This window comes from Mycobacterium sp. TY814, from assembly GCF_030755175.1.
GTDB lineage: Bacteria > Actinomycetota > Actinomycetes > Mycobacteriales > Mycobacteriaceae > Mycobacterium.
On sequence record NZ_JAUFRY010000001.1, the window covers coordinates 2,865,855 to 2,920,801 of the forward strand.

General features: G+C 66.7%; 61 protein-coding genes (2 of these 61 cut by a window edge). 35 read left to right on the forward strand and 26 right to left on the reverse strand.

The features are described from left to right. A protein-coding gene (locus QXH22_RS12660) for a TetR/AcrR family transcriptional regulator (RefSeq protein ID WP_306275757.1) crosses the window boundary here: on the reverse strand, nt 1-294 show its 5' end (the start). Its footprint begins 318 nt before the window's first position; only the first 294 of its 612 coding nucleotides appear in the window; its start codon is at nt 292-294; its stop codon lies beyond the left edge, outside the window. Nucleotides 295-470: 176 nt separating this feature from the next. Between QXH22_RS12660 and QXH22_RS12665 the strand changes: the two genes are divergently transcribed. After that, nucleotides 471-902: a PaaI family thioesterase gene (locus QXH22_RS12665; RefSeq protein WP_371934221.1), complete on the forward strand. Its 432-nt coding sequence runs from the start codon at nt 471-473 to the stop codon at nt 900-902. Between the two features lie 42 nt (nt 903-944). Here the strand turns inward: QXH22_RS12665 and usfY are convergent, their stop codons facing one another. From usfY to QXH22_RS12680, 3 genes are all read right to left on the reverse strand, one after another. Next, nucleotides 945-1,262, reverse strand: a complete 318-nt coding sequence (usfY, locus tag QXH22_RS12670) for a protein UsfY (RefSeq protein WP_306275759.1) — start codon at nt 1,260-1,262, stop codon at nt 945-947. Nucleotides 1,263-1,367: 105 nt separating this feature from the next. After that, on the reverse strand, nt 1,368-2,114 hold the full coding sequence (locus QXH22_RS12675) for a 3-oxoacyl-ACP reductase family protein (RefSeq protein ID WP_306275760.1): 747 nt from the start codon (nt 2,112-2,114) through the stop codon (nt 1,368-1,370). A gap of 79 nt (nt 2,115-2,193) precedes the next feature. After that, a complete protein-coding gene (locus tag QXH22_RS12680) occupies nt 2,194-3,096 on the reverse strand; it encodes a LysR family transcriptional regulator (protein WP_306275761.1) in 903 nt (300 codons plus the stop codon). 149 nt (nt 3,097-3,245) lie between these two features. Here QXH22_RS12680 and QXH22_RS12685 point away from each other — a divergent pair, with 149 nt between their 5' ends. Further along, nucleotides 3,246-3,719: a DIP1984 family protein gene (locus QXH22_RS12685; RefSeq protein WP_306275762.1), complete on the forward strand. Its 474-nt coding sequence runs from the start codon at nt 3,246-3,248 to the stop codon at nt 3,717-3,719. 277 nt (nt 3,720-3,996) lie between these two features. Then, on the forward strand, nt 3,997-4,737 hold the full coding sequence (locus QXH22_RS12690) for an SDR family NAD(P)-dependent oxidoreductase (protein WP_306275763.1): 741 nt from the start codon (nt 3,997-3,999) through the stop codon (nt 4,735-4,737). A 4-nt stretch (nt 4,738-4,741) separates the two neighbouring features. Here the strand turns inward: QXH22_RS12690 and QXH22_RS12695 are convergent, their stop codons facing one another. The 3 genes from QXH22_RS12695 to QXH22_RS12705 all read right to left on the reverse strand — a co-directional run bounded on the left by QXH22_RS12695 (nt 4,742) and on the right by QXH22_RS12705 (nt 6,584). Continuing rightward, complete coding sequence (locus tag QXH22_RS12695; RefSeq protein ID WP_306275764.1) at nt 4,742-5,404, reverse strand: hypothetical protein; 663 nt, start codon at nt 5,402-5,404, stop codon at nt 4,742-4,744. A gap of 131 nt (nt 5,405-5,535) precedes the next feature. After that, nucleotides 5,536-5,892, reverse strand: coding sequence for a hypothetical protein (locus QXH22_RS12700; protein WP_306275765.1), 357 nt, complete (start codon nt 5,890-5,892; stop codon nt 5,536-5,538). A 44-nt stretch (nt 5,893-5,936) separates the two neighbouring features. Beyond that, nucleotides 5,937-6,584 (reverse strand): hypothetical protein, encoded by a 648-nt coding sequence (locus QXH22_RS12705; protein WP_306275766.1) that lies wholly within the window; start codon nt 6,582-6,584, stop codon nt 5,937-5,939. Nucleotides 6,585-6,672: 88 nt separating this feature from the next. Between QXH22_RS12705 and QXH22_RS12710 the strand changes: the two genes are divergently transcribed. The 3 genes from QXH22_RS12710 (at nt 6,673) to QXH22_RS12720 (ending at nt 9,649) form a co-directional block, all read left to right on the forward strand. Then, complete coding sequence (locus tag QXH22_RS12710) at nt 6,673-7,248, forward strand: TetR/AcrR family transcriptional regulator (protein ID WP_306275767.1); 576 nt, start codon at nt 6,673-6,675, stop codon at nt 7,246-7,248. 97 nt (nt 7,249-7,345) lie between these two features. Next, the gene (locus QXH22_RS12715) at nt 7,346-8,791 is read left to right on the forward strand and encodes an FAD-binding oxidoreductase (protein WP_306275768.1); all 1,446 of its coding nucleotides are present in this window, start codon (nt 7,346-7,348) and stop codon (nt 8,789-8,791) included. A 108-nt stretch (nt 8,792-8,899) separates the two neighbouring features. Continuing rightward, complete coding sequence (locus tag QXH22_RS12720) at nt 8,900-9,649, forward strand: enoyl-CoA hydratase (protein ID WP_306243780.1); 750 nt, start codon at nt 8,900-8,902, stop codon at nt 9,647-9,649. A gap of 22 nt (nt 9,650-9,671) precedes the next feature. Here the strand turns inward: QXH22_RS12720 and QXH22_RS12725 are convergent, their stop codons facing one another. Continuing rightward, nucleotides 9,672-12,338, reverse strand: coding sequence for a LuxR C-terminal-related transcriptional regulator (locus QXH22_RS12725; protein ID WP_306275769.1), 2,667 nt, complete (start codon nt 12,336-12,338; stop codon nt 9,672-9,674). A gap of 177 nt (nt 12,339-12,515) precedes the next feature. On the opposite strand from QXH22_RS12725, the gene QXH22_RS12730 reads away from it, so the two are divergent. Further along, complete coding sequence (locus tag QXH22_RS12730) at nt 12,516-13,343, forward strand: alpha/beta hydrolase (protein ID WP_306276026.1); 828 nt, start codon at nt 12,516-12,518, stop codon at nt 13,341-13,343. Nucleotides 13,344-13,349: 6 nt separating this feature from the next. Here the strand turns inward: QXH22_RS12730 and QXH22_RS12735 are convergent, their stop codons facing one another. Continuing rightward, nucleotides 13,350-13,751 (reverse strand): YchJ family protein, encoded by a 402-nt coding sequence (locus QXH22_RS12735; RefSeq protein ID WP_306275770.1) that lies wholly within the window; start codon nt 13,749-13,751, stop codon nt 13,350-13,352. A 49-nt stretch (nt 13,752-13,800) separates the two neighbouring features. Between QXH22_RS12735 and QXH22_RS12740 the strand changes: the two genes are divergently transcribed. From QXH22_RS12740 to QXH22_RS12750, 3 genes are all read left to right on the forward strand, one after another. Continuing rightward, entirely contained in the window at nt 13,801-14,559 is a 759-nt protein-coding gene (locus tag QXH22_RS12740) for an evbL (RefSeq protein WP_306275771.1), read from the forward strand. Between the two features lie 113 nt (nt 14,560-14,672). Continuing rightward, the gene (locus tag QXH22_RS12745; protein WP_306275773.1) at nt 14,673-15,560 is read left to right on the forward strand and encodes a fructose bisphosphate aldolase; all 888 of its coding nucleotides are present in this window, start codon (nt 14,673-14,675) and stop codon (nt 15,558-15,560) included. 175 nt (nt 15,561-15,735) lie between these two features. Next, nucleotides 15,736-17,199: a PE family protein gene (locus tag QXH22_RS12750; protein WP_306275774.1), complete on the forward strand. Its 1,464-nt coding sequence runs from the start codon at nt 15,736-15,738 to the stop codon at nt 17,197-17,199. 13 nt (nt 17,200-17,212) lie between these two features. Here QXH22_RS12750 and QXH22_RS12755 read toward each other — a convergent pair whose 3' ends face one another. Both QXH22_RS12755 and QXH22_RS12760 read right to left on the reverse strand, forming a co-directional pair. Next, a complete protein-coding gene (locus tag QXH22_RS12755) occupies nt 17,213-18,424 on the reverse strand; it encodes a thiolase family protein (protein ID WP_306275775.1) in 1,212 nt (403 codons plus the stop codon). Nucleotides 18,425-18,444: 20 nt separating this feature from the next. Further along, nucleotides 18,445-18,843, reverse strand: a complete 399-nt coding sequence (locus tag QXH22_RS12760; RefSeq protein ID WP_306243764.1) for a Zn-ribbon domain-containing OB-fold protein — start codon at nt 18,841-18,843, stop codon at nt 18,445-18,447. Nucleotides 18,844-18,970: 127 nt separating this feature from the next. On the opposite strand from QXH22_RS12760, the gene QXH22_RS12765 reads away from it, so the two are divergent. Continuing rightward, entirely contained in the window at nt 18,971-20,359 is a 1,389-nt protein-coding gene (locus QXH22_RS12765) for an ATP-binding protein (RefSeq protein ID WP_306276027.1), read from the forward strand. Between the two features lie 4 nt (nt 20,360-20,363). On the opposite strand, the gene QXH22_RS12770 is transcribed toward QXH22_RS12765, so the two are convergent. After that, a complete protein-coding gene (locus QXH22_RS12770; protein ID WP_306243762.1) occupies nt 20,364-20,531 on the reverse strand; it encodes a hypothetical protein in 168 nt (55 codons plus the stop codon). 77 nt (nt 20,532-20,608) lie between these two features. Here QXH22_RS12770 and QXH22_RS12775 point away from each other — a divergent pair, with 77 nt between their 5' ends. Next, on the forward strand, nt 20,609-22,084 hold the full coding sequence (locus QXH22_RS12775; protein ID WP_306275776.1) for an amidase: 1,476 nt from the start codon (nt 20,609-20,611) through the stop codon (nt 22,082-22,084). Between the two features lie 85 nt (nt 22,085-22,169). Next, complete coding sequence (locus QXH22_RS12780; protein WP_306275777.1) at nt 22,170-23,273, forward strand: GGDEF domain-containing protein; 1,104 nt, start codon at nt 22,170-22,172, stop codon at nt 23,271-23,273. Here QXH22_RS12780 and QXH22_RS12785 read toward each other — a convergent pair whose 3' ends face one another. Together QXH22_RS12785 and QXH22_RS12790 are read right to left on the reverse strand one after the other, a co-directional pair. Further along, a complete protein-coding gene (locus tag QXH22_RS12785) occupies nt 23,274-24,188 on the reverse strand; it encodes a ribonuclease Z (RefSeq protein ID WP_306243756.1) in 915 nt (304 codons plus the stop codon). 18 nt (nt 24,189-24,206) lie between these two features. Beyond that, entirely contained in the window at nt 24,207-24,809 is a 603-nt protein-coding gene (locus QXH22_RS12790) for a TetR/AcrR family transcriptional regulator (RefSeq protein WP_306243753.1), read from the reverse strand. A gap of 145 nt (nt 24,810-24,954) precedes the next feature. Here QXH22_RS12790 and QXH22_RS12795 point away from each other — a divergent pair, with 145 nt between their 5' ends. Beyond that, nucleotides 24,955-26,205 (forward strand): cytochrome P450, encoded by a 1,251-nt coding sequence (locus tag QXH22_RS12795; RefSeq protein ID WP_306275778.1) that lies wholly within the window; start codon nt 24,955-24,957, stop codon nt 26,203-26,205. Between the two features lies 1 nt (nt 26,206). Here QXH22_RS12795 and QXH22_RS12800 read toward each other — a convergent pair whose 3' ends face one another. Next, nucleotides 26,207-26,743, reverse strand: coding sequence for a TetR/AcrR family transcriptional regulator (locus QXH22_RS12800; protein WP_306243749.1), 537 nt, complete (start codon nt 26,741-26,743; stop codon nt 26,207-26,209). A gap of 75 nt (nt 26,744-26,818) precedes the next feature. On the opposite strand from QXH22_RS12800, the gene QXH22_RS12805 reads away from it, so the two are divergent. Next, nucleotides 26,819-27,199, forward strand: a complete 381-nt coding sequence (locus QXH22_RS12805) for a hypothetical protein (RefSeq protein WP_306243747.1) — start codon at nt 26,819-26,821, stop codon at nt 27,197-27,199. Between the two features lie 74 nt (nt 27,200-27,273). Here the strand turns inward: QXH22_RS12805 and QXH22_RS12810 are convergent, their stop codons facing one another. Further along, entirely contained in the window at nt 27,274-27,537 is a 264-nt protein-coding gene (locus tag QXH22_RS12810; protein ID WP_306275779.1) for a hypothetical protein, read from the reverse strand. A 100-nt stretch (nt 27,538-27,637) separates the two neighbouring features. Between QXH22_RS12810 and QXH22_RS12815 the strand changes: the two genes are divergently transcribed. From QXH22_RS12815 to QXH22_RS12825, 3 genes are all read left to right on the forward strand, one after another. After that, the gene (locus QXH22_RS12815) at nt 27,638-29,434 is read left to right on the forward strand and encodes an acyl-CoA dehydrogenase (RefSeq protein ID WP_306275780.1); all 1,797 of its coding nucleotides are present in this window, start codon (nt 27,638-27,640) and stop codon (nt 29,432-29,434) included. Between the two features lie 146 nt (nt 29,435-29,580). Then, on the forward strand, nt 29,581-29,718 hold the full coding sequence (locus QXH22_RS12820) for a hypothetical protein (RefSeq protein ID WP_306243742.1): 138 nt from the start codon (nt 29,581-29,583) through the stop codon (nt 29,716-29,718). Continuing rightward, a complete protein-coding gene (locus QXH22_RS12825) occupies nt 29,718-30,911 on the forward strand; it encodes an NAD(P)/FAD-dependent oxidoreductase (RefSeq protein WP_306275781.1) in 1,194 nt (397 codons plus the stop codon). Before QXH22_RS12820 ends, QXH22_RS12825 begins: the two co-directional genes overlap by 1 nt. A 2-nt stretch (nt 30,912-30,913) precedes the next feature. Here QXH22_RS12825 and QXH22_RS12830 read toward each other — a convergent pair whose 3' ends face one another. Further along, a complete protein-coding gene (locus QXH22_RS12830) occupies nt 30,914-31,657 on the reverse strand; it encodes an SHOCT domain-containing protein (protein ID WP_306243740.1) in 744 nt (247 codons plus the stop codon). Between the two features lie 83 nt (nt 31,658-31,740). Here QXH22_RS12830 and QXH22_RS12835 point away from each other — a divergent pair, with 83 nt between their 5' ends. From QXH22_RS12835 to QXH22_RS12880, 10 genes are all read left to right on the forward strand, one after another. Next, a complete protein-coding gene (locus tag QXH22_RS12835; protein ID WP_306275782.1) occupies nt 31,741-33,072 on the forward strand; it encodes a DNA polymerase in 1,332 nt (443 codons plus the stop codon). A gap of 156 nt (nt 33,073-33,228) precedes the next feature. Then, complete coding sequence (locus QXH22_RS12840) at nt 33,229-34,650, forward strand: FAD-dependent monooxygenase (RefSeq protein WP_371934222.1); 1,422 nt, start codon at nt 33,229-33,231, stop codon at nt 34,648-34,650. 29 nt (nt 34,651-34,679) lie between these two features. After that, nucleotides 34,680-35,102 carry a nitroreductase family deazaflavin-dependent oxidoreductase gene (locus tag QXH22_RS12845; protein ID WP_306244531.1) on the forward strand — a complete coding sequence of 141 codons (423 nt, stop codon included), beginning with the start codon at nt 34,680-34,682 and terminating at the stop codon, nt 35,100-35,102. A gap of 240 nt (nt 35,103-35,342) precedes the next feature. Continuing rightward, nucleotides 35,343-36,206, forward strand: a complete 864-nt coding sequence (locus QXH22_RS12850; RefSeq protein ID WP_306275784.1) for an alpha/beta fold hydrolase — start codon at nt 35,343-35,345, stop codon at nt 36,204-36,206. Between the two features lie 13 nt (nt 36,207-36,219). After that, on the forward strand, nt 36,220-37,338 hold the full coding sequence (locus QXH22_RS12855; RefSeq protein WP_306275785.1) for a wax ester/triacylglycerol synthase domain-containing protein: 1,119 nt from the start codon (nt 36,220-36,222) through the stop codon (nt 37,336-37,338). Nucleotides 37,339-37,393: 55 nt separating this feature from the next. After that, a complete protein-coding gene (locus QXH22_RS12860; RefSeq protein ID WP_371934179.1) occupies nt 37,394-38,602 on the forward strand; it encodes an IS110 family transposase in 1,209 nt (402 codons plus the stop codon). An 8-nt stretch (nt 38,603-38,610) separates the two neighbouring features. Next, complete coding sequence (locus QXH22_RS12865) at nt 38,611-39,081, forward strand: WS/DGAT domain-containing protein (protein ID WP_371934192.1); 471 nt, start codon at nt 38,611-38,613, stop codon at nt 39,079-39,081. Between the two features lie 136 nt (nt 39,082-39,217). After that, nucleotides 39,218-39,673: a hypothetical protein gene (locus QXH22_RS12870; RefSeq protein WP_306275787.1), complete on the forward strand. Its 456-nt coding sequence runs from the start codon at nt 39,218-39,220 to the stop codon at nt 39,671-39,673. Between the two features lie 38 nt (nt 39,674-39,711). Beyond that, a complete protein-coding gene (locus QXH22_RS12875; RefSeq protein ID WP_371934193.1) occupies nt 39,712-40,665 on the forward strand; it encodes a methylenetetrahydrofolate reductase in 954 nt (317 codons plus the stop codon). Beyond that, a complete protein-coding gene (locus QXH22_RS12880) occupies nt 40,662-41,417 on the forward strand; it encodes a class I SAM-dependent methyltransferase (protein ID WP_306275788.1) in 756 nt (251 codons plus the stop codon). Before QXH22_RS12875 ends, QXH22_RS12880 begins: the two co-directional genes overlap by 4 nt. Before the next feature lie 21 nt (nt 41,418-41,438). On the opposite strand, the gene QXH22_RS12885 is transcribed toward QXH22_RS12880, so the two are convergent. The 4 genes from QXH22_RS12885 to QXH22_RS12900 all read right to left on the reverse strand — a co-directional run bounded on the left by QXH22_RS12885 (nt 41,439) and on the right by QXH22_RS12900 (nt 45,809). Then, nucleotides 41,439-43,439 carry a 4-alpha-glucanotransferase gene (locus tag QXH22_RS12885; RefSeq protein ID WP_306275789.1) on the reverse strand — a complete coding sequence of 667 codons (2,001 nt, stop codon included), beginning with the start codon at nt 43,437-43,439 and terminating at the stop codon, nt 41,439-41,441. Between the two features lie 64 nt (nt 43,440-43,503). Continuing rightward, nucleotides 43,504-43,992, reverse strand: coding sequence for a MarR family winged helix-turn-helix transcriptional regulator (locus QXH22_RS12890; RefSeq protein WP_306275791.1), 489 nt, complete (start codon nt 43,990-43,992; stop codon nt 43,504-43,506). Nucleotides 43,993-44,033: 41 nt separating this feature from the next. After that, the gene (locus QXH22_RS12895; protein WP_306243720.1) at nt 44,034-44,450 is read right to left on the reverse strand and encodes a DUF5313 domain-containing protein; all 417 of its coding nucleotides are present in this window, start codon (nt 44,448-44,450) and stop codon (nt 44,034-44,036) included. A 168-nt stretch (nt 44,451-44,618) separates the two neighbouring features. After that, nucleotides 44,619-45,809, reverse strand: coding sequence for a cytochrome P450 (locus QXH22_RS12900; protein ID WP_306275792.1), 1,191 nt, complete (start codon nt 45,807-45,809; stop codon nt 44,619-44,621). 128 nt (nt 45,810-45,937) lie between these two features. Here QXH22_RS12900 and QXH22_RS12905 point away from each other — a divergent pair, with 128 nt between their 5' ends. Then, the gene (locus tag QXH22_RS12905; protein ID WP_306243717.1) at nt 45,938-46,657 is read left to right on the forward strand and encodes a CoA pyrophosphatase; all 720 of its coding nucleotides are present in this window, start codon (nt 45,938-45,940) and stop codon (nt 46,655-46,657) included. Nucleotides 46,658-46,672: 15 nt separating this feature from the next. On the opposite strand, the gene QXH22_RS12910 is transcribed toward QXH22_RS12905, so the two are convergent. Continuing rightward, on the reverse strand, nt 46,673-46,972 hold the full coding sequence (locus QXH22_RS12910; protein WP_306275793.1) for a hypothetical protein: 300 nt from the start codon (nt 46,970-46,972) through the stop codon (nt 46,673-46,675). Between the two features lie 68 nt (nt 46,973-47,040). Between QXH22_RS12910 and QXH22_RS12915 the strand changes: the two genes are divergently transcribed. Next, nucleotides 47,041-47,547, forward strand: coding sequence for a hypothetical protein (locus QXH22_RS12915; RefSeq protein WP_306275794.1), 507 nt, complete (start codon nt 47,041-47,043; stop codon nt 47,545-47,547). A gap of 93 nt (nt 47,548-47,640) precedes the next feature. Beyond that, nucleotides 47,641-48,429 carry an acyl-CoA thioesterase domain-containing protein gene (locus QXH22_RS12920; protein WP_306276029.1) on the forward strand — a complete coding sequence of 263 codons (789 nt, stop codon included), beginning with the start codon at nt 47,641-47,643 and terminating at the stop codon, nt 48,427-48,429. Here QXH22_RS12920 and QXH22_RS12925 read toward each other — a convergent pair. Then, entirely contained in the window at nt 48,408-49,607 is a 1,200-nt protein-coding gene (locus tag QXH22_RS12925; RefSeq protein WP_306276030.1) for an MFS transporter, read from the reverse strand. The genes QXH22_RS12920 and QXH22_RS12925 overlap by 22 nt on opposite strands. A gap of 175 nt (nt 49,608-49,782) precedes the next feature. Here QXH22_RS12925 and QXH22_RS12930 point away from each other — a divergent pair, with 175 nt between their 5' ends. Then, nucleotides 49,783-50,592, forward strand: a complete 810-nt coding sequence (locus QXH22_RS12930) for an enoyl-CoA hydratase-related protein (protein ID WP_306243711.1) — start codon at nt 49,783-49,785, stop codon at nt 50,590-50,592. Here the strand turns inward: QXH22_RS12930 and QXH22_RS12935 are convergent. Next, entirely contained in the window at nt 50,579-51,169 is a 591-nt protein-coding gene (locus QXH22_RS12935) for a DUF998 domain-containing protein (protein ID WP_306275795.1), read from the reverse strand. The genes QXH22_RS12930 and QXH22_RS12935 overlap by 14 nt on opposite strands. Continuing rightward, nucleotides 51,166-51,597, reverse strand: coding sequence for a hypothetical protein (locus tag QXH22_RS12940; RefSeq protein ID WP_306275796.1), 432 nt, complete (start codon nt 51,595-51,597; stop codon nt 51,166-51,168). Before QXH22_RS12940 ends, QXH22_RS12935 begins: the two co-directional genes overlap by 4 nt. 132 nt (nt 51,598-51,729) lie before the next feature. Here QXH22_RS12940 and QXH22_RS12945 point away from each other — a divergent pair, with 132 nt between their 5' ends. The 3 genes from QXH22_RS12945 to QXH22_RS12955 all read left to right on the forward strand — a co-directional run bounded on the left by QXH22_RS12945 (nt 51,730) and on the right by QXH22_RS12955 (nt 54,028). Beyond that, complete coding sequence (locus QXH22_RS12945; protein WP_306275797.1) at nt 51,730-52,464, forward strand: hypothetical protein; 735 nt, start codon at nt 51,730-51,732, stop codon at nt 52,462-52,464. Nucleotides 52,465-52,555: 91 nt separating this feature from the next. Continuing rightward, the gene (locus tag QXH22_RS12950) at nt 52,556-53,158 is read left to right on the forward strand and encodes a DsbA family protein (protein WP_306275798.1); all 603 of its coding nucleotides are present in this window, start codon (nt 52,556-52,558) and stop codon (nt 53,156-53,158) included. Between the two features lie 201 nt (nt 53,159-53,359). Then, the gene (locus QXH22_RS12955) at nt 53,360-54,028 is read left to right on the forward strand and encodes a GAP family protein (RefSeq protein ID WP_306275799.1); all 669 of its coding nucleotides are present in this window, start codon (nt 53,360-53,362) and stop codon (nt 54,026-54,028) included. A gap of 6 nt (nt 54,029-54,034) precedes the next feature. Here the strand turns inward: QXH22_RS12955 and QXH22_RS12960 are convergent, their stop codons facing one another. Beyond that, on the reverse strand, nt 54,035-54,947 hold the 3' portion of the coding sequence (locus QXH22_RS12960) for an acyl-CoA dehydrogenase family protein (RefSeq protein WP_306243699.1). The gene runs 299 nt beyond the window's last position; the window shows 913 of its 1,212 coding nt (coding positions 300-1,212); its start codon lies beyond the right edge, outside the window; it ends in the stop codon at nt 54,035-54,037.

Sequence of the window (54,947 nt, forward strand, 5' to 3'; positions counted from 1 at the left end):
GCCGGTGGCGCGCAACCGGGCGAGGGCGCGACGATTTCGGGGGCCGCGATTGGGGACCGCGGCGATTGACTCCTGCATCGCCTCACCCAGCAACGTCATCGCGTACACCTGAACCGCGCCCAGCAGCGCCTGCCGGTCTGAGTAGTGCCGGTACGCCGCGGAGTTGCTCACGCCGGCCGCCCGTTGCACGTCGCGCAGCACCACCGCGTCCGGCCCGCCGGCCTTTGCCAGCTGCACCGCATGTTCCAGTAGCGCCTGCCGCAGGTTGCCGTGGTGGTAGGAAGTGGACGCCATGTTGACAAGTGTTACATTGCTGATCCCGACCGGTCGGACTTTTTAGGGGTGTCCTGGCGCGGCGCACAGCGCTTGACTGAGCTCAAGGCGCTCCGGTTGGTCAGCGTTGGTCCCGCGTGATCGGGGATGCCGCCGGGTGTGCGACGATCGACGACGTGACTGACGCCCTCGTCGAGATGATGAATTCCGCTCTGTCGTCGACCATCCCGATCGCCGACCACATGGGTGTGCAGGTGGTCGAGGCGCGCCGCGGCTTTGCGGCCGCCACGGTGCCGGTCGAGGGCAACGGCAACCACTTCGGTGTCATCTACGCCGGCGTGCAATTCACCGTCGCCGAAGTACTGGGCGGCATCATCGCGTTGTCGACTTTCGACACCAGCAAGTACTTCCCGTTGGTGAAGAACGTCGACATCGCATTTCGGGCCATGGCCACCACGCCACTACGCGCGGAAGCGACCATGGACGAGGAGACGATCGTCCGCGTCGAAGCCGAGGCGGCGGCGCAGGGCAAGTCCGACTACATCCTCGACGCAGTGGTCACCGATGCGGCCGGCACTGTCGTCGCCACCACGCACGGGCTGTATCAGCTGCGCGCTCACCGGAGTTGAGCGGCGCCAACAGAGCGCAGCAGGCACCCGGACGCTAGCGGCCTAGGCGACCGCTCGCAGCGGCGACTCGGCGGTGGTGACGGAATGAGCGGCAAGCCAATCGCGTTCGATGCGGATCACGCGGTGGTGCTCTACCACGAGCCAGGCGAGCCCGCCCGCGATGGCCAGCACCGCCACCACACCGCATGTCAGGAGAAACTCGTAGTGCCGATAGGCCGCGGCCGCCACTCCGGAGGCCAGCGACAGGACCCCGAGGACGATCGACGAGACACCCGGCCAGCAGTACCGGTCGATGAAGTACTCGCCGGTGTGCGGGCATGTCGTGCGGAAATGGTCGGTGGGATCTTTGGTGCTGCACATGATTGACCTCCTCGGTTGAGCTAATTCGAAGAGGTACTCACCGTGGCATGGGAAGCCATCCCCCCTGCGAGTGATCCCCGGGGTGGCGCAGCTCTACCACCCTCGTCACACCGTGATACCGCCGTCGACGTTGATGTTCGCGCCGGTGATGTATCCGGCTTCCGGACCGGCGAGGAAGCTGACGATCGCGGCGATGTCGCCCGTGTGGCCGTATCGCCCCAGCGCGGACAGCCGTTTGAGGCTCTCGGCGAACTCACCGTCGTCCGGGTTCATGTCGGTATCGATCGGACCCGGCTGAACATTGTTGACGGTGATTCCGCGCGGGCCCAGTTCACGCGCAAGTCCCCGGGTGAAGGCGGACACCGCACCCTTGGTGAGTGCGTAGACCGACTGGCCGGGCATCGGCACCCAGTCAGCGTTGATGCTGCCGATGTTGATGATCCGGGCGCCCTCGCCGAGATGCTTGACGGCGCTGCGGACGGCCCAGTACACGCCAGCGACGTTGATTGCCACTGAGCGCTCGAACTGCTCTGCGGGGAATTCGTCGATCGGCGCCATGTAGGCCGTACCGGCATTGTTGACCAGCACGTCCAAGCCGCCGAGTTCGGTCACGGTCTGTTCGACCGCGGCCGCGATCTGGCTGGCCCGGGCGGCGTCGGCCTGAATCGCCACCGCCTTGCCGCCGTTCTCCGCCACTTCGGCGACGAGCTTCTCGGCATCGGTCGCCGACGCTGCGTAGGTGAACGCCACCGCGGCGCCGTCGGCGGCCAGTCGCCGAACGATCTGCGCGCCGATGCCGCGCGAACCGCCGGTGACCAGGGCTCGCTTGCCCGCCAATGTCGTCGTGCTCATCTCGATGAAACCTTCCTGCCGTTCACGAATCGCGTCGTTACTTGGTACGCAAGGCCGGAGTCGGCGAATTCATTCCCCGTCAACGCCGGTCGACTGGGTGTGGTGCCGCTTCGAGGAGGACTGAGGCAAGCCGTGCGGTGGCCGGCGTCAACTGGCCCGCGGGCGGAGAGGCGAGGTACACCTGCCAGACCACCGGGGCGCTGAGCTCGACGGAGCGCAAGGCGGGAAAGCGCCGCGCCTCCGACTCGGGCATGAAGGTGGTACCCAATCCGTTGACCACCAGGTCGGCGATGTCGGCGAATCCGGCCGGCACCTCGTAGAACGTCTGCGGCTTCACGCCGACGGCGTGAAAGGCGTCGTCGATCAACCGCCGCAACCCGAACTCTGGTGGGTAACTGACCAGCTCCTCGCCGGCAAGGTCGCTCAGCCGCAACCGCTTCCGGCCCGCGAGCCCGTGATCGTCCCGGCACACGAAAACCATTGGTTCCTCGAACAACAACTGCATGTCCAGTTGGGGAGGAAAACGATTGGGTACCGATACCAGCGCCAGATCGAGCGAGCCGTCCAGTAGCGCCGAAAGGTAGGCCGATGCGCCAGATTGACTGAGCCGCAACTTGAGTCGTACGAACGGATTTGCACTGTGGAACTCGCCCAGCGCACGAGCCACATCCATCGGGCCGAACGAGATCAGGGAGCCGAATTCCACTGTGCCGGAGAGCGAGCCGCGAAATTCGCTGACGGAGTCGGCCGCGGTCCGGGCGACGCGCAGCACCTCGTTGGCATGGGTGCGGAAGCGTTCGCCGGCAGCTGTCAGCCGGATCTGTTGCCGCGACCGGTCGAACAACTGGACCTGTAGCTCGCGCTCCAGCTTGGCGATCGACGAAGACAGGGCCGACTGCACCACGTGCACGCGTTCCGCGGCGCGGGTGAAGCTCATTTCACTGGCCACCGCGACGAAGTACTCGACTTGACGCAACTCCATGCGGACAACTCTATCTACACAACAGATGCAGGTCACCTGCTTCAATCGTCAGAGCCGATGAGACTTTCCTGCCCATTATTGCCGCGTGCAGTACCTAGACTCGGGGATAAATCACTTGCCGCTCAACGCAACAAAGCGAGGGACACATCATGAAGTTGGCGGAGGCATTGTCGCTGCGGGCAGACTCGGCGCGCCGTATTGAGCAGCTGCGTGCTCGCATCGTCGGCAGTGCCCGCTTCCAGGAGGGTGAAGATCCGGCCGAGGACGCCGCCGCGCTACTTGCCGAAGCCGGCGAGGTGCTGGACGAGTTCGAGACCCTGGTCCGCCGGATCAATCACACCAACGCGACCACAACGATCGGTTCCGATGGAACCCTGACCGACGCACTGGCCCGCAGAGACACGCTGCGACTGCGTCACTCAGTGGTGACGGCCGCCGCGGATGCAGCCGCCGGCAAGAACCAGCCCGGATATGCACGCCAGCTGCGCTCGGAACTGAAGATGTTGTCCGCCTTGCCCGTTGCGCAGCTGCGTATGCAGGCCGACGATCTCGCCCGTGAGTTGCGCGAACTCGACGTGCGCATCCAGCGCGCCAACTGGGAGGCAGACCTGGTGACGGAATGAGGTGGTGTCGGTAGTCGACGCGGAAGCGTGCACACAACCCACCGGCGGGTAACGGCCGGTCTTGGCGCACGATGGGCAGTGCCGGGGGTTCGACTCCCTTTTTCACAATGCAGCCCAGCATTGCGCACAGGTGACGGGGTACAGCACACAGCACACCACCACGTGCAGGTTCGCGCCGACGAGGGTGGGCAAGGGGCACACCACCACCACAAGCCCTGTGGGTGTTCACCAGCAGCGCTGCGGCACAATGCGTCGAGAAGCGATCGAAAGGTGTGCGATGGCAACGTTTGAGGGCAAGGTCGCCTTCGTGACTGGGGCGTCGTCGGGGCTGGGCGCGGAAACGGCTCGGTTGTTGTCACGCAAGGGGGCAACGGTTTTCGGCGTAGCACGAGACGCCGAGAAGCTTGCCGCAGTGTTCGGCGACATTCCGCGGGGCGCAGGCGTGTCAGTCGATGTCGCAGATCCGGGTGCCTGCCGCACTGCCGTTGCGCAGTGCGTCGCACAGTTCGGCGCCCTCGATGTGCTCGTCAACATCGCTGGGCGCCATCAGATGCGTCGCACCGAGTCGATGACCGACGACGAGTGGGCGCAAGACCTGGCCGTCAATCTCAACGCGCCGTTCTACCTGTGCCGGGCCGCGCTACCGCACCTGCTGGACCGGGGCGGCAACATCGTCAACGTCGCCTCGATCGCCGGTGTGGAGGGCCAGGCGTATTCTGCCGGTTACTGCTCGGCGAAACACGGACTGATCGGACTGACCCGAGCGCTGGCGGTCGAGTACACGTCAGATCGGTTGCGCGTCAACGCGATTTGCCCGGGCGGCATGTTGACCGCGCAGATCGAGCAGTTCAGCGCACCGGAGAATCCGAACTACGACTTAATCCTTCGATCGGCCGCACCGCGCGGGATGATGCAGCCGATCGACGTCGCCAATGTCATTGCGTTCCTCGCCAGTGATGATGCCGCCGCCGTCCATGGTGCGGTGTACCGCGTCGACAACGGAAAGGGTGCCGGCTGACGGTTCACCCGCTGCTTTCAAGGACGTCCATGCAGTAGGTGAGCGGCGGCTCCGGAAAATTGACCGCCTGCTGCTCCCCGGCGCACAACCCGGGGTCGTTCACCCCGTCGCGCCGGACGGCCACCCGGAAGGTCGGGTCGCTGGACAACACTCCGGGCTTGCAGGCAGTAGGTGCAAACATGTGTGAGATGAGCGCCTGGTGATAGCAGCTGCCGACGCTCAGATTGTCTTCGAGACACAGCCCGCTGCCACCGCCTTCGAGAGTTCCGTAGTTGTCGTTGGGACAATTCTTGGAGCCCTTGTACTGCTTGGCGACCTTCGACAGAGCCGTGGGCGACGAGCAAGGCTCTTCGCGGACATCGCTCGGCTTGACCATGATTCCCGCTTTCGCGAGGTTCAGGCAGGTGCCGACCGGATAGTCGAAGCCGTTGCTGCTGGCCTGGCGATCGGCATGGCGGTGGTGCATCACCGCATGCAGCCCGACCTTCGCGGCGATCACCAGTACCACCGCACCCAGCGCGGCGCCGATCCGCTTGCCCAACGAGCTCTTCTTCGGCGCCGGCGGAGGTGGCGGCGGAGGCGGCGCGTACTGCGGACCCGGCGGTAGGTAGCCGCCGGGCGGCACATTCCGAGGGTCGCCCGACGGAAAGTTGGTGTCGCCTGTCATCCATCCACTCCTTAGCCCGGGTTGACGGGCGTGGGGAGACTGCGTGCAACCGCCCGTCCGGAAGCAGCCTAATCGGCCGAAAACCGGATATTCCGCGCAAATTTCTCGGGCTATCGCCGGTAGAACTCGGGCTATCGCCGGTAGAAGACGTCACCCTCGACGGTGATGGTCGACTGGTTGACCCAGACGACGTTGAAGTAGACCGGTGCCGGCCGACGGGTCTGGCTGCTCATGATTGTCAGGATTCCGCCGCGCGACGACGGGTTCCATGCACAGGGTCCCGATGTCGTGGGCACCCCTGCCGCGTTGGCCAGTGAGCACCCACTCTGGCTGACGAGCAGTTGTTCGGATCCGGTGCCCGTGGTCCAAAAGCCCAGCGGTGCAGCGGCGGCCGCATGAGCGACCCCGCTGGACGCGGCGAACATAGCGGCGAACACGCCCGCGGTCGCGGCGATCTTCGTAGCGGGTACATACCGGCGATGCGACATCGTGCCTCCTCGGAAACGATCTGACACGATGAGCGTCGCCGTGCCTACTTGACGGATCCTTGAACTTTCCTTGGATCTGATCCGCTCCGCGTTTCCAGTTGCGGCAGAAGGTGTTCCAATTGCCCGACCTCTTCGATGTTGTGCCTGATCCAGGCCCGCACCATGTCGTCGGGAAAACGCCGGCACAGGATGCGGTTGACCGGCGCGAACAGCGGGGTGCGCGCGCCGAGGTCGAGCACCGAGACGTAGTGCGTGCCGTCGGAACCGGCCGACCAGGTGTGCTCCAGTTGGATGACGATGACGCCCGCGACCCGAGTCACCAGGCGGATACCCGTGTCGTCCAGCTTCTCGACGCGGTCGATGACGTCGACCGCATACTCTGGCTTGGCGCCGAACGCCTCCACGATCCGAAACCGCGCGCCCTCGGCTGCGCCTCCACCCGGCGCCGGGCGCGCCAGTTCCCAGCGGACGTGATCGATGGGGTGCCACGCGAGGTACCGGTCGATGATCTCCCCCCCGTAGGACATGGTTTCGCCAAGGTGGGTGAACCAGTCGAGCACCATCGACGGGGTGGTGCCGGCCAGCGGCCGATGGTCGATGGTGACGCGGCGGCGGTGGTGGCGTCCATTGGTGAATCGCACGGCGGCGGAATCGACCGTGCGCAACGGGTACAGGACTGGCCGAGACGCCATGACAAACCTCCAAGATACGATACCGTTTCTTGCAGCCAACGTAAGGCACAGCGCTAAGAAACGCAAGCGTTTCTTGGAAGGGATTGCGATGCGGCGACGTCACGGCGCAGAACTGGACGCGGCGATCAGGGAGGCGGTGCTGGGGCTGATCGCCGAGCACGGCATCACCGGCGTCACGATGGAGGCCGTCGCCACCGCCGCGGGCACCAGCAAAGCGGTGCTCTATCGACGCTGGCCCGACGGCCGCGCGCTGCTGCGGGACACCCTGCTGCGGACCGCAGTCGCGGCGATCCCGCACCGCGACACCGGCAGCTACCGCGAGGACATGCTGGCCATCCTGCGTGGCTGGGCTGATCTCTTCACCGGTCCGCAGGCCGCCGTCATCCGGGCGGGTATCGCCGCCGCCGCGAACGATCCCGAGTTCGCCGAGGCCTTCCGTACCGATGTGATCGGATGGCGCAAGAAGGAGATGGCCGACCTTTTGGCCAGGGGAATCGCCCGCGGGGACGTGCGCGCGGATGTGCCGGTGGAGATCGCCCGCGAGTTGGGGCAGAGCGTGCTGTGGCACCGGCTGCTGGTGACCGGCGACCCGATTGACGATGCGCTGATCGTCCAGCTGGTTGACCAGGTCTTGGTGCCTTTCGTCGCACCCCGGACCTCGTGACGGCCCACCCGGGTCGGCGTCACGGTTAGGGCACAGTTCAGCTGATACCTGACGCGGCAACCGAGTTACCTCGGCCGCATGCGCAACCATGCCCGATATGACGCAGCGCCGGGCACAGATCTCGCGGCAGACGTTTCTGCGGGGTGCCGCGGGTGCGTTGGCCGCCGGCGTGGTCTTCGGGCCGGGCCGGGCCGGCGCCGATCCGGTCGCGTCGGGCTGGGACGGTCTGTCCACCGCCCTGGGCGGGCAGGTGATCCAACCTGACAGTGCCCAATACGGCTCGGCCAAGGCGGTTTTCAACACCAATTACAGCGACTCGACGCCGGCGGCCATCGTCACTCCGAAATCGGCCGCGGATGTGCAGAAGGCGATGGCGTTCGCCGCCGCCAACAAGCTCAAGGTCGCTCCGCGCAGCGGCGGGCATTCTTACACCGGAGCCTCGACGGCGAACGGAACCATGGTGCTCGATCTGCGTCAGCTGCCGGGCGACGTCAACTTCGACGCTGCGACCGGCCAGGTGACGGTTACGCCGGCAACGGGTTTATACGAGGTGCACCAGGCGCTGGCCGCCGCAGGACGGGGCATCCCGACCGGCACGTGTCCGACGGTCGGCGCCGCGGGGCATGCCCTGGGCGGCGGACTGGGCGCCCAGTCCCGGCATGCCGGTCTGCTGTGTGACCAGCTGACGTCGGCACAGGTGGTCTTGCCCGGCGGGCAGAGCGTCACCGCGTCCGCCTCGAGCAACCCAGACCTCTTCTGGGCGTTGCGCGGCGGCGGCGGAGGCAACTTCGGCGTCACCACCTCGTTGACCTTTGCCACGTTCCCCACCCAGGACGTCGACGCGGTGAACCTGAACTTCGCGCCGCAAGCGTTCGCGCAGGTCCTCGTCGGCTGGCAGAACTGGTTGCGTACCGCCGACCGGAACAGTTGGGCACTGGCCGACAGCACCACAGACGCGACAGGAACTCATTGCCGGATCCTGGCGACCTGTCCGGCCGGCTCCGGCAACAGTGTTGCGGCAGCGATCATTTCGGCTGTCGGCGTGCAACCGACCGGTACTGAAAACCACACCTTCAACTACCTCGACCTAGTGCGGTACCTGGCGGTCAACAACCTCAACCCGGCACCAGTCGGATATGTCGGCGGCTCCGACGTTTTCACGACAATCACTCCTGCGGTTGCGCAGGGGATCGCCGCGGCGGTCGATGCCTTCCCCCGCAACGCCGGCCGCATGCTGGCGATCATGCACGCTCTGGACGGCGCGATGGCCACCGTCGCGCCGGGTGCCACCGCCTTTCCGTGGCGACGGCAGTCCGCTCTGGTGCAGTGGTACGTCGAAACGGCCGGTTCTCCGTCCGCCGCGACCAGCTGGTTGAGCACTGCACACCAAGCGGTGCAGCAGTATTCGGTCGGCGGCTACGTCAATTACATCGAGGCCAATCAGCCGCCGGCCCGATACTTCGGGCAGAACCTCTCTCGCCTGACGGCCGTACGCCAGAAGTACGATCCCGGACGGGTCATGTTCTCTGGCTTGAATTTCTGATCCAGGCCCCACTTCGCCACAGGTGGCGATGGCACGAGTTGACAGGAAAGGAGAAGCGGTGTCGCATCGACGCCCTACCAAGGACGGCAACAGCTCGGAGGCGGCGGCATGATCGGCGTCACGCGGGACGCCGATGTGCTGACCGTCCGGATACAGCGCCCGGAACGGCGCAACGCCCTCAACGCTGCTGTGATCGACCAACTTCGGACGACTTTCGAAGGTGCGGCAGCGGACGGTGTGAAGGCTATCGTCCTGACCGGCGAGGGTAGCGTCTTCTGCTCGGGAATGGACCTGTCGGGGGCCGGGGCCGCCTCCGCGGAGAACCTCATCGACGAACTGATGGACAAGGCGATAGCGCTCAACGCGGCGATCGACCACACGCCGGTACCGGTGGTTGCGGCCATCAACGGTCCGGTCATCGGGGCCGGTGTGCAACTGGCCATCATCTGTGATCTCCGTGTGGTCGACCCGAACGCGTACTTCCAACTGCCAGTGGCCAAGTACGGGTTGGCTGCCGACACCTGGACGGTCCGGCGACTCACGTCCCTGGTGGGCTATGGGCGAGCCCGCGCCATGCTGATGGCGGCGCAGAAGCTCCCCGCCGACGAAGCGCTGCTGTGCGGAATGGCGAACCGGATAGGCACCCTCGAGGACGCCCAGCAATGGGCACAGGAGATCGCGGGACTGGCTCCGCTGTCGCTGCGGCACTCCAAGAGGGTGCTCAATGACGACGGCGCCTGGGACACCGAGAGACCTGTCCATCAAGACATGTTCGAGGCGGCGTGGAAAAGCCAGGATGCGGTCGAAGCGCAGGTCGCCCGCTTTCAGAAGCGGGCACCCGTATTCCAGGGCCGCTGACTACACGTCGTGTCAGGGAGCGCTATCGCCTGTGCCGGGCCGCCTCGCGGATGATGCCTGCGCGGGAAGTGACGCCGAGTTTGGCGTAGGCATGGGTGAGATGGGTTTGTACGGTGCGCGGCGAGATGAACAGTTGCGCCGCGATCTCTTTGTTCGCTATGCCGTCTCCGACCAGCACAACGATGTCGCGTTCGGTTGGTGTGAGCGCGTCCCAACCCACAGTCGAGCGCCTGCGTTGACCGCGGCCGCGCTGCGCGTACGCGATGATCTCCGCGGCGGAAAATCCTTGACCCTCGGCCCAGGCACCTGCGAAGTCGTGGTGAGGCATTTCCTGCCGCAGCTTCGCCACCAACTCGTCATATGCGGCTTGGTAAACGGCGAACCGTGTCTCGCCGGTCCGCGCGCGCAGAGCGGTCGCTGCGCCCAGCAACCGGCAAGCCTGCCGCTTGTCGGCAGTCAGCACGGCTAAGCATTCGAGGGCATCCGCAACCCCCAACCAGGCGTGAACGGCGGCAGCTTCTGCCAGCGCGTCGTGCGCATCGCGGCCGGCCTGTTCGAATTCGCCTTGCTCGTAGGCGATGTGGGCCCGTGCTGCAAGTGCTGTTGCCCGGTGCCAGCCCCGCGTCGTCGCCACGGCGTCGTCCACCATCACGCGGGCGGCGGCAAGCTCACCGCGCGCAAGCAGGACCGATGCGATCAACGCGCTGTGTATCGAGGCGGTACGGGGCTGCGCCGACGCCGCGCCACGCCATGCGTCGCTCGCGGATGCCGCCGCAGCGACATCCCCGGCAGCAAGGTGAGCCGTGGCCAACGCAGCATGGGCGAATCCGGGAAGGAAACCACCGACATCCGGCGATACCGCGAGGCCCTGCTGGGCAACGTCAATTGCCCCTGCTACGTCACCGCTATATGTCAACAGGCGGCTCAGGCAGATTGCGCTGCCGGCCGCCCAACCTCGGTCCGCCGCGATATCGGCCTCGGACCGTAGCTGACGAAACTGCGCGACGCCATCGACCAGGTCGCCAGACATCATCTGCGCCAGCCCCAACTGCCATCGGCAGGCCCGCGACCCGTATCGGTCTCCGATGGCTTCGGCCAGATCACGACCTTCTTCAGCGGCGAGACGCATCGAATCAGGGCGCCCCGCAGCGTATTCCACGTGTGCGCGCAGAACCAGCGCCGCGACCAACCGCCACGGTTTGCCTTGTTCGCGCACCGCATCGACCGCTTCGGCGAACGCCGTCTGATCGAAGGCGGGGTCGAAGGCGTGACTGGCAGCGGAAGCGACAAGCGTCCACGCGACTAATTCAGGGTCGTTGACCCGGCCCGCGACCGCCGCCGACTCATCCGCGGCCGCACTGTCCGCAACTCCCACCAACACATTGAGCATTGCCGCGTCGGCGAGCGCTCGGGCTCGCAGCGCCGGGGGCAGCGGGCTCTCCAGCGCGGCATCCAACCAGCTGCGGCCTTCGCGGAATTCGGCATGTCCCAGCCACACTGGTTGCAGCCCCGAGGCGATCCGGACGGCCGATTCCGCAGCACCGCTTCCGCGGCTCCACTCGAACGCCGCCCGCAAGTTGGCAAGTTCGCGGACCACCTCATCGACGCGGTCGGCGAAGGCGATACGCACTGCATCAAGGTCGGCGGCCAAGGCCGCGTAATGGTCTCGATGGTGCTGACGGGTACGGTCCGCTTCACCAGACTCCGCGAGCTTCTCCTGCGCGTATTGGCGCATCGTTTCCAGCAGCTGATACCGGGTGCGGACGTTGTGGTTCTGCAAGGTCACCAACGACTTGTCGACCAGGGACGACAGCAATTCCAGAATGCCGTAGCCGTCGATGTCTGGTGAAACTGACCGCACCGCGGCCAGATCGAATCCGCCCACGAAAACGGCCAACCGTCGGAAGATTGTTCGCTCCGGTTCCGTCAACAGCTCGTACGACCAGTCGACGGAGGCACGAAGTGTCTGCTGACGGCGGACTGCAGTACGTGCACCACCGGTGAGCAACCGGAAGCGGTCGCGTAACCCCTCGAGAATGTCGGTCAATGTCAGCGATCGCACCCGTGCTGCGGCGAGTTCGATGGCCAGGGGTACGCCGTCAAGACGCCGGCAGATGTCCGCGACGGTGTTGTCCTCGGGCGCCTCAAATTCTGGATCAACCAGGCGGGCCCGCTCCTTGAACAACGCGATCGCCTCGTCCGTCAGCGACAGCGACGGCACCCGCCACGTCACCTCGCCAGGCACTCCGATCGGCTCTCGGCTGGTGGCCAACACCGTCAGTGCTGGGCACCGGCTGAGCGCGGCTGAGACAAGCGCTGCGGTTGCATCCAGCAAGTGCTCGCAATTGTCCAGCAAGACAAGCGTTTTGCGGTTTCCGATGAAGTGAATCACCGCGTCGGTCGTGGAGTGACCCGCCGGATCCGGTATGCCCAGAGCCCGCATCACCACGGCCGGTACTTGCTCGGGATCAACCACGGAGGCGAGGTCCACGTACCACAGCCCGCCCGGGAAGTCGCCGCTGAGTTCGCCGGCCTTCTCGACGGCCAGTCGGGTCTTTCCGACACCACCCGCGCCGGTGAGGGTGACAATCCGGTGGTCCGCTACGAGAGCACCGACGGTGGCCAACTGTGGGCCGCGTCCGACGAAGCTCGTCAGCTGCGTCGGAAGGTTAGGGGTCCCCGGCGTCAAAAGCTCACTCCCACCGCTTGCACTCGGTAGCGCTCATGGTAGCCAGCAACCCAATGCGGTGGTGGTGCGGATCTACGACCCGTCAGCACCTCGATCTACGCGGTTCGGCGGATGGTTGCCGGCGACGCTTTGGCGATAGTCGTGTTCGGCGCACTCAAGGAGGGGATGACTGTGACGATGTCAAACGCCGGAACGGACAATCTGCACGCGGCGCCGACCACCGGCCTCGAAACGATCGACAAGGGGCGCGGCGTTGCGTCCCACCCGAATCCACTGCTGTTCGTCCACGGTGCCGCGCACGCCGCGTGGTGCTGGGACGAGCACTTCCTCGACTTCTTCGCCGAGAGAGGATTCCGTGCCGTCGCGGTGAGCCTGCGCGGGCACGGCGGTAGTCCGGCTCCTGGCCGCCTGTCTAAGGTCTCGCTCGCCGACTATGTCAACGACGTGCATTCGGTGGCGGGGCGACTTCCCGCCGCTCCCATCCTCATCGGGCACTCGCTCGGTGGGTTTGTGGTGCAAAAGTATCTAGAGGTGCACCGAGCGCCGGCCGCTGTTCTGCTCGCTTCCGCGCCGCCGCAGGGACTGCTCCGGTTCATGCTCCGTTCCGCACGTCGGCATCCGCTGCGGATGGCCAGGGCAACGGTCACCGGAAAATCAGTGCGGATGATCAATACCCCGCCTCGTGCGAGAGAAGCCTTCTTCTCACCCGAGACGGCCGAAGCTGACGTCGCGCGCTGGGCGGCACGGTTCGACGAGGAGAGCCCGCGCCCGATACTCGACACCATGTTCAATCCCGCCCAGCCGCAGCATGTCTCGGCGCCGCTGCTCGTCCTCGGCGCGGAACTAGATCGCTCGATCACCACGAGTGAGGTCCATGCGACGGCCGGCGCATACCGCACCCGGGCGGAAATCTTCGTTGGCATGGGCCACGACATGATGCTCGAGCCCCGCTGGCCCGCGGTAGCGGAGCGCATTCGCACCTGGTTGGCGTCGCAGGGCTGGTGAAGATCCTCAGTCACCTACGTCTCCGTCGACATACAGCCAGCGGCCCTTCTCCCGGGTGAATCGGCTGCGTTCATGCAGGATCTGGCGCTTGCCGTCCCGCACATACTGGGCGCGGAACTCGACCACTCCGGTCGTGTCATCGTGGGTACCGGCTTCGGTGTCGACGATCTGCAGCCGACGCCACACGACGTCGCTGTCCAGGTGCAGTCGCTTTGGTCGCGTGCGGGGATGCCAGCTCGTGGAAAGGTAATCGGCGTCGCCCAGGGCGAAGGCGCTGAAGCGTGACCGCATCAGCGTCAGTGCGGTGTCGGCGTCCCGTTCGCCGGCGTGCAGTGGCCCGCAGCAGTCGGCGTAGCCGCTGCCGGATCCGCACGGGCACCCCTCTTCGTCTTGTGCCTTGACGCCCATGAGGAGATTGTCTCAGGCTGAAAGGCGCAACAGCGAAGGAGAAATCGCGATGACCGACACCGGCATAGCCGAAGCCGCCCGTGCCGCGGGGGACCCGATACAGCAGGCTGTGGCGGTCTTCATGCTGCATCCGGAGACTTTCGCGGAGAGTATCGCGGCCGGGTACCAGAACCCACTGGCCGGATACGTCGCCGGTCGCGGTGGAGTCTTGGGTGATGTCAGCGGCGAGACGGTCAGTTCGGCGTTCGTCGTGTTCGAACCCGAGTCCCTCGCCGCGCTGTGGGAAGAAGGCGTCGCGGTGCGCGGCGCCGCCGGCGCCGCCGAACAATATTGGCAACAGACCGCCGACTTCGGCCGCAAGTATCTGGTCGGCGCAGCGGGGCTGGACCGCCTGGCGGCGTTGGGAGAGAAGATCATTGCCGCGACGCCCGGTGCGGGACTGCCGCTGTATGCGGGCTGGCGCACCATGCCGCTGGCCGATGACGCGCCGGCGCGCGCGCTGCAGGTGATGTTCATCCTGCGCGAATTGCGAGCGGCCGTTCATTTCAACGTCCTGACCGACTCCGGAATCACGCCCGTGGAAGCACACATGCTCAACAAGGGTCCGGAGTACACAAAGATGTTCGCCTGGCCGGAACCGTTCGCGGACGGCGCCGCGAAGAAAGACCGTTACACCGCGGTCGAGGACGCCACCAACCACCGCATGGCGGAGATCTTCGCGGCCGCCCTCGACGCCGCAGAGGCGGACGAACTCGCGCGACTGAGCGCCGACGCGCTGGCGTCAATGAGGGCGAGTCTTGCGGGCTGAGCGCCCCTGGCCTCTGCGGTGATCGGGGCGGTTATGGTCGTTTTGATAGTGGTCCTTCCGCAACGGCCCGGACGTCATCCCGGCCGGACGGAAGGTCGCAAGGAGGGAGCGCAGTGAACGACGAGCAACGCGCAGCGATGGCATCGCGGCCCGGTTTTATCGCCGCGCTGGATCAAAGCGGTGGAAGCAGCCCGAAAGCCTTGAAGCTGTATGGCATTTCAGAAGATGCCTACGACAGCGACGAGAAGATGTTCAACCTCATCCATGAGATGCGGGAACGAATCATGTCGAGTCCCCGCTTTTCCGGCGAGCAGGTCCTGGCCACCATTCTCTTCGAGCAGACCATGGACCGGGCCATCGAAGGTCAGGACACCGCCGCGTTTCTGTGGGAGCAGAAGCGTATCGTGCCGATCGTCAAGGTCGACCAGGGTCTGGCCGACGCCGAAAACGGTGTGCAGCTCATGAAACCCATGACGAAACTGGATTCCCTGCTGGACCGGGCGGTGGAAAAGCACATCTTCGGCACCAAGATGCGGTCGTTCATTCAAGAGCCGAATGACCAAGGGATCAAAGCTATTGTCGACCAGCAGTTCGACTACGCCTATCGGATTATCGACCGCGGACTGATGCCGATCATCGAGCCCGAGGTGAGTATCAAAAGCCCGGACAAGCCCAAGGCCGACAACCTGCTACTGGCGGCTTTGAGTGCGAAACTCGATGAGGTGCCCGGGGATACGCAGGTGATGCTCAAGCTCACCCTGCCCAGCGAGGACAACCTCTACACACCGCTCATCGAGCATCCCCGGGTTCTCCGGGTGGTCGCGCTGTCCGGCGGGTACAGCCTGGACGAGAGTTGCGCGATCCTGGCGCGCAATCATGGTCTCATCGCCAGCTTTTCGCGTGCCCTCACCGAGGGTTTGCTGGTCGATCAAACCGACGCTGAATTCGACGCCAAGCTTGGAGCGAACATCGAACAGATCTACGCCGCATCCGTGACCTAGGACCCCCCGGGGGCCGCCCAGATCCTTCTCGGAAGCAATTGCCTGGGAAACGAATTCGAACCGAGGCGCAATTCGCGGCTGAAATGGCAGCCACCGATTCCGTTGCCGAAAATCGAGTTTCTCCACGCGCGCGGATATCTCCCGATTAAAGTCACAGTATCGGGGGGAGATGCTCATGTCGTTCGTTATGGCGGCGCCGCAGCAGGTGCAGGCGGCAGCCCGGGATTTGGCGGGAATCCGGTCGATCCTGGCCGAGGCATCGGCGTCGGCCGCGACGCCGACAAGCGCGGTAGTGCCGGCGGCCGCGGACGAGGTCTCCGCCGCGATCGCTTCGTTGTTCGCCGATTTCGGCGAGGAGTTCCAAATCATCAGCGCGCAAACGCAAGTGTTTCACGCGGAGTTCGTCAATGCGCTGAACGCCGCTGCCGGAGCCTATCTGAGCACGGAGATCGCCAACGCCGAGAGTGCTCTTTCGCCGCTATCCGGCTCGACCGGGCTGCCCGCGGCCGCCGGCGGCTTTGGCGGTGCTTATCAGACGTTGTACGCGAACACCGTCGCAAACCTGCAAACTCTCAACACGGTGTGGTCCGCCAACCCCGCGCCGCTGCTGCGACAGTTCGTCACGAACCAAATGGCCTACGCGCACACGATCGCCGCCGACGTTCAGTATGTGGTGCAGAACTTCCCGGCGGTGCTGGCCGATCTGCCGGCGAACGTCAGGGCGGCGATCCAAACATTTCTCGCCTTCAATCCGGCGCCGTACATCCAGCAGTTCATCAGTAATCAGGTTGCCTATGCCCAGATCATCGGCACGTCGCTGCAGAACGGGGCCACCGACTTCGTTGCCGGTCTGCAGGGGCTGCCGGCCGCCTTCCAGTCGGCGGGACAGGCCCTTATGGCGGGTGACATCGGTGGCGCCGTGAGCGACATCGCGACCGGCGTCGGAAACCTGTTCGTCACCGGCGTCGATGTCAGTAGCACCGGGGACCCCCTCATCCCACCCGGGCTCACCGCCACCGTCACCCCGGCGGGTTCGGTGGGAGCTCTGTTACCCATCCTCACCATCCCGGGGATGATGGCTCAGAACTTCACCAACCTGCTGCCCGCCGGCTCCATCCCGGCGCAGATCGCCCAGAACTTCACCAACGTCGTCAACACGGTGACCAACACGTCCATTACCGCAGACGCACTGATCAGCATCAGACTCCTTCCTCCGTCGGTGAACGTATCTCTCGCAGCGACGTTCGGTCTTCCGTTGACGCTCCTTGTCGATGCGTTGGGTGCGCCGGTCAACACGTTGATCGCGATCGACTCCAGCTTCACCAGCGTCAGTGACGCGGTGGGTACCGGAGACTGGGCCGGAGCGGCCGGGGCGATCATCGACGCACCCGCCGTCATCGCCGACGGCTTCCTCAACGGCACGACCACGCTCCCAATCGGTTTCGACATCAGTGGCTATCCCACCGTCATCAATCTCCCGTTGAGCGGAATTCTCGTTCCCAACACCGGTTACACCGCGTCGTTGAGCGGTCTGCCGATCGTCGGAACACTCACCGTTCCGGTCGCGGGCACGCCGCTCAGTGGCCTGGTTACCGGCTTGTACAACGCAGCCCAACTGCTCGCGACCCAGATCGCGTAGCGCGCCGGAGGGGTTACCCGGCCGACTTTTCCAGCACGTGCACGCCGCACGCCGACCCCAATCCGATGACGTGCGCCAGGCCCACCTTCGCGTTCGCGATCTGGCGGTCACCGGCCTCGCCGCGCAGGTGATGGCAGATCTCCCAGATGTTGGCGATGCCCGTGGCCGCGATGGGGTGGCCCTTGGACTGCAGCCCGCCGGACACGTTGACCGGCGTCGCGCCGTCGCGCCAGGTGGCGCCCGAGTTGAAAAAGTCTGCGGCGCCGCCCTCTTCGCACAACATCAGGTTGTCGTAGTGCACCAGCTCGGCGGTGGCGAAACAGTCGTGCAGCTCAACCAGGTCCAGATCGCCGGGCCCGATGCCGGCCTGCTCGTAAGCGGTCGCGGCGGCGTTGCGGGTGAGGGTGTTGACGTTCGGCAGAACCTGGCAGCCCTCTTCGTAGGGGTCGGTGGTCAGCACTGACGCCGACACCTTGACGGCGCGCCGGCGCTGTTCCTGCGACAGCGATTTCAACGTCTCGCCGTTGCACACAATCGCTGCCGCCGCGCCGTCGCAGTTGGCCGAGCACATCGGACGGGTATTGGGGTATGCGATCATCACATCGCCCATGATCTGCTCAAGGGTGAACCTCTTCTGGTACGCAGCAAGAGGATTGAGTGTGGAATGAGCGTGGTTCTTCTCGCTGATCCGGGCGAACAGCTCGAAGCTGGTGCCGCCGTACTTGTGCCCGTATTCGGTGCCGATCTGTGCGAATACTCCCGGCATGGCTTCGGTGCCGATCCGCCCGTCAACCGGTGCGACCGCGCCGTAACGCCCCTTCGGCTCCCAGACGTCGGCGTCGGACTTCTTCTTGCCGCCGCCTCCGAGCAGTCCTGCGCCCGAGAGCTTTTCGACGCCGACGGCCATACCGTACGCAACTTCTCCGGCCTTGACGGCCATGATCGCGGTGCGCAGTGCGGTGGCGCCGGTGGCGCATGCGTTCGCCACGTTGTACACCGGGATGCCGGTCTGGCCAATCTGCTTCTGCAGCTGCTGTCCGATGCCGGCATTGGCTGCCATCAGGTTGCCGGCGGCGATCACACCGATGTCCGCCATCGTCACCCCGGCGTCGGCGAGCGCACCCATCGCGGCCTCGGCAGCCAGGTCGACGGTGTCACGGTCGGGGTGCTTACCGAACTTGGTCATCCGGATGCCGAGGATCCAGACGTCGTCACTGGCGCTCATGATGCTCCTTTGCGGATCGCTCAGTCGGCGGGCTCGAAGCCGAAGCCGATGGCCTCGGTGCCGTGGGAGTCGGTGCCGATGGGGTAGGTGGTCAGTCGCACCTTCATCCCGTCCCGCACATGGTCGGGGTCTGGTTCGACGTTGACGAGATTCGCCCGGACCTGGGTGCCGTCGCAATCGACGACCGCAGCGACGAAGGGAGTGGGGATTCCCGGCGCGGCGAAGGTGACGATGGTGAACGTCCGCACGGTGCCCTCGGTGGCCACTGCAACGCCGGTGAAGTCCGTTGCAAAGCAGTTGGCACACGCGTTCCGGCGATCGAAGAACCTGGCGCCGCACTGTGCGCATTGGTGCGCAACGAGGTGCGGATCGCCGTCGTCGAGCACCAGGTAGTCGACCAAGGGGATCTGCCCGGGCATCGGAACCTCCGTCGCGTCGTCGGCTACTGAGAATCCTTGCACGGTTCCCACCAAAAACCAGTTGACCACCCCTCGGTCAGGTGCGATGGTGGACCGCTGCTTGCCCACCCTCGACCACGACAAGGCGATGACTCTTACCGATGACCAACTGACCGATCTGACCGCCGGCACCACCGGCGGCGGTGCCGCGCACCGCCGGGTGATCGATGACGTCGGTGCATGGCTGGACGGTCTGGACTACGGTGTGCGTCCCGCACTGCGTGCCCTTGGCGAGTTGCTCGTCGGTGTCGCCGAGCGCGAAAGTGCAGAGAACGCAGAACGATTCACCGCGCGCTGCCTGGGCGTGCCGGATTGCGGCTATCTCCTGGACGAGGAACGCGAACTCAACCCGGTGTCCCGGCTGACCACCGCTCTGGCATTGGCGGAGTGGATCGAAGAACACGCCGACGCGTGCGAGGTCGGTCCCGGCGAGTACGCCTACCCGCCGAAGTGGACGCAAACCGAGATCGGTGACCAGCGCTACCGGCACCCGCTGTGCCTGCGCGTGCACTTCCCGGCCGGCTCGCTGTTGCCGGACGCCGGATGCGTCCTGCACATCGAGGCGCGGGACAGCATCATGCATTCCGCCGAAGTGAGCGCCTTCGTCACGCCGGACAACCAGGCGCACGCTCGCGCGGTGCTGGATCGTCTCGCCCGGCGCGCCAACGCGTTGAACCCGTACCGGGGACGTGCAGTGCGCGCCACCAACAACCAAGGGCTCAGCTTCACGGTGATCGAGCTGCCCTCGACGGTCAGTCGCGACACCGTGATCGTTCCCGACGAGGTGTGGACGGAGGTCGACCTGGGCGTCACAGCGGTGCGCGACCGGCACGAAGCCCTCCGGGCACACGGCCTGGGCGCACGGCGCGGGGTCCTGCTGTGCGGACCGCCCGGCACCGGCAAATCTGCGGTGAGCGCGGTGGTGGCCCGGGAGGTCGTGGGTGAGTTCACCGTCATCTACGTCGAGGCCAGGGCGGGGGAGGACTTGCTGACCGCCGTGGTGGAGGAGGCCCAGCGACTCGGCGGCCCAGTGCTCATCGTCCTCGAGGACGTCGACCTGTGGTGCCACAGCCGTGGGTCCGGTGACCGCGGTCTGTCGGAACTGTTGCAGGCCATGGACATCGAAAGCGACGCCCGCATCCTCACCCTGGCGTCCACCAACGACGCCGCCACGCTGGACAAGGCCGCAATCCGCACCGGGCGGTTCGATTCCGTCGTCGAAGTCGGACACCCGGACCGCGCCGATGCCGCGCGCATCCTGGCCGCCCTCATTCGCGACATCCCTGGAGGGCCTGACGTGGACACGGCGGCCGTGGTCTGTGCGCTACCCGAGAAGACCAGCGGGAGCGACATCCGCGAAGTCGTCCGACGGGCGGTCTTGTCCGGTGCTGACGGAAGGATCGGCACGGCGACACTGTTGGCCGAAATCGGCAACGGTCGTTACCGGGCCGTGGTGCCTGCGGGTCTCTATCTCTGAGCGTCTAACGGGTGCTTTCGTCGGCGATCTCGTCGTTGGACTGCCGGGCAGCGGGCGCGTCGGGATCTCCGTCCTGGTGTTCCAGGCGGTCTTCCTCCGCGCGCTGCCCGGGCGTCGTCTCGCGCGCGTCCTCGGGCACCGGCGCGTTTTCGTCTTGCTGCTGGGGATCCATCCCGTCGGGATCGCCGGTATCGCGGATTCCGAAACAAGGCTTAGCCGAAAGCCGACTCCGGGCCCTACGGTCAGAGCATGAACTTCGACGAGTACCGGACCTACGATGCCACGGGGCTGGCGAAACTGGTCGCCGACAAGGAGGTATCTGCTGCCGAGTTGCTCACGCTGGCCCGGGACCGGGCCGCGGCCGTCAACCCGCGGATCAACGCGATCGTGCGCGATGTTCCGGCCGGGCCTGCTGACCAGCTGCAAGGCCCGTTCGCCGGTGTTCCTTTCCTGATCAAGGACCTCGCCCAGGACTATGCCGGCCTGCCCAGCTCGCAAGGGTGTCGCGCGTTGATGTCGACGCCGATCGCCGAGCATTCGACCATCGTGCAGCGCTGGATAGACGCCGGGCTGGTCATTTTCGGCAAGACGAATCTCCCGGAGTTCGGTGCGAAAGGGATCACCGAATCGGAGGCGTGGGGCCCGGCGCGCAACCCGTGGGACCTCCAGCGAACGCCGGGGGGATCCTCGGGAGGGTCGGCCGCGGCCGTCGCGGCCGGGATCGTGCCGTGCGCCGGGGCAAACGACGGCGGCGGGTCCATCCGCATCCCGGCGGCGTGCTGCGGCCTGGTCGGCCTGAAGCCTGGGCGCGGCCTCACCCCGATGGGCCCGACGACCAGCGAATCCATGCACGGGGCGGCGGTGCAGGGTGTGGTGTCGCGAACGGTGCGTGACACCGCGGCGATGCTGGACGTCATCTGCGGAGGCGAGCCCTTCGGGCCCTACATTCCTGCCCTGCCCGACACACCGTTCGCGTCCGCGGTGGGCCAGGATCCGGGGAAGCTTCGGATCGGGGTACGGGTGCCGTCGGCGATCACGCCGAATCCGCACCGGGAGGCGTTCGCCGCCGTCGAGGCCACGGTCCAGACCCTCACCGCACTCGGACACCACGTCGAGGAACTGCCGCAGGCTCCCTACGACGACGCCGCGCTTGCCCGGGACTTCCTGCTCACCTGGTTCGTCCACCTTGCTTGGGACGTGGACGAGGCCAAGCGCCTGACCGGTGCCGGCAACGAGTCGTTCGAGCGCGACACGCTCATCATGGCGGCGGTCGGCCGCGCGACGGGCAGCGTCGACTACGTGGACGCCGTGGAAAGGCGTCACCAGCACACCCTGCGGCTGAGCGAATTCTTCGAGTCGTACGACCTGCTACTGACTCCGACGCTGGCGACCCCGCCGCCCAAGATCGGTGAGTTCGACCTGCCCGCGGTACTGCAACGCGCATCTGACGCGATGATCAAGACGCGCACCGCCGGTCTGCTGCGCCACACCAAGATCGTCGACGACCTGGTGGAGAAGAACCTGGGTTGGGTGCCCTACACCCAACTGGCCAACCTGACCGGTCGCCCGGCGATATCACTGCCGCTGCACTGGACTGCCGAGTCGCTGCCGCTCGGCGTCCAGTTCGTAGGACCACTGGGTGGCGAATCCCTGTTGATCCGACTGGCGGCGCAGTTGGAACAGGCGGCGCCATGGTCCGACCGGGTTCCGCCTGAATTCGGGTAGTCGCCTACGCATCGGGTATCAGCAATAATCTGCGTGTCCGGCCTCGGGGCAAGGGGATTGGCGGGCCGGCGAAACTCTGATATCGGTGGTGGCAATTAAGCGTCGACCTGGGATCTTCAACCGTTGGCAGCGGGCGGATCAGTTTGACTGGCTATCCGGCTACCTGGCTGCGCGCGGAATCAGCGGAACCACCCGGATGTTGATGGCCTCCATTTCCACCTCGCTGGTGTTGTGTCTGCTGGTGCTGTTGTACGGCTCCGACGGGCCGCGCGGCGCGATACCGGTCGCGATGACCTGGGCTGCCGTTGCCGGCGGCACAGCGGGAGCGCTGCTGTGGGTGTGGCGGTGGCCGACCCGCGCTCAGTCGGTTGCCTACGCCATGACGTGCAATGTCGCGGTGGCGTTGGCCTGTCTTGCGCATCCCAAGCCGCTGGCGGCGTTGATCGGGTGCATCGCCTTCGCCACCTTCGGTGCATACATGGCGTTCTTCCACACGACCGGATTCGTGCTGTACAACTTCGCGGTGGCCGCCGCCGTCGGCCTCTTCGAAGCCGGACGGCTCGCGCACCAGGGGCATCCTTCGCTGGCCGTGGTCGATCTGTGGCTGGTCGTCGAGGTCAACATCGCCTTGCCGCTGGCCATCGCGGTCCTGGTCCGTGCCCTGGCGGGTGACCTGCTGCGTGCCGACCGTGACCCGCTGACCGGCCTGCTGAACCGGCGCGCCTTCGCGCACAATGCGCTGGGGATGATGCTGGCGCGCCGGGGAATCGATGCTCACCTGGTGGTACTGGTGGTCGACCTGGACAACTTCAAGGGTCTCAACGACAACCGCGGTCACGCAGCCGGCGACTACGCGCTGGTCCAGGTCGGGCAGACACTGCTGGCCGCCGCTGAGGAACAGGCGGTCGTTGCGCGAAGCGGCGGCGAGGAATTCCTGCTGGCCGGCACGTCGGTGAGCTGCAACGCCGAGCAGCTGGCCAAGCAGATATGTCAGGCGATCGCCAACTCGACGGTGGGAGTGACGGCCAGCATCGGCACCGCCTGCGCCCGGCTTGATGAAACGACGCCTGGTGAGCACCAGACGCTCCTCATCGACCTCATCACCGCGTCCGACGCCGCGATGTATCAAGCCAAGAGGCTGGGCGGCAACGGATTCCACCACCATGAACTGTGTGGCAGCCGGCGTTGATCAGAGCCGCTCGGGGACCCGGATGCGCGCCAGGTCCTCGGCGATGACCAGGTCGCCGTCGAAGACCTCGGCCGCCTCGTCCCGGTGCTCCCGAGTGTCGGGATACCGCTGTGAGAAATGGGTCAGCACCAGTCGCCGCACTCCGCACTCGGCGGCAACCCGCGCCGCCTGCCGCGCCGTGAGGTGCCCGTAGCGAGCGGCCAGGTCCGAGTCCCGACTCAGAAAGGTCGCCTCGATCACCAGCAGGTCCACGCCGTCGGCGAGGGCGTAGACCCCGTCGCACAGCCGGGTGTCCATGACGAAGGCGAACCGCTGGCCGGGCCTCGCCTCGCTGACCTCCGACAGATCGACCGTCCGTCCGCCCCAGTCGATAGAGCCGGCGGCGTGCAGTTCGCCCACTGCGGGGCCGTCGAGGCCGACGCGCTTCAGCAGTTCGGGCACGAATCTGCGGCCGTCCGGCTCGATGAGCCGATAGCCGATCGCATCGGCAGAGTGCTCGAGCCGGCGCGCTTCCAGCACTCCGAAGTCTCCCGCCGCGATCGGCCCGTCGACGGCGACGGGTTGTGCGTAGATGTCGGCACGGTCGTGAAAGATGCAGGCGTGATGCAACCGGCTGAAGTACTGCTGCCCCGAAGCCGGGAAGTAGGCGTGTACCCGGTGCTGCGCGTCGTCCAGGGACAGGCGCTGGATGACGCCGGGGACACCGAGGCAGTGATCACCGTGAAAGTGGGTGACGCACAACCGCGTCACACTGCTCATCGCCACTCCGGCGAGCAGCATCTGGCGCTGCGTGCCCTCGCCCGGATCGAACAGCAGGCCTTCGCCGTCCCAGCGCAACAGGTAGCCGTTCTGGTTGCGGTACCGGGTGGGCGCCTGACTGGCGGTGCCCAGCACGATCAGTTCGCGGACCGACATGGCGCTACGCCGCCTGACTCATAGCGCCGCCGCCGCTCCGAGGGAGGTGGCGGTCAGTGTTGCGACGATGCTGTTCTCGTCGGTGTCGATGTCTCCGTGCAACCAGCCGATGATGAGCTCTGTCGTACCGGCGACCAGCGCGCGGGTGGCCAGCACCCGGTCGACTCCGGGCTTGGGATCTCCGCTGAAAGCGATTGCGTGGACCGCCATGTACTCACTGAAGTCCCGCACCGCGCGCTGCTGACGTTCGCGTAGCCGCGGGTAGGCCGGACACTCCATGTACAAGCGGGCGTCGGCGGGATCGGAGGCCAGCGTGTGCACCACCACGCGCACCGTACGCGCGACCCGCTCGGCGAGCGGGGCGGCGGCCAGCACCTCCTCCATCTGGGCGTACAGCCGCCCGAACAGCTCCTCGGCACACGCGTCGAGCAGGTCGTCCTTGGTGGCGAACTCGGTATAGAAATACCGCTTACTCAGATTCGCGCGCTGGGCGACCACATCGACGGTCAAGGGCGCCACGCCCGACTCGGCAATCAGGGCGCGGGCTGCTTCCACCAGACGCGCGCGGCGGCCCTGTGAACGCTGCTCGGAACTCAGTCCGCCATAGGTTCGGCCGCTCATAACGACATCTTGACCCATTATTCGACGCGGGCCTAATCTAGAACGATATCGTTCCACATTATTACGAGGTGCTGCCGTGGCCGCCGACCCGTTCGCCCACCTGCAGACGCTGACGCCCCTGTTCACTGCGCCTTGAGGAGACACGATGAGCACCCGGATCATGGATGAAGCCGCGCGGGTTCTGGCCGATCCCGAGGCCTACGCCGACGAGAAGCGGCTGCACGGAGCACTGGCCCACCTGCGGGCTCACGCCCCGGTGTCATGGGTCGACGTCGAGGGGTACCGGCCGTTCTGGGCGATCACCAAGCACGCCGACGTGATGGCCATCGAGCGCCAGAACGATCTCTTCACCAACCACCCGCGCCCGCTGCTGATGGTCACCGAACTCGAGGAGAAGTTGCTCGCGGACCAGGAGGCCGGCATCGGTCTGCGCACCCTGATCCACATGGACGACCCGCACCACCGTGACATGCGCAAGATCGGGGTCGACTGGTTTCGTCCAAAGGCCATGCGGGCGTTGAAGACCCGCTGCGACGAACTGGCGAAGCGTTACGTCGACCAGATGCTCGAGCGGGGTCCCGAACTGGACTTCGTCCAGGAGATAGCGGTGAATTACCCGCTGTATGTGATTCTCTCGCTGCTGGGTCTGCCGGAGTCGGACTTTGCGCGCATGCTCAAGCTCACCCAGGAGATGTTCGGCGGTGACGACAAAGAGCTGAGGCGAGGCGAGGTCAACACCGACGTCCTGGCGACGCTGCTGGACTTCTTCAACTACTTCTCTGCGTTGACGGCATCACGACGTGAGCATCCGACCGAGGACCTGGCGTCCGCGATCGCCAATGCCACAATCAACGGCGAGCCGCTGTCGGACATGGACACCATTTCCTACTACGTGATCGTGGCCAGTGCAGGTCACGACACCACGAGTGCCGCGATCTCCGGTGGACTTCTGGCTCTCCTCGAGAATCCCGCCGAACTCAAGCGCCTGCAACAGGACACCGCACTGATGGGTACCGCCGTCGAGGAGATGATCCGTTGGGTGGTGCCGGTCAAGGAGTTCATGCGCACCGCTCAGGCCGACACCGAGGTGCGCGGCGTGCCGATCGCCAAGGGCGAATCCGTACTGCTGTCCTATGTTTCCGCCAACCGTGACGAAGAGGTGTTCAGCGACCCGTTCCGGTTCGATGTCGGGCGCGACCCCAACAAGCACCTCTCCTTCGGCCACGGCGTGCACTTCTGCCTAGGGGCCGCCCTGGCCCGGCTGGAGATGAACAGCTTTTTCTCCGAGCTGGTTCCGCGGATCAAATCCATTGAGATAGCTGATGATCCGCAACTGATCGCCACCACGTTTGTCGGCGGGCCCAAGCACCTTCCGATTCGGTATTCGCTGAGGTAACTCACCGCATGCCCAGGGCCTTGGCGGCTCGGTCCGCGGCCGCCGGCCCGGCGAGTTGGCGCAACAACAGCATCCCGTCGATGAGGGCGAGACTGGCCTCGGCCTCGGCCCGCCGTCGATGTGCGGTGCCAGTGAAAAACTTTGACAGCCAATCGATCCAGCCCTCGGTCAGCGGTGCGGCGAGGTCGTGGTAGGGCGCAACGCCGGCGGCGGCAAGACCGCAGACCTCGAAGTAGACCGCGAAGAGCGGGTCGAATTCGTCGCGGGCCAGGATCTTGAACGCGGTCCGGACCAGCTGCCGATGGTCGTCTGCCGGTTCGACGAGCGCGCGCGCGAGCGTCTCCTGCAGCCTGTTGCCGACCTCGAGGAGCACGTCGGTGATGAGCGTGGTCTTGCTCGGAAAGTAGTAGACGATCACGCGGTCGCTGGTGCCGAGGTGTTTGGCCAGCGCGCCGAAGGTCAAAGAGCTGAGTCCTTCGGCCAACGCCATCGCGACGGCATCGTCGAGGATCTGTTCCCGCGTGTACTTGTGTCCCATCGGGGCTTGATTGTAGTCGCGACTACAGGTTTAATCTGTTTGTAGTAACTACTACAAACGGAAGGCCGGCCTCCGATGACCGCATCCCTGACCAGAACTCAGCACCCCGCCGCTACCACGATGTCCGCCATACGAATGTTCGCCGGCGGAATCTCTTGGGCTGCACCAGCAGTCAGTTCGCGGTTGTTCGGGCTCGGCAAACTGCCCGAGGGCGCCAGTGTCGGACTTGTCACCCGCCTGTTCGGCGTGCGCGATCTCGTTCTGGGTGCTGCCCTGCACTATCCGGAGCCCGCGGTACACAAGGCAGTCCTGCAGGCCGGACTCGTCTGTGACGCGGCCGACGTCGCGGCGTCCTTGATTGCTCTGCGGGCAGGAGCGCCGAAGACGACATTGCTGGGCGCCACTGCCGGCGCAGGACTGTTCCTCGTGCTGGGTGCGATGGCGCTGCAGGGTTGACCCGCCGCGTCCTGCGGGTCGACCCGCCGAGAGGGGCTTCCGCGACAGAAGACCGGCGTGTCGCGTCGTGCATTTCACACCCGGCCGGAATACACCGCGGTCAGGTATCCCGATGCATCGCCCAAGGCGGCCAACTCGTCGTCTGGCACGCTGAATCCTTGTGCTGCATAAGCTTGTTCGGTGTTGCGGACTTGCGCCTGCCAGCCGTGTTCGGTGAGGTACGCCGCAGCCGTGCTGCGCTCGCCGGTGTAAAACAACTCGGCCAGGTTGATGTTGGAGCCGATCCGCCGTGAGCGTTCGGTCAGCTTCTGCGCCCAGTCCGACGGAATGCGGGCCATGGCCCACTCCTCCCCAGCGGACGGCGCCGCTTAGTTAGCTCATATAAGTTCTTTCCTCCACCGTACGCTTGCGGTTGGAGCGACTCGAAAGGCAAAAGACATGGCGAGCAATCTGCTGTCCCGGCGTGATCTCGACTTCCTGCTGTTCGAGTGGCTCCGAGTCGAGGAACTTCCGGCCCGGCAGCGCTTCGCGGAGCATTCGAAGGAGACGTTCTCGGCTCTGCTGGATCTCTGCGAGGATCTGGCGACCCGATATTTCGCGCCACACAACAAGAAGAACGACGCACACGAGCCGACCTTCGACGGCGAGCGGGTCAGCGTGATCCCCGAGGTGAAGGAAGCGCTGGAAGCCTTCGCCAAGGCCGATCTGCTGGCGATGAGTATGGACCAGGGGTTGGGCGGCTGGCAGTTGCCCACCGTGGTCGCCGGTGCGGGACTGGCGTGGTTTCACGCGGCGAACGTGGCGACGTCCGGGTACGTGTTGCTGAGCCTGGCCAATGCGAATCTCCTGTCCCACTACGGAACTGCCGAGCAGATCGAGAGGTTCGTCAAGCCGACGCTGGCCGGCCGGTTCACCGGCACCATGTGTCTTTCCGAGCCACAGGCTGGATCGTCGCTGGCCGACATCACCACCCGCGCCGAACCGCAGGACGACGGCAGTTATCGCCTGTTCGGTTCCAAGATGTGGATCTCCGGCGGCGATCACGAACTGTCGGAGAACATCGTGCATCTGGTGCTTGCCAAGATCGCCGGGGCACCCGCGGGCACCCGCGGGATCTCCTTGTTCATCGTCCCGAAGTTCTTGGTCGCCGACGACGGCACGATCGGCGAGCGCAACGATGTGGTGCTGGCCGGACTCAACCACAAGATGGGATACCGCGGAATCACCAATACCGCTTTGAATTTCGGGGAAGGCCGGCATCAACCCGGCGGGCGGCCGGGTGCGGTCGGTTACCTGGTGGGTGAGCCGCACCGCGGCCTCTCCTGCATGTTCCACATGATGAATGAGGCGCGGCTCGGCGTGGGGCTGGGAGCGATCGCGCTGGGATACACCGGCTACCTGAAGGCGCTCCAATATGCGCGTGAGCGGCCGCAGGGGCGCCCGGTCACCGCCAAAGACCCTGCCGCGCCGCAGGTATCGATCATCGAGCACCCCGATGTAAAACGAATGTTGTTGGCGCAGAAGTCCTACGTCGAGGGTGCGCTGGCGCTGGCGCTGTACTGTGCGCGTCTGGTGGACATCCAGAGCAGCCCCGAGTCGCCCGCGGAGGCCGAGTCGGCGGGCATGCTGCTGGACATCTTGACTCCGGTGGCGAAGAGTTGGCCGTCGCAGTGGTGTCTGGAAGCCAACAATCTCGCGATCCAGGTGCACGGCGGGTACGGCTACACCCGTGAATACGACGTGGAACAGCACTACCGCGACAACCGGCTGAACCCCATCCACGAGGGCACCCATGGGATTCAGAGCCTGGACCTGCTGGGCCGCAAGGTAACTCAACATGGCGGCGCCGGTCTCGTGGAGCTGACGAAAACCATTGCCGGCACCGTTTCACGCGCGACCGCCCTCGCCGGCGAGCCCGCCGCGATGGCGAAACAACTCGACGAGGCCTGGCAGCGTCTGGTAACCGTCACCACGTCGATGTTCGCCGCGGGTGACGTCGATGCCGCGCTGGCCAACAGCGCGGTCTACCTCGAAGCCTTCGGCCACCTCGTCATCGCGTGGGCCTGGCTTGAGCAGCTGGTCGCCGCCCACGGCCGTTCCGGCGACTTCTACGAGGGCAAGCGGTTCGCCGCCCGCTACTTCTACACCTACGAGTTACCGAGAACGGGGCCGCAACTCGACCTTCTGCAGAGCCTGGACCGCACCACGCTGGAGATGCGCGACAGCTGGTTCTGACAGCCCGCCTCCCGGGCCGCAGTGCGAACATTCGGAACTCGCCGACGATCGTACGCATAGACAACAGTCCGATTGGGTACGCGGCCCGGTGGACGGAAGAAGGGACCGCTGCACACGGTGGCCGGTCGCTGGGGGAGGAGCTTCTGATGCCGGAGGTCGCGCTTCATCACGAAGGCCACCCGAAATACCGCCGAATGGTCGGCTTCAATTGGTCGGTTGACGCGAAGCTGGAGGCGGCAATCAAGCCGTTCACCCAACACGATCATCGTGCAGGACTGACGTAATGCTCGAGCAGGTGGTGGTGGTCGGCGCGGGCATCGCCGGGACACGGGCAGCGGAAACGTTGCGGCAGAACGGTTATGAGGGCGAGCTCACCATTGTGGGCAGTGAGCGCCACGCTCCGTACCATCGGCCGCCGCTGTCCAAGAAGTTTCTCACCGGCAAGGTCCACCGGGCCGGCATCGACCTCGCCCCGCAATTCGAGGTCGACGCCCGGGTGCTGCGCGGAGCGTCGGCCGTGGGGCTGGACATGCCGGCGCGGACGGTTCGGTTAGGCGACGACGGCCAGGACCGGTCGCTGCGGTTCGACGGACTCGTCATCGCCAGCGGCGCGGTCCCGCGCCAATGGCCGGGCGGCCGCGTCCCCGACGGGGTGATGCTGCTGCGCACGGTGGAGGACTGTCTGGCGATCCGGGAGCGGCTCGGCTCGCGTCCCCGGGTGGTGGTGGTCGGCGGCGGCTTCATCGGTGCCGAGGTCGCCGCGACCTGCCGGTCGGCGGGGCTCGACGTCGTGCTGATCGAAAAGGGCGTTAACCCGCTCGCCGCGGTCCTCGGGCAGGAGATCGCGCCCTGTTGGGCCACCCTGCACCGTGAGCACGGTGTCGACCTGCGGGTCGGTGTCGGCGTCGAGGAGATTGTCGGCAACGGGCATGTCGAGGCCGTCCGGCTCACCGACGGGGCGCACGTGTCCGCCGACCTCGTCATCGTCGGCCTGGGCGTGACGCCCGCGACCGATTGGCTGCAGGGCTCGGGATTGCGCGTGGATGACGGCGTGGTCTGTGACGCCACCGGCCGGGCCGAGGGCGGCACCGACGTGGTCGCAGCCGGCGATGTCGCGCGCTGGTGGCATCCGCTGTACGAGCGGCACCTGCGGACCGAGCACTGGGAGGACGCCGGGCGCCAGGGGGCCGTCGCCGCGCGCACGTTGCTGGCCGGCCCCGACCGTGCACAGCCGTACGATGAGGTGCCCTACTTCTGGTCGGATCAGTATCACGTCAAGGTTCAAATGCTCGGTGTACCAACGGACTACGACGCGGTCCAACTCGTCGAAGGTGACCCGAACCGATGGGAGTTCGTGACGGCCTACGGGCGCGGCGGGCACACCATCGCGGTGCTGGGGACCATCCCCAACCGCGTGTACGCCTACCGCGACGCCATCAAGAACCGCGCCGAGTTTCCGCCGCGGCGGCCGTCCTGAGCTCAGAGCCGGCTGAGCAGTTCGGCTTTCTTCGCGGCGAACTCCTCATCGGAGAGAATGCCGCGCTCGTGCAGCCCGGCCAGCGACTCGATGGCTGCGACGACAGCCCCGGGGTCGTCGGCGTGATGCTGGGGCGCGGGCGCCGACGACGGCGTCTCGGCCACCTGCTGCGCGCCGAGCTCCCTCAGGCTGGACACGTCGAAGGTGCCCAGCTGGCTGGTGAAGCTCACCGACCCGTGTCCGCCACCCTGCTGCTGTTGCACGCCGGTGATCTGGTGCTCGTCGGTGTCGAACACTTTCGTGACGCCATTGAGGTGGATCGCCAGCCGCCGGGTGGCCGGGAAGATGGCGTAGCGCACGTCGTTCTGCCCGCCGGACGAGGTAGGCACGCCGAGGTCGGCCGGCCACCAGTTGCCGGAGGTGAAGCCGCCCTGGAATTGGGTGGCCGTCGCCTGCGTCGCGGGTGTGCGGAACACGGTGGTCGAGGCCAGCAGCTGCGCCAACTCGCCGCACAGCGCATCGACGCGCGCCTTGAGCGCGTTGTCGAACATGTTGCCGACCATCGTCATGCCGCCGCGCATCCACTGCCCCGCGCCGCCGAGCTCGGGAATGGTGAACTGGGCCATGGTGCCGCCGCCGGCGTGAATGGCGAACAGCATGGCCAGCACCGCGTCGCGGGAAAGGCCATGGCGCTGGGCGATGTCGGAGATCGCGTTCTCGGCTTCGGGGGTGACCGTTGCCTGCATAATCGTGAATCTTTCGTTGTCGGTGCAATGGCGAGACTACCTACTGGTACCCCGCGGCACTGGTCGGCGAATCATGGCCAAAGATGATGGACGTGTCCAACGGCTTCGACGTGCGGGGACGGGTACTGCGGGACGGCGAGCTCGCGCCCTGGCTGGCGGAGAACAGCCTGGGAAACCGGTTCGGCCTGGCGGTGGCCGGCAGTGACGAGGGTCACCGGTCCAAAGCCGTCGCTCTGGCAATCGTTGCGGCCGACGGAGACGGCCGCTACCTCGACCTTGCCGCGCTGACCGACGACGACGCGGCTGCGCTGGGTTCGTGGCTCGCTGATCCGGGTCCGCCCAAGGCGGTGCACCGCGGCAAGTGGATCCGGCATGCGCTGAGGAACCGCGGCTGGACGCTGCGCGGCGTCACCTCCGATACCGCGCTGGCGGCTCATCTGCTGCATCCCGGGCGGCGGAGCCGCGAGCTCAACGATCTGTTGGTTCACCACATGCGCTGCGCGCTTCCTGACGAAACCGTTGGGCTGGAATCGGTTTCGCCATCCGCGCTGATCCTGCGGGCCTGCGCGGTACTCGATCTCGCGGACGTGCTCGACGAAGAGCCGGCCCGCATCGATTCCTCGTCGCTGATGGAGCGACTGGAGCTGCCGGTGCAGCGGACGCTGGCCGACCTGGAGGCTGTCGGCGTAGCCGTGGACCCGGCGCAATTCCCGGAAGGGCGCATCCACCCCACCTACCACCACACCAGGTCCGCTACCGGTGCGTTGTCGTCCTCCGATCCGAACCTGCGCGCAATCCGCACCCGGTTCGTGGCCGGCGACGGTCACTCCGAGCTGCTGACCGTCCGTTACGTGGCACTGGAGATGCGGCTGTTGGCCCACCTGTCCGGGGACGCCGGGCTGACCGGCGCTCAGGCCGCCCACGAGCTGCGGACGGTAGCTCACGCCCTTGCCTACGACTGGGGCGCCGGTGAGTTGGCGGCCACCCTGAGGGTCTCCACGAGGGACGCTAAAGAGCTTGTCCTGCGGTATCTTTCCGGTCCGCTGCGCGAGTCTCTGGCCGATTCGGTCGATGCCGCCCGGGACTCGGGGTATGCGGCGACACTGTCGGGCCGCCGCCGCTACCTGCCAGATCTGAACAGTCCCGACCTCGAGCTGCGTCAGGCCGCCGAGCGTGCGGTGTGCGTGACGGCGCTGCAGGGCGGGGTGGCCGACATCGTCAAAACGGCGATGATCAGCGTCGAGCAGGGCGTCACAGCCGCGGGACTGGACTCGCGGATGGTGGCGCTACTCGATGATCAGTTGGTGTTCGAGGTGGCGGCCGATGAGCGTGATGCGGTGGAGTCGTTGGCCCGCGACCAGATGGTCTGCGCTTACGAACTGGCCGTGCCGCTGGCGGTATCGGTCGTAGCGTAACTCCCCTCACCTTCAACCTATACCGCACCGGGGGGCTTGCGGCAAGACCCGGGTGATACCGCAAAATCGCTGGGCTAAACCGAAATTCGGCGAAACGGGGGAGATGTGAGAACCGAACATGCGGTCGTCGTCGTCGGTGCCGGGCCCACCGGTCTGATGCTGTCGGCCGAATTGGCGCTGGCCGGAATCGATGTCGCCGTCGTCGAACGTCGCAGTGACCAGACCCTAGTCGGCGCACGCGCGGGGGGCCTGCATTCCCGAACCATCGAGATCCTCGACCAGCGCGGCGTTGCGGACCGCTTCATCGAGCAGGGTGAAGTGGCTCAACTGGCCGGGTTCTCGCAAATCCGGCTCGACATCAGCGACCTGCCCACCCGGCATCCTTACGGACTTGCGTTGTGGCAGAGCCGTATCGAGCAACTCCTGGCCGATTGGGTTGACGAGCTTGCGGTGCGCGTCTATCGCGGACGCGAGGTGAGAAGCGTCGTCCGGGGCGACGCAGGCATGCATATCGAGCTCGCGGACGGGGCCTTAGTGCGGGCCGAGTATCTGGTGGGTTGCGACGGTGGGCGCAGCCTGGTGCGTAAAGCGGCCGGTATCGGCTTCGAGGGTTGGGATCCGACCGCCAGCTACCTGCTCGCCGAAGCTGAAATCGGTTCTGACTCAGAACCGGACTGGGGCATCCGGCATGACGCGCTCGGCGTACATGCGCTCAGCAGGACCGGTGACGGCGGGGCGGTCAGAGTCATGGTGACCGAGCGGAACCTGGGCGGCGCGGGCGAACCCGACATGCGCGACTTGAGCCGGGCGATGATCGACGTCTACCAGACCGATTACGGGATACACAGTCCCGCTTGGATTTCCCGATTCACCGATGCGGCCCGACAGGCCACCGCCTACCGGAGGGGGCGCGTGCTCCTGGCGGGCGATGCCGCCCACGTACACCACCCCATCGGTGGCCAGGGCCTCAACACCGGGATGCAGGACGCGGTGAACCTGGGCTGGAAACTCGCCGAGGTGGTCAACCGGATGGCGCCCGACAGCCTGCTGGACACCTATCACGATGAACGGCACCCGGTCGCCGCACGCGTGCTGCGCAACGCGATGGCCCAGATGGCGCTGCTCCGCGCGGACGACCGCACCGATGCGCTGCGCGAAACCACCGCCGAACTGCTCGGTATGGCGGAGCCCCGGAGGCGCGTCGGTGCCATGATGTCCGGCCTGGACATCCGGTACGACCTCGGTGACGGACATCCGCTGCTGGGACGACGGATGCCCGATCTCGACCTGACGACGGCAGACGGGCCCGCCCGGGTCTACCGATTACTGCACAGAGCCCGGCCCGTGCTGCTCAACTTCGGAGACCATGGCGGGGTCCACATCACGGGGTGGGCCGACCGGGTGCGGGTGGTGGATGCGAAACATGCTGCGAATTGCGAGCTTCCGGTGCTTGGCGAGGTGACCCTTCCTGCCGCCGTCCTGATCCGGCCAGACGGGCATGTCGCGTGGGCCGCAGACGCCCCCTATCCCGGGCTCACGGACGCCCTGACCACCTGGTTCGGCGGGCAGGGGAATTGACGGACCGCGCCGATGCGTTAAAAAAGGTTATGGCTGAAAACGTTGAGCTGAGCCCCACTGATTGGGTACGCGAGCAGACCGAACGGATTCTCAGGCAGGGCACCACCGACGGGGTCGAGATTTTCGACAAGCCTGTCGTGCTGCTCACCATGACGGGCGCGAAATCCGGCAAGAAGCGCTACGTGCCGCTGATGCGCGTCGAGCACGACGGCCGCTATGCCATCGTCGCGTCGAAAGGCGGTGCGCCCGAACACCCGGCGTGGTACCACAACGTCAAGGCCAACCCGGCACTGACGGTGCAGGACGGCGAGAACGTCCACAATCTCACCGCGCGCGAACTCGCGGGCGCCGAGCGCGAGGAGTGGTGGCGGCGCGCCGTCGAGGCATACCCGCCGTACGCCGAGTACCAGACCAAGACGACCCGGCAGATCCCGGTCTTCGTCTTGGAATGAAACCCCGCGTGATGTCCTGGGGCAAGTAGAGCGACGGTGCCGGTTTCGCGCCTCTCGGCAAGTGGTCGCTCGAAGCGACGGTTCTGGTGTGGTACCCGGGGGAAGTATCCGGCGCCGTCGGGATGAGCAACGACGTCGCATCCCCGGATATTCCGGTTGGTTCTGACGGCGGCACCTGTTCTAATAACCCCCATCGTCAGCGTCCGTCCACGAGGGATCCCACTGCCGCGGCTGCCCAAGGTGCCCGCGTTGGCTCCGGTCGGCCAGCTTCCGGAAGGGGTGGTAGTCGACCTTCCCGGGCGGGGCAGCACCTACGTCCTGGACTCCGGACCCAGCGATGGACCGACCTACGTCCTGCTGCACTCGCTCGCCTGCACCGGCCTGATGACCTGGTACCCGGCGCTGGACGTGGTGCGCGAATTCGGGCGCGTGGTGATCTTCGACCAGCGGTGTCACGGTCAGGGGATTTCGCCGCCCCGGATGTTGTTCGAGGACTGCGCGGACGACGTCGCCGCCTTGGCCGACGTACTCGATATCCCCAGCTTCGTGCCGGTCGGTTACTCCATGGGCTCCCTGATCGCCCAGCTGGTGTGGCGGCGCCATCGGGAGCGGGTCGACGGGCTGGTGCTGTGCGCGGCGACCGCGGCCGTGAGCCGGGCCCGCTATGAGCGCGTCGCCACCGGTCTGTTCGCTGCCCTCATTGAAACGCTCACCCCCGCACCCCGCCCCGGCGGGCCGGCGGCGGCGGTGCCCACCGGGCTGTTCGCCGACTATCAGTGGGTGCTCAATCAAGCTCGCGCCACATCGCCGGGCGGCATCACCCGTGCCATCGCCGAAGTGGTCCGTTTCGACTCGACCACCTGGGTCGGCGATATCGATGTGCCGACTGCGGTCGTGGTGACGATGAAGGACCGTGCCTTCGGTGTGCAGCGGCAGAAGTGGTTGGCCGAGCGCATCCCGGATGCCGAGATGATCCCGGTGGACGCCGGCCATGCCGGGTGCACACTGCAGCCGGCCGCGTTCGTCCCAGGGCTCGCCAAGGCCATCGAGTCGGTCCACGACCGGCTTCCCTCGCCCCGGAACGTCGCGCGGGCGGCCAGATAAGGGAGGCGGGCCGGTGAAGCGACTCAGCGGTTGGGATGTGCTGATGCTGGCCAGTGAGACGCCCAACGTGCACCAGCACACCCTGAAGGTGGCGGTCGTGGACACCACCGGGTTCGAGGGCAGACCGACTTTCGACGCGTTCCGCGAGGTTTTCCGTGCCCGGCTGCCGGTGCTGGAGCCCATGCACTACCAGTTGGTGACAACCCCGTGGCACCTGCACCGCCCCGTCTGGCACGAAGAGGCGGACCTCGACCTGGACTATCACCTGCAGCGGGTGCAGGTGCCCGCCCCGGGTGGACGGCGCGAACTCGACGCGGTCATCGGCCAGGTCGCCAGTACGCCGCTGGACCGCGGACGCCCGCTGTGGCAGTTCTATTTCGCCGAGGGTCTCGCCGACCAGCGCGTCGCCGTGATCGGCAAGATCCACCACGTCCTGGCCGACGGCGTCGCCTCGGCGAACCTGATGGTACGGACCTTGCAGTGGTCCGACACCGGCTCAGCGCCCGAGGATGCCGGGGGCTGCTTCGCCGCTCCGAGAATGCGGGACGTGGTGCGTTTCGCGGCCCAGGACCACGTTGCCCGGATCCGGACGCTGCCGTCGGCGGTGCGCGACGGAGTCGTCGGCGCCTACCGGCTGCAGCGGCGCGCGCGGCAGCGACTGACGCACCCGGACCTGGCTGCCCGGTTCGATCCGCCGCCCACTTTCCTCAACCACAAGCTCGCGCCGGGACGGACCTTCGCCAGCGCTGTACTACCGCTGGCGGACGTCAAAACGGTCAGCAAGAAGCTCGAGGTGACCATCAACGACCTGGTGCTCACCGTGGCGGCGGGCGCGCTGCGCCGGGTGTTGCTGAACTACGACGAACCCACCAACCGGCCACTGATCGCGTCGATACCCACCGCCACCGACACCTCGCCGGACCGGATCGTGGGCAATGCGCTGGCCACCATGCTGGTCCTTACCTTTCTTGCAGGGTGTTCGTTGCCGTCGGCCGTAGGCTTCGAATCGCCCAGGGGCAGCGGGTATGGCTTTCATGTGGTCGCCATCGTTGATGGCCGAAGGAGATTGGCCGCCTGTTGTCCCGCGACGACTCGACCGCTAATTGAGAGATGCGATTTGATCGCTGTGTAAGGACGTGACGGCGTGGTCGTCTGCTGGGTTGGTCGGACCGATAGCGAGCAGGGAGGTGGTTGTGGCACAACCGTTGTGGGCTGGGGTTGATGGTGGGAAATCGGACCACTATTGCGTGGTCATCGATGCCGACGGGAAGCGGCTGCTGTCGCGGCGGGTGGCCAATGACGAATCCGCGCTGCTGGATCTGATCGGCGCGGTCCAGACGCTGGCTGATGGTGGTGAGCTGACCTGGGCGATCGATTTGAATGCCGGTGGGGCGGCATTGCTGATCACCTTGCTGATCGCCGCCGAGCAACGGCTGCTCTATATTCCGGGGCGCACCGTGCACCATGCCTCGGGCGGTTACCGCGGGGAAGGGAAAACCGACGCTAAAGACGCCGCCGTGATCGCCGATCAGGCGCGGATGCGCCGCGACCTGCAACCGCTGCGAGCCGGGGACGACATCGCTGTGGACTTGCGGATCCTCACGGCCAGGCGCACCGATTTGGTGGCCGATCGCACCCGGGCGCTCAACCGGTTGCGCGCCCAGCTGCTCGAATATTTCCCTGCCCTCGAGCGTGCCTTCGACTACAGCGCCAGCAAGGCCGCGCTGACCCTGCTCACTGGGTATCAAACACCCGACGGGCTGCGTCGCGCCGGTGCCGCCCGGCTCGCGCTCTGGCTGCGTAAGCGCAAGGCCCGCAACGCCGATGCCATTGCCGCTGCCGCTATGGAGGCGGCTAACGCCCAACGCACCGTCGTACCCGGACAGCAAGTGGCCGCGGCCTTGGTGGCCCGGCTGGCCGAGGAGGTGATGGCCCTCGACACCGAAATCGGCGACACCGAAGCGATGATCGAGGAGCGATTTCGCCGCCACCGCCACGCCGAAATCATCCTGAGTTTGCCCGGCTTCGGCGTCACCCTTGGTGCCGAGTTCCTGGCCGCCACCGGCGGGGACATGAGCGCTTTTGCTAACCCCGACCGCCTGGCCGGCGTCGCGGGGCTGGCCCCAGTCCCGCGCGACTCCGGACGCATCAGCGGCAACCTCAAACGCCCCCGCCGCTACAACCGACGTCTGCTGCGGGCCTGCTACCTGGCTGCCCACATCGCCATCCGCACCGACCCGGCATCGCGGACTTACTACAACCGCAAACGCGCCGAGGGAAAACGCCACACCCAAGCCGTGCTTGCCCTTGCCCGACGACGCCTCAACGTCCTGTGGGCAATGCTGCGCGACCACAAGCCATATCAACCCACCGCACCTAGCGCTGCGGCGGCTTGACAACTTCATTGAGAATCTCCTTGCCCGTGCACGTCCACGACCCGCTGGACCGGCTGAACCTCATCCGCACCTCCACGCGGATCGCCAAGGAAGACCACCAACTACTGGGACCGACGCTGGTGGGCCGCTGGCTGGAGTTCATCCCGCCCACTCTCACCCGCGCGACGTTCGGGTGGATGTCGCGTCGTGAGGCGCCCAACCAGTTGTTCAACCTGATCGTCTCCAACGTCCCGGGCCCGCGTGAGCGGGGCCGCATCGCCGGGGCCGTGGTCACCGATTTCTACTCCGTCGGGCCATTGGCGGCCGGGTCGGCCCTGAATATCACCGTCTGGAGTTACGTCGACCAGTTGAGCGTCTCGGTACTGGCCGACGACGCGACCTTCAAGGACACCCACGAGGTGACCGATGCGTTCGTCGCCGCCTTCAGCGAGTTGCGGCAGCGCGTGAATGGGGACATTCCGGCTGCGACCACGGGTTAGTAGACGCGGTGAAATCCGGGGTCGAAAAGCGCGGCCCCGGTTTACCGGCACAACCCTTCGGGTAATTCCGAAAGCGACCTTTCGATTCGACAAGCGTTTGTCCGGTGGACCGAAACCGCTGGAAGAGGGACCGAAGATGAGTGCCAGGCACCTGCTGCGCGAGCCACGGGAAACAAATCCCTTGCGCGGCGCATTCGGGAAAGCCTGGAGCATTGTTTTCGGCTCGACAATTGTGGCCGCGGCATTAGCCGCCTTGTTGGTGAATGTGCTCACCTCGCCACACACGGCGCCGGCGGGTGCTCAGCAGCACATCACCCAGCAGGGAACGCTGGTGGCGGTGTCCGAAGGGTCGGTGACGGCTCGCGGCCGTGACGGCATCACCCGCACCTATCTGCTGACCCCGGAGACCGCCGTCATCACCAGGTTCGGTGGGCGGTTCGCGGTAAACGACGAAGTGGACATCATCGGGACCATCCAGAACGGAACCGCGCTGGCCACCGCAGTGGCCCATCGCGACGTCGGTCACGGAGACGGCCCGCCGATGGACTACGTCGCAGACCAACCGGTTGGCGGCGCACTGGGCACCAATTGAGTGCCGCCCTGGGCGAAGTGCCCGGTTGTCCGAAACGGATGGAGTTCGGGCCGTGTGGCGGCGTGCGCCCAGACGGTCAATGCGAAATGCGTTCCGGAGCCTGTACTTTCATCGACATCGTGCCGTGGTCGGGTCCGACGCCAGTCCCTCGTCGAGCGTCGGCGTCAGCGCCGTTGGTGCTGACCGATTTCAGCTGCACTCCCTTTGATCGTGACGACGTCGCGGCGACCGCGGCGGTATTGGCGACCTCCTGCGATGCCGTCCTGGTGGGTGAACACCAGAACAGACCGGACTTTCCGCCCACACTGATGGGTTCGCTGCTGCTGGATGCGGGCGTCACTCCGTGGATCACGTTGTCGTGCCGGGACCGCAACCGCATCGTCCTCGAGCAGGAACTCCGTGGTCTGCGCACCATCGGAGTCGACACCGTGCTGTGTGTGACCGGCGACGGGCGCGGCTACGACGTTCGACCGGATGTCACACAGACCTTCGATCTGGACGGGCCGCGTCTGGTGTCGCTGGCGGCATCACTCGGCGCCGTCCCGGCGGTCCCCGAAACCCCCACGGCCCCGCCCGTTCACGCTCGGCCGGCCCGGCTGGTCGAGAAGCAGCGGGCGGGTGCCCGGCTTGCGGTGCTGAACCACGTACCGTTCCCCGACATGATCGCCGACTTCATGAAAAGCGCTCGGAGCCAGGGTTTGTCGATACCGGTGATCGCGGCCGTCGCCGTCTTCACCGACACCGTGTCGGCAGCCGTGTTGGAAGGTCTACCCGGTCTCGAACTCGATCCGGCGGTGACGGAGCGCGTCCTGAGCTCGGCCGACCCGATCGCGGCCGGGATTTCGGCCGCGGTCAGCGAGGCTCGGTCACTGCTGACGATCGACGGGGTGGTGGGGGTGAACGTTTCGGGCCTGGCGTCGGCGTCGGGCACCCGTGTAGGTGCCGAGATCAAGGCCGAGGTAGGCCGGCTCATCCGGAAGGAGGTCTTGTGACCGACGCGATGCAGGCGGAATTCGACACGGTCGCCGAATGGACCGCGCAGGTCGCGGCCGACCTGGGCCCCGAGTATCACGTGCCGGCCGGCTGCCGGGGCAGCGGCAGCCCCAGCGCGCTGGATTGGCTTATCGAACGCATGGAACTCCGCAGCGGCACCATGTTTTTGGATTCCGGTGCCGGTATCGGCGGGCCGGTGGCATATGCGGCGCGGTCTCGGGAGTTGCGGCCGGTACTCCTCGAGCCGGAGGCGGGCGCATGCCGCGCTGCGCAGAGTCTGTTCGGCTATCCGGTGATACAAGGAGTGGGATCGAAACTACCGCTGGCGGAGGCGAGTTGCGATGCGGCGTGGTCACTGGGAGTCCTGTGCACCGCAGCCGATCAGCTGGGATTGCTCACCGAACTGCACCGCACCGTGCGTCGCGGCGGACGGATCGGGTTGCTGGCGTTCGTGGCTCACCGGGACCTGCCCGACGATCAGCTGGAATCCAACAACTTCCCGGCGCCGGACCGGTTACGGCAACTTCTGGACGAGTCGGGGCTGCACATCGAGGAATCGCTGAGAACCGCTGAGCTGCCGCCGATTCCGGACGAGTGGACTGAGCGGCTGGACGTTGTGACCAACGAGCTGACCAAACGGCACGGGCACACCGAGGCCTGGCAACTGGCCGAGCGTCAGAGCTCACAGATCGGGCAATTGCTGGAAGACGGGACGCTGACCGGCGAGTTGCTGGTGCTGCGTCACGCGTGAGCCGGTGAAAGAGGCTACCGCTCAGCCATTTTCGTGCTGCTCGGCATCCCGGAACACCGTGGTGATCTCAGCGACCCTCGGGTCGGCCCGTAATTCTTCGAACGTCTGCGGAAGCGGCAGCCGCCAGTTCGGGTACTCGTCGATGGTGCCGGGCAGGTTGGGCTGTCGCGTCTCGGCCAGCACGTCGTACGGGGAGATCAACTTCAATCTGCTCGGCGTCGCCGCGAGCAGTCGGTGCATCGCGGTGATGATCGTCGCCTCATCGGGCTCCGCTTGGTCGGCCGGCAGCAGGCGTTCGGATCGCAACAGCGCGAGCCACTCGGCGCGTTCTTTTGCCGCGGAGGCCTGCTCGGCGGGCACGTCGGTGAGCAGACCGAGCTCTGCACGCGCCCGCACGTGTTCGCCGCGCAGAAAACCAGCGGCCGTCGGCAGGTCATGCGTCGACAGACTGGCGGCCGCCCGCGCAGGCCACTTCGCCGGCGCCAGCAGCGGCTCATCGGCGACGGACTGATCACGGGTGAACCACGACACCGCGCAACCCAGCATTCCGTTGTCGGCCAGTGCCTCGGTGACCTCCGGTTCGACGGTGCCCAGGTCTTCGCCGACCACGGTGGCGTTGGCCCGGTGGGCTTCCAGTGCGAGCACCGCCAGCATCGTCTCGGCGTCGTAGTGCACGTACGTGCCGCGATCGGGGCCCTCGCCCGGCAGGATCCACCACAGCCGCCACAACCCGGCAACGTGGTCGATTCGCAGGCCGTCGGCGTGAACGAGCACGGCCCGCAACATGTCTCGCAGTGCGGCGTAGCCGGTCGCGGCCAGCCGGTCCGGGCGCCAGGGCGGCAACCCCCAGTCCTGACCACGCGGGGTGAAGTTGTCCGGCGGCGCCCCGATGCTGACTCCGGTGGCCAGCACGTCGGCCAGGGCCCAGGCGTCCGCGCCGTCGGCATCCACGCCTACCGCGAGGTCGTGGAGCACCCCCAGCGCCATACCGGCCTCCCGCGCCGCGGTGCGCACCGCGATCAGCTGCTCGGCGCAGCGCTGCTGGACCCAGGCGTGAAACGCCAGGCGTGGGGCCAGCTCCCGGCGCGCCTGGGCAACGGCCGGCCCGCCGACATCCCGCAACGGTGCCGGCCACCGGCTCCAGCGACCGCCGTGCCGCTCGGCCAGCGCACAGTAGGTGGCCCAGTCGCGCAGTCCGGCGGAGCCGGAGTCCAACGGCGACGGCCGGCCCTCGGCCCGCCACAACAGTTCGAGCGCCGACCGCTTGGCCGCCCACACCAGATCGTGGTCGATCCGCGCGGTCGTCGGCGAGACACGCAGCGCGTCCACCTCGGCCCGGGTTGCCGCATCGGCACGGTGGTAGGCGTCGAGGTCCTCGATGCGCAGTGCCAGCGGATTGGCGAAACGCCGGCTGGACGGGGTGTAGGGCGACGGTTGCACCGGGTGGGTGGGGCCAGGCGCATGGAGCGGGTTGAGCAGCACCGCGCCGGCCCGGTGCTGGGCCGCGGTCCAATCGATGAACTCCCGCAGGTCCCCCAGGTCACCGATGCCCCAGGAGCGCGCCGAGCGCAGCGCATAGAGCTGCAGCATCCAGCCCCAGGTGGCGGGCGTCGGCGGCACCTGGGGCGGTGCCGCGACAACGGTGGCGTGTTGCCCGTCCCGGGTTTCCAGCCGGTACCAGCCCGCCGGCAGGTCGCCCGGAAACTCGTCGTGCACGTCGACGCGGGTGCCGTCCTCGGCTTCCAGCGTGACGGCGCCGGGCAGCGGCCGGGGGCGGCCGTCGACGCGTATGGCGACGGTGGGTGGCAGGACGCCCGCGCGGTCGGCCTCGGTCAGTCTGGCCAGTTCGCGACGCTGGTCAGCCTCGGTGCGGGCGTCGACGTCGAGCAGGCCGAGTACCCGGACCACCACGTCGGCGTCGACGTCGACGGGTTCGCGTCGTTCGTTGCGGTAGGAGGTCGCCACGCCGTGGGCGGCGGCCAACTGGCGCAAGGTGTCGGATGCTGGTGAGGGATCGGCCACAGCGCGGGGTATACCCGGGTCAAGGCTTCTCACACCAAAAGCGGTGTGCTGCTGTGATTTTTGGCTACGCGTCGAGTGCGCCGGCCGCTACCGCGGCGGCGTTGATCTTGGTCAGCACCTCGCGCAGATGCTCGAGTTCGGCCAGCTCGACGCCCAAACGCTCGACCACAGCGGGCGGCACTTTCAGCGCCTGCCGGCGAAGATTGCGGCCCTGCGCGGTCAACGCGATGTGGGTGGTCCGCTCGTCGGCGGCGCTGCGGGTACGGGTGATCAGCCCCTGGGACTCGAGGCGTTTGAGCATCGGCGACAAGGTGGCCGAATCCATCTGCAACAGCGTGGCGATCTCTTTGACCGACAGGGGATTACCGCCGGACCCCCCCTTCGCGTTGTCCCAGAGCGCCAGCATCACCAGGTACTGCGGATGGGTCAGGCCCAGGGGTTCCAGCAGTGGCCGGTATACCGCGAGCACCGCCCTGTTGGTGACGGCCAGCGCGAAGCACACCTGACGCTCCAGCGACAGTGGGTCGAGTTCCGCACCGGCTTCCGTGCGCATGGCGTCACTCCTTCGTCGCTGCTTGTCAGCGGCTGTCGGACCTAGAACGGGCTGCTGTTGTCCTGCCACTTCGCCTCTTCGGGACGCGGCCCGAAGCGACGGGCGTAGTCCTCGTGGATGTGCGCCTGCTTCTGGCGCTTGATGACGTCGACCAGGCCCGGGTCCAGCCCGTGCTGGGCCAGCCGGTGCCGCCGCCACACCTTGTTCAGCGCCAGCGCCATCAGCAGCACCCAGATGAAGATCGGCGCCGTCATCTCCGAGTGCACGTACAGTGACGCCGGTAGCAGCCAGAGGGGGGCCAGCACGAGTGCCGCGGGAATCGCCATCCGGATCAGGTGGCGGCGGATGGCGCCCGGGCCGGCGAGGTCGCGGGAAACCCAGTCCCGCATCGAGTCGGGCAAGCGGCGTCCGTAGCTGTAGCCGATGTACTGCCAGAGGTTCGGGCGAGCGTTAGCCATGGTCGCTCCTAGAGCAATTCGATTCGAGGCCGTAGCCGGCTTCGACAGCTCTCATCGTACCCTATTAGTTAGGGTCCTAACTATGTGGGTGTCGTCACGCCCGGCCGGGAGTTTCGCGACGTTCAATCCGCGCGCCCCGTCGTGGGATTCACACGCGGGCGACCGAGTTCAGGCCGCTACGAGTTTGACCGGCAGGTGATGGTGGCGGTGGATGATGTTGTTGACCGCCCAGGACGGTTGCCCGGCCACCTCGATCCGCTCCACCCGATCCAGCAGGGCGCGCAGGATGGCGGTGGTCTCCATGCGGGCAAGGCCCTGGCCTGCGCACGCGTGAGTCCCGTTGCCGAACCCGATCTGGCGTCCGGCGTCGCGCCGGATGTCGAAGGTGTCCGGGTCGTCCCACTCGTTCTCATCCCGGTTCGCCGAGGCATACAGGATCAGCAACCGCGCGCCCCGGGGAATCGGCGTGCCGGCGATCTCGGTGTCCTCGCGAACTTGGCGGGCGAAGGCGCGCAGCGGTGACTCGTAGCGGATTACCTCGTTGACCGCATTGGGGATCAGCGAGGGATCGTCCTTGAGCAGCCGCCACTGTTCGGGATGGGTGGCAAGCAGATAGACGGCATTGGAGATGGCGCTGATCGTCGTATCCAGGGAGGGGGCGATGTAGTCGACCATCAGCTTGGGGCATTCCGCGTGGGTGAGCTTGCCGTCGTCGGCGGCGCGGATCAGCTCGTGCGCCATGCTCCCCTCCAGTACGGACCGGTTGCGCACCACCCGCCGGGCGAACATCAGCATCTGCAGACTGCGCGGAATGGCTTTGACGGCTTGCCAATTGAGCGGCCCCAGGATGTCGAAGGTGGCCCCGCCCCAGGCGATGAGATGCTCCCGCTCGTCGCGTGGCCAGCCGACGAGGTCGGGGACGATCGCCAGTGGAAGCGCGGTGGCGAGCTCGGCGACCGCGTCGACGGCGCCCTGGCGCACCGCGGCTTCAACCACGGCGTCGGCCTGCGCGTCGATCGCTTCGGTGACCGAGCGCAGCGCCCTGGGAAGCAGGCGGTGGGCGAGCAGCTTGCGGCGCTGGTCGTGCTCGGCCCCGTCGCTGTTGAGGGTGGTGCCACGGGAGAGCCGATTGCTCAGCGGGTTCAGCGCGACACCGTTGCCGGAGATGAACAGGTCGTCATTGCGCAGCGTGGCCTTGCACTCCGCATAACGCGGTAGGGCGTACACGCGGTGCCGGCGCAGCCAGACCACGGATCCGGACCGGCGCAGGCGCCGGTAATGCGGGTAGGGGTTCAGCAAGGCTTCGGTCGAGTAGAGGTTCGCGCGATCGACCGCCACGCCGCGCCGAGCTGAACCCATGGGGAGGCCTCCTCGGGATGGTGCGTGGCAGGTTCTGACGAAATCGTCACATAAATGCGCGGCGTCAGTCAACACATTTTGACGAAATCGTCACCCGCGTGCCGAGGCGGCGGGCATAGGGTCGAACCGTGACCATCGCCTACGACGACGTCCTACGCGAACAGATCCGGGCGCGGTTGGCCGGCCACGAACGCCGCACCGTCACCGACTCGGCGAAGCGGCATGCCGCCGTGGCGGTAGTGCTTGTCGACTCCCAGATCGGTGAAGACCGGGTGGACCCTGCCCCGCTGGACGAATGGCTGGACGGCCGTCCCCTGCCGGACGAACTGCTCGACGGTCACATGATCGACGTCGCCGGTGGGGCCGCATTTCTGTTGTGTCGCCGGGCTTCTCGGCTGCGGACTCATGCCGCCCAATGGGCGCTGCCCGGGGGCCGCCTCGATCCGGGTGAAACGGTGATCGAGGCCGCGCTGCGGGAATTGGATGAAGAGGTCGGCGTGCGGCTCCCGGAGTCGGCGGTGTTGGGTCTGCTCGACGACTACCCGACCCGGTCGGGATACGTCATCACGCCGGTCGTGATCTGGGGTGGCGGCCGACTGGATCTCCGGCCGGCGCCCGACGAAGTGCTGGCCGTCTACCGCGTGGGTTTGCACCAGCTGCAGCGCTCCGATTCACCGCGCTACATCAGCATCGAGGAAAGCCCCCGTCCGGTGGTGCAGATCCCGCTGGGCAACGACCTGATTCACGCGCCGACGGGTGCGGTGCTGTTGCAACTGCGGTGGCTGGGATTGGAAGGCCGCCACGATCCGGTCGACGAACTGGAGCAACCGACCTTCGCCTGGCGCTAGGGGCCACCCCAGGGGTCAGTTGCTGCCGCCGCAGCCCCCACCGCCGCAGCCGCTGCCGCCGCCGCAACCGCTGGACCCACCGCCGCAACCGCTCGACCCGCCGCTACAGCCGCTCGACCCGGCGCTACAGCCGCTCGAGCTGCAGCTGCTTCCCCCACCGCAACCGCTGGAGCCGCCGTCGGACCCCGATCCCGAGCCCCAGATGCCGTTGCGCGGCCTCCGCCTGCCGCCTGAAGCGGACCAACGTAGCAGGGATGCGAAGAGCGCTACCAGGCTCGCGCCCAGCGCGATCAGCATCATGGCTGCGCTACTCATGCGCAAAGGCTACGCGAGGATCTCGGCGGTAATCCGCGGCAATTTTCGGCGCGCTTTACAGTGAGGACGTGTGGGTCCGACGGCGCAATCGCTATGGTCGGGCGCGTAACGCGGTGGCCGGGCTCGAACTCCCCGAGGCCGTGTTCAAGACGTGTCCGTGGCAGCCGCGAGAACTGGTGGAGACCGGTCTGCGACAGTGGCTGCGTTGCTGCGCCGCCGCACTCCCGGACAACCAGGTGATAGGCATGCCGTCGCGCGCCGTCGACGAGGCATGGCACGGGCTGATCCTGTGCACCGCACGGTATGCGGCTTTCTGCGACAAGGCCTATGGCACCTTTCTGCATCACCATCCTGACGGCGGCGCGCCTGCTGATGCCGGCCGTGACTCCGCGGCCGAGCAGCTGCGCAGGACGATCATCGCCTGGGAGCTGGTCGCCGACCCGGGCGAGCGGTGTGTGCTGTGGGATCTCGACGAACGGGTGGGTGTCGATCGGCCGTGGGGTGTCAGTTCCGATCGGGTCGCGGAGATTCGCTCCGCGGTGGCCCGTGCGAGGGCCGGCACGAGGGTGATGTAGAAACGCGAGGTGGAAGGCATTACTGACGACCATGGCCCCGACGATGGTCAGGCGACGCAGCTGCCCTACTTCCAGCGTGACGGAAAGCGTTATATGCCAACCGAAATCGCGCGGGGAGGCTGGGGTCCATCGCTGAGCGGCCACGTCGTCGGCGGCCTGCTCGGTTGGGCGGCCGAGCGGTCGGTCGATGATCCGTACCTGCACCCTGCTCGCCTCACCATCGATCTGCCGCGTCCGACCGCCCCCGAACCGGTCGAGGTGCACACCCGGGTTCGGCAGGACCGCCGGCGACTGCGCCTCGTCGAAGCCGTCCTCGTGCAGAGCGGCAACACCGTTGCGCAAGCCAGCGCGCTTTTTCTGCGGCGCGGCCCGCACCCCGACGGACCGGTGTGGTCGCAACCCGTAGACATGCCGCCCCTGCCTGCGCAGCACGGCGACGCCGCGTCGCTGTTCATCCGGACCTATGGCTGGGGGGCCGACATTCAGAACCCCGAGCCTGATTGGCCTGACGAACCCGGGCGCAAGTTCACCTGGGTGCACGACACGCGTCCGCTGGTCGACACCGAACCGATGACCGCCTTCACCCGCGCCGCGATGGCGGGCGACATCACCGCCTCCATCGCCAACTGGGGACCCCGGGGGCTGCAGTTCATCAATGTCGACTACACCCTCACGCTCAGCAGGCTGCCCCAGGGTCCGCACCTCGGCCTGGCATCACTGACCCACTACAGCGACGACGGGGTGGCGACGGGTTCGGCCGTACTCGTCGACCGTACCGGCCCGATCGGCAACTGTGTATCGGTTGCCATCGCCCAGAACGGTTTTCGCGTGCCGCCGAAGAATTCCGTCGCGAATCAGGATCAGGCCGGGCCGTCGTTCTGACGGTGCGCATCTCGCCTCAATCGCACTGTCCTGCCGATCCCAGCGGCCGCCGCCCCCGCTGCCAGCGCCACGAAGATGCTCGTCGACTCGGGGCCCGGGCCGAGCACCGTCAGAAGGAGCGGAAGGGCGAATCCGAGATACGTGACCGAGTAGAAAACGCCGGTGAGCGTTCCCCGGATGCGTTGCGGTGCGGCGGCTTCGAGATCGATCAACCCCTCGCGCAGGCAGAGGCCCGACGCACAGCCGAGCAGCACGACCACCGCGACACCCAACCCGAGCGGGATGTCGTCGGGGGTGGACGCGATGACGACGTAGCCGAGGGCAGCCAGCAGCGCACCGACCGTGCCGGTCTGCGGGCCCCAGTTCCGTGCCCGGGCGACCACCTGACTGATACCGCTGGCGCCGTTGGTGATCAGCGCCGCGGTCCCCGCGGCCAACGGCGCGGCAAGCCCGGTATGGACCCGGGTGGGGATGGTGACGAACGCCAGGGTGGCCGAGATGAACACCCACGGTGCCAGTGGCATCGCCCAACTCAACGCCCGCCGGGTGCTATGGCCGCCAGTGCCGTCGGACTCGATCGGTACCGGCGCCGGCGTGCTGCCTCCGCGCAGGCTCACCGCCGCGACGGTCATCGCCAGCGCGATCAGGGTGGCGGCAATACCGAATGACGCCGGAATGCCGGAGTGCCCGAGCGAGGCGATCAGTCCAGAAGCGAACGGTCCCAGAGCAAAGCCGGCGATCAGCACCGTGCCGGCCAGTGCAGCGCCCGCGGGCCCCTTCAGGTCGGACGCCCATGCCGTGCCGGAACTGACGGCCAGGCCTACCCCGAACCCGACGATAAGGCGTCCGGCCAGTAACGCCTCCGACTGCTGGGAGACGAGCATGGTGACCGTCCCGGCCAGCGCCGCGGCCGAGCCTGCCAATGCCACCGACGGACGGCCGAACGCGTCCGATGCCCGTCCGCCCAGAAGAAGGCCCGGCAGAAGTCCCAGTGCGTAGATGCCGAACATGGTGTCGAGGGCGGCCACGGTGAGGTGTTGCCGGTCGCTGATGGCCGGGATGAGCGCAGCGAAGTGATTTGCCGCCCAGCCCATGGCGACCAGGACGGCCAGTACGCCGGCGAATAAAGCCGAACCGCGTCCCGATTCGAGATGCTTCGGTTTCCCGGTGGTCGGCAATCGCTCGGTGGTCGGCGGTTGCTGGTACGCCAGGGCGGTCGCCCCGTTCGGCCTCGTCACGGACTTCCCCTCCTCAACTGTCCACCGGTGCAACGACGATGCCGTCCGCCGCGATATTCCTGATCGAGACCCATGTCACTTCTCGCGGCGGCGTTTCCGTGCTAGACACCAGTACGTGGCAGAACCGGCAGTGCTCGTGGAGCGGGACCAGCACATCCTCACCATCACCCTCAACCGCCCCGAGAAGCGCAACGCCTTCAATCCGGAAGTGTTGTGCCGGCTCGCCGACGCCTGGGATCTCCTGGACGACGATCCGGACCTGCGGGTCGCCATCATGACCGGCGCGGCGGGCAACTTCTCGGCCGGCGCGGACCTGGATCGCCTAGTCGGCGCTCTGATCTCCGGTGAACCCGCGCAGAACGAGTACGAGGAGCGGGTGAGGTCCGATTTCTCGTTGATTTACAAGGGGTTTCTGAAGGACCACTACGTCAGGAAACCGATCATCGCTGCGGTCGAAGGCTACTGCTACGCCGGTGGGATGGAGATTCTGCAGGCGTTCGATATCCGGGTGGCCGCCGAGAACGCACAGCTGGCGATCAGCGAAGTGCAGCGCGGGCTGTTTCCGATGAGCGCCTCGACGATTCGGTTGCCGCGCCAGATCCCGTACACCGTCGCGATGGAGATGCTGATTGCCGGCACGCCGATCTCCGGGCAACGAGCCTACGAGGTGGGCCTGGTCGGGCACGTCACCGCTGCGGGTGGCGCGCTGGGCCGGGCTCGGGAGATTGCGCAGCAGGTGGCGAAGAACGGTCCGCTGGCCGTCCGCAACATCAAAGCCTCGGTGATCGAGAATCTGGAAAAGACTGAGGCTGAGGCATTTCCGCGTGAGCTCGAACTCGGCATGGCGGTGATGGCATCGGCCGACGCCAAGGAGGGGCCACGCGCTTTTCTGGAGAAGCGGCCCCCGAAGTTCACCGGGACCTGAGGGCGGCGCCGTCTCGACACACGAGCAGCAGGGCCGCAGTCAGTAACTGCCACAGGAAGATCGAATATGCGCTGCCGCGTTCCCACACACCGACGGGCATCGCCCGGCAATTGGCCACCAGCAGTGCAAGGCACAGAAATCCCAGCGCTGCAACAACTGTCGAGCCGAGGCGGTATCCCCGCAGCGAGGGCATGAGCAGTGTTGATCCGGCCACAATGGCGGCATTTCCGCCTGCCAGCGCCAGCGCAGCGCCGGCGATATGCACCAACCCGCTGGGCACCGTGCCCACCAGGATGTTGCCGACGGCGTTAGCGGCTACCAGGCCGACGAACAAGCGGCTGCGTCGATTCCCTGGAACACCGACCATGCACAGCGCTCCGAGCAGAAACATGCTGCCCTGCAGGCAGAATGCGACGTGCATCAACGGTGCCCGCGGACCGTGCCGGCCGAGATCGCTGATGTAGTTGTGCGCATAGCTGTAGGCAGGCAGATAGGCCGCAGCCGCAACGGCTTCCAGGATCAGATAGCCGGCGACGCCCACCACCCAGCAGGCCGCGCCGCCGGTGCGAGTGGTCACTCGTTGGGCTGCACGTGAATATTTCTGGCGCCGACGATATTTCGTAGACCCGAACAATTCACGCAACCGATGCACCCGACGCAGTCGGTGCAGCGCACGCACGCGATGCACGCGACGCATCGGGTGCAGGCGACGCATCCCAGACAGGCCACGCATTCGCGGACGGCAACGCAAATCACCGTGAGGAGGCTGGCGATCACGCCGACGCTTCCGGCGGTGCCCGCTGACCCCGCTACCGCGACGCTGCCGGCGGTACCGACCGATCCCGCTACCGCAACGCTGCCCGCGGTGGTCGCCGATCCGGCAACCGCGACACTACCGGCCACGGCCGCCGAGCCGGCGACCGCGACGCTCTCAATGGTGGCGATCGAGCCCACGACGGACTCGTTGTCAGATTCCACAGTCACCGGTGATTGCAAGGCAAGCATGGGCACATCATGTCAGGCGCGCGGTCGAATCAGAAGGCGCCGGCGCCGCACCGGTCACCGCCGTGTCGCTCCGCACCGGCTCGACTCCAGTCCTAGAATCCCAGGCAGACCCGGCGACCGGTGAGGAGTCACGTGGACCTGGAGCGCATCACTCACCCGTTGCGGCTGGCGCGGGGATCACACAACGCGGGTTCGGCCAAAGGCTGTGCCATGAATGTCATTTCGTACATCAACGGGGACGAGCAGATCACCGATTTCCCGGCCACCTCGGCGCGTCCGCTGGCCGCGTTCGTCCAGCTGTGCAACGACCAACTCGCGGGACTCGACGGCTATTTGTCTCCGGAAGACGCCGTGCTCGCCCTCGATCTGGGCTGGCTGACGGTCGGTACCGCAGACGTGGACGAGACCGTCATCCGGCCGTGGGTGTCCAAGTTGCTGATCAGCCCGCCCTGGGGTGTGGTTCGCTACGCGGAAAGTGCTGCGGCCGAAGTTATTTCGGAAATAGCCGAACTGCACCGAACGCTGGCACCAGGTGAGATGCCTGACATTGCCAGCTGGGACCGGGCCGCGCGGGTGGCCCGGGAGATCAGCGCCACGATGGCTCCGGGCGCCGAGCGGTACGCCGTCCGCGCCGCGTATCAGTCGACCGCTCTCTCTGACACCGAGGCGTGGGACACGCTGGATGCCGTGACCGGTAACGCCCTGCGTGCCCATCGCTTGGCGAACCTGGAAAACGGCGCCAGCCGGATCGTGGAAACGACCCGCCACGCGATCCGGTCTTGGCGGCGGCTGGCCAGCCTCTCGGTCGTCGGCAACGTCCCCGCGTCGATCACTAAAGCACTGCAGCGCAACGGGGCGGCCGCGTAGCGGGGCCACACAGCGCGGCACTGGCTCCGCTCGTCCCGGTACATACCGTAGGGGGTATGGTATACAGGAAAGGGTGAGAGGAGCCGACGAGATGCTTGACGACCCTAGCGGCCCGGCCGTGACCATCTGGCTCGATCCGGTGTGCCCCTATTCGTGGAATACCGCCCGCTGGCTGAAGGCCGTTGCCGACAAGACCGGCCTGGCCATCGAGTGGCGGCTGATGAGTCTGGCGGTCCTGAACAAGGGCAGAGACATGCCGCCCAAACAGCAGTCCCGGATGCGTGACTCCGAGCGGATCGGACGGCTGATGGCCGCCATCCGCGACCAGCACGGCAAGGAGGGGCTGGCGAAGGCGTATTTCGCGTTCGCCGAGCGGTATCTCGACCAGTCCGAACCCGTCGACGATAAGCTCGTCGCACATGTGCTGGATGCCGTGAAGTCCTGGGACGTCACCGCCGAGGTGCTGTCGGACCCGTCGTGGGACGAACTCGTCCTGCGCAGCCATCAAGCCGGGCAGGAGGCGCTCGGCGAAACCGGGGGCAGCCCGATCACGCGCATCAACGGCCACGCGTTCTTCGGTCCGGTGCTGACCGCACCGCCTGACCCCGGGGCGGTTGAATCACTGTTCGATGCGGTGGCAGCATTGGCCGCAGTCCCGCAGTTCTCTCAGCTGCAACGACCGCGCGGCGGCTAGATTTCAGGGGGTTTCGGATGTGTCATGCGGTGAGATGCCGCGTCTGCGGCAAGATCACCTGGGCTGGTTGCGGTGCGCACGTGCAAGCGGTTCAGCGCACCGTGCCTGCCGACCAGTGGTGTGACGGACATGAGCCATCCGAACCCGCCCGCCCGCGGCCGGGCCTGTTCGGCAAGAGATGGTGAACGCGACCCGGTATAGGTGCTGACCCCGTACGCTCTGCTGCTCGGCACGCTGACCGCCCCGGCGCTCGTGGTTGCTCTCTCGCCGTTACCCGTGGTGCTGGTGCTGGTCGTGCTGGTGCACAGCGAGCGCCCGCGTTCGGCGAGCATCGCGTATCTGGCGGGCAGACTTTTGGCGCTGACCACCGTGACCGCGCTATTCGTTCGCGCCCCCCGATTCCTGGACGCGCTGCATGGTCCGGTCCCGCGGTGGGCCGACGGGGTGATGCTGGCACTGGGTGCGGCGATGATCGGCCTCGCAGGGTGGATCTGGGCGCGGCGCGGCGACGTCGGCGCGTCGGCGCCGTGGCAGAACCGGGTCGGCCGGCTGACGCCGGCAGTATCTGCCACCATCGGCACGCTGCCGACGATGGCCAACCCGAAGGTCCTTGCCGCCGGCGCGGCGGCGGGCGTGAAGATCGGCACACTCGACTTGACCGCCGCGGGAACGGCGGCAGCTGTCGTCTACTTCGCCGTTCTGGCAAGCGCGACCATCGCAGCACCCATTGCGGCGTATCTCCTTCTCGGGCCGCGGATCGACCCGCAGCTCGACCGGGTCAGGAGCTGGTTGCACCGTCGCCACCGCGCAGTGACGGCGTTGGCCTTGCTGGCCGCGGGTATCGCGGTGCTGGTGTACGGACTCGCGTGAGCCCGCTCAGCGGATGGCCAGCCCGGTCAGCGCCCGTGAAATCACCAGGCGCTGAATCTCGCTGGTGCCCTCGAAGATGGTGAAGATCTTCGCGTCGCGGTGCATGCGCTCAACCGGGTAGTCACGGGTGTACCCGTTGCCGCCCAGGATCTGGATGGCCTCGTCGGTGACGTAGACCGCGGTCTCGCTCGCCACCAGCTTGGCCATCGAGCCTTCCGCCGCTTCGAAGTTCTGGTTGTTGCGGGCCATCCAGCCGGCCCGCCACACCAGCAGCCGGGCTGCATCGATACGACTCTTCATATCGGCGAGCTTGAACGCCACGGCCTGGAACTCACCGATCTTGCGGCCGAATTGCTCACGCTGGGCCGCGTATTCGAGGGCGTACTCATAGGCAGCGCGGGCCACGCCAACGGCCATGGCGCCGACGGTGGGCCGGGTGCGCTCGAACGTCTTCATCGCTGCCTGGCCACCCGCGGAGGCACCGGACTTCACGCGCGCGATCCGCGCTTCGAACTTCTCCCGGCCGCCGAGGATCGCGTCCTCGGGCAGCCGGACGTTGTCCAGCACCACCTCGGCGGTGTGCGATGCGCGGATGCCGTGCTTCTTGAATTTCTGGCCCTGCGCAAGGCCTTTGGTGTCCGGCCCGATGACGAAGCTGGCCTGACCGCGGGTGCCGAGTTCGGGATAGACCGAGGCGACAACGATATGCACGTTGGCGATGCCCCCGTTGGTGGCCCAGGTCTTGGTGCCGTTGAGGACCCACTCGCCGGCCGCCTCGTCGTAGCGGGCACGGGTGCGGATGCCACCCACGTCGGAACCCGCGTCGGGCTCCGAGGAGCAGAACGCGGCCAGCTTCGGTTCGTCGGCCGTGCCGAACATCTGCGGCAGCCATTGGCCGAGCTGCTCGGGAGTTCCGTTG

What these genes read in the sequence shown, in the direction of transcription:
- QXH22_RS12900 (WP_306275792.1), bottom strand. Translation starts at nt 45,809, where the DNA reads ATGGGTTCAGCTCGGCGCGGCGTGGCGGTCGATCGCGCGAACCTCTAC.
- QXH22_RS12950 (WP_306275798.1), top strand. Translation starts at nt 52,556, where the DNA reads ATGCTTGACGACCCTAGCGGCCCGGCCGTGACCATCTGGCTCGATCCG.
- QXH22_RS12690 (WP_306275763.1), top strand. Translation starts at nt 3,997, where the DNA reads ATGGCAACGTTTGAGGGCAAGGTCGCCTTCGTGACTGGGGCGTCGTCG.
- QXH22_RS12920 (WP_306276029.1), top strand. Translation starts at nt 47,641, where the DNA reads ATGCCAACCGAAATCGCGCGGGGAGGCTGGGGTCCATCGCTGAGCGGC.
- QXH22_RS12695 (WP_306275764.1), bottom strand. Translation starts at nt 5,404, where the DNA reads ATGACAGGCGACACCAACTTTCCGTCGGGCGACCCTCGGAATGTGCCG.
- QXH22_RS12815 (WP_306275780.1), top strand. Translation starts at nt 27,638, where the DNA reads ATGGCGAGCAATCTGCTGTCCCGGCGTGATCTCGACTTCCTGCTGTTC.
- usfY (WP_306275759.1), bottom strand. Translation starts at nt 1,262, where the DNA reads ATGTGCAGCACCAAAGATCCCACCGACCATTTCCGCACGACATGCCCG.
- QXH22_RS12895 (WP_306243720.1), bottom strand. Translation starts at nt 44,450, where the DNA reads ATGGCTAACGCTCGCCCGAACCTCTGGCAGTACATCGGCTACAGCTAC.
- QXH22_RS12680 (WP_306275761.1), bottom strand. Translation starts at nt 3,096, where the DNA reads ATGGAGTTGCGTCAAGTCGAGTACTTCGTCGCGGTGGCCAGTGAAATG.
- QXH22_RS12785 (WP_306243756.1), bottom strand. Translation starts at nt 24,188, where the DNA reads ATGTCGGTCCGCGAACTGATCGTGCTGGGCACCGCCAGTCAGGCGCCC.
- QXH22_RS12710 (WP_306275767.1), top strand. Translation starts at nt 6,673, where the DNA reads ATGCGGCGACGTCACGGCGCAGAACTGGACGCGGCGATCAGGGAGGCG.
- QXH22_RS12730 (WP_306276026.1), top strand. Translation starts at nt 12,516, where the DNA reads ATGTCAAACGCCGGAACGGACAATCTGCACGCGGCGCCGACCACCGGC.
- QXH22_RS12740 (WP_306275771.1), top strand. Translation starts at nt 13,801, where the DNA reads ATGACCGACACCGGCATAGCCGAAGCCGCCCGTGCCGCGGGGGACCCG.
- QXH22_RS12685 (WP_306275762.1), top strand. Translation starts at nt 3,246, where the DNA reads ATGAAGTTGGCGGAGGCATTGTCGCTGCGGGCAGACTCGGCGCGCCGT.
- QXH22_RS12760 (WP_306243764.1), bottom strand. Translation starts at nt 18,843, where the DNA reads ATGCCCGGGCAGATCCCCTTGGTCGACTACCTGGTGCTCGACGACGGC.
- QXH22_RS12720 (WP_306243780.1), top strand. Translation starts at nt 8,900, where the DNA reads ATGATCGGCGTCACGCGGGACGCCGATGTGCTGACCGTCCGGATACAG.
- QXH22_RS12805 (WP_306243747.1), top strand. Translation starts at nt 26,819, where the DNA reads ATGACCGCATCCCTGACCAGAACTCAGCACCCCGCCGCTACCACGATG.
- QXH22_RS12800 (WP_306243749.1), bottom strand. Translation starts at nt 26,743, where the DNA reads ATGGGACACAAGTACACGCGGGAACAGATCCTCGACGATGCCGTCGCG.
- QXH22_RS12940 (WP_306275796.1), bottom strand. Translation starts at nt 51,597, where the DNA reads ATGCTTGCCTTGCAATCACCGGTGACTGTGGAATCTGACAACGAGTCC.
- QXH22_RS12715 (WP_306275768.1), top strand. Translation starts at nt 7,346, where the DNA reads ATGACGCAGCGCCGGGCACAGATCTCGCGGCAGACGTTTCTGCGGGGT.
- QXH22_RS12770 (WP_306243762.1), bottom strand. Translation starts at nt 20,531, where the DNA reads ATGGATCCCCAGCAGCAAGACGAAAACGCGCCGGTGCCCGAGGACGCG.
- QXH22_RS12820 (WP_306243742.1), top strand. Translation starts at nt 29,581, where the DNA reads ATGCCGGAGGTCGCGCTTCATCACGAAGGCCACCCGAAATACCGCCGA.
- QXH22_RS12845 (WP_306244531.1), top strand. Translation starts at nt 34,680, where the DNA reads ATGGCTGAAAACGTTGAGCTGAGCCCCACTGATTGGGTACGCGAGCAG.
- QXH22_RS12750 (WP_306275774.1), top strand. Translation starts at nt 15,736, where the DNA reads ATGTCGTTCGTTATGGCGGCGCCGCAGCAGGTGCAGGCGGCAGCCCGG.
- QXH22_RS12735 (WP_306275770.1), bottom strand. Translation starts at nt 13,751, where the DNA reads ATGGGCGTCAAGGCACAAGACGAAGAGGGGTGCCCGTGCGGATCCGGC.
- QXH22_RS12705 (WP_306275766.1), bottom strand. Translation starts at nt 6,584, where the DNA reads ATGGCGTCTCGGCCAGTCCTGTACCCGTTGCGCACGGTCGATTCCGCC.
- QXH22_RS12875 (WP_371934193.1), top strand. Translation starts at nt 39,712, where the DNA reads ATGGAGTTCGGGCCGTGTGGCGGCGTGCGCCCAGACGGTCAATGCGAA.
- QXH22_RS12755 (WP_306275775.1), bottom strand. Translation starts at nt 18,424, where the DNA reads ATGAGCGCCAGTGACGACGTCTGGATCCTCGGCATCCGGATGACCAAG.
- QXH22_RS12665 (WP_371934221.1), top strand. Translation starts at nt 471, where the DNA reads ATGATGAATTCCGCTCTGTCGTCGACCATCCCGATCGCCGACCACATG.
- QXH22_RS12795 (WP_306275778.1), top strand. Translation starts at nt 24,955, where the DNA reads ATGAGCACCCGGATCATGGATGAAGCCGCGCGGGTTCTGGCCGATCCC.
- QXH22_RS12870 (WP_306275787.1), top strand. Translation starts at nt 39,218, where the DNA reads ATGAGTGCCAGGCACCTGCTGCGCGAGCCACGGGAAACAAATCCCTTG.
- QXH22_RS12675 (WP_306275760.1), bottom strand. Translation starts at nt 2,114, where the DNA reads ATGAGCACGACGACATTGGCGGGCAAGCGAGCCCTGGTCACCGGCGGT.
- QXH22_RS12835 (WP_306275782.1), top strand. Translation starts at nt 31,741, where the DNA reads ATGATGGACGTGTCCAACGGCTTCGACGTGCGGGGACGGGTACTGCGG.
- QXH22_RS12775 (WP_306275776.1), top strand. Translation starts at nt 20,609, where the DNA reads ATGAACTTCGACGAGTACCGGACCTACGATGCCACGGGGCTGGCGAAA.
- QXH22_RS12790 (WP_306243753.1), bottom strand. Translation starts at nt 24,809, where the DNA reads ATGAGCGGCCGAACCTATGGCGGACTGAGTTCCGAGCAGCGTTCACAG.
- QXH22_RS12810 (WP_306275779.1), bottom strand. Translation starts at nt 27,537, where the DNA reads ATGGCCCGCATTCCGTCGGACTGGGCGCAGAAGCTGACCGAACGCTCA.
- QXH22_RS12700 (WP_306275765.1), bottom strand. Translation starts at nt 5,892, where the DNA reads ATGTCGCATCGCCGGTATGTACCCGCTACGAAGATCGCCGCGACCGCG.
- QXH22_RS12765 (WP_306276027.1), top strand. Translation starts at nt 18,971, where the DNA reads ATGACTCTTACCGATGACCAACTGACCGATCTGACCGCCGGCACCACC.
- QXH22_RS12890 (WP_306275791.1), bottom strand. Translation starts at nt 43,992, where the DNA reads ATGCGCACGGAAGCCGGTGCGGAACTCGACCCACTGTCGCTGGAGCGT.
- QXH22_RS12830 (WP_306243740.1), bottom strand. Translation starts at nt 31,657, where the DNA reads ATGCAGGCAACGGTCACCCCCGAAGCCGAGAACGCGATCTCCGACATC.
- QXH22_RS12825 (WP_306275781.1), top strand. Translation starts at nt 29,718, where the DNA reads ATGCTCGAGCAGGTGGTGGTGGTCGGCGCGGGCATCGCCGGGACACGG.
- QXH22_RS12910 (WP_306275793.1), bottom strand. Translation starts at nt 46,972, where the DNA reads ATGAGTAGCGCAGCCATGATGCTGATCGCGCTGGGCGCGAGCCTGGTA.
- QXH22_RS12840 (WP_371934222.1), top strand. Translation starts at nt 33,229, where the DNA reads ATGCTGTCGGCCGAATTGGCGCTGGCCGGAATCGATGTCGCCGTCGTC.